Below are 57,671 nucleotides of genomic sequence, written 5' to 3' on the forward strand. Positions count from 1 at the left end.
GGTGGAGTAACTACATCGATGCCAACCGATCGGGGCATGTCACTCCGCATGAGTTCGCCCATCCAGCTGGCGATAACATCACCTCCTTGCCAAGTGGGCGTGGCGCATTCAGTCGTAGGTGAAACCTCCAGATCACCGTTGGCCGCTCTTTAATTCGGGTCCATCCAAACAGGGCTGCAAAGCCGCCCTGTTTGGATGGACCTCGCTTTGCAAAGCTAACAGCCGACACGAATCCTTTGGATACCACTGATTTCCACCGGTGGATAATTCCATGCACAAGCCCAGAAGCCACGAAACTCAGGGCGTTGACCAAAATTATCCACAGGCGTAGAACTGAGGTTGCAAACGCTGTCGTGGACAGCACCCAGGTGACCCGAGCCTTCAAGGTCACGCCGCTCCTGCGGTGGTTCTCCCCCAAATGGCGATTCGCATTCGGCAGCTCGCCCGGTCACCTCCCCGGTGATGGATGCCTATTTCAGATCATGGCCCTAGTGCGCCAGACAACACTTCCTACTTCGCTGCCCAGCAGCAACCTATCCGCTTGGCCGAATCTTGCGCCAACCTGCGCCCGTCTCTTTCTCCTGGAAAGAGACGGGCGCTTCTAGCACTGCTGCAGCCCTCATCGCACTTGGCTTTGCGGCTACTCCACTCGTGACAATCGGCGTGACAAACGCCGATGTCATCAGCAACAGCGCTGTAGATGATGGTGCCGCAGACCACGGAATGGACTGCACCTGACTGACAGTCAGGCATGCCCCGGTCATCGCATTGCTGCGTTCACCCGACTCAGGATCTCGCGGCACTGGTCTCGTCAGCCAATGCAGCCTCCACCCGCCCACCGGTAACGGTGCTCAGGAGGCCAGATCATGAGATGCCCTTGCTCCCGGACGTAAGGAGCCGCCAGTCCCGCGTTAGAGGACATCCCCACAGGTCGCAGGGGCCTTGATCCCTGATAACACTCAACATTCTTGGCGGGATGACGTGGGGCGAGGATCGGAGAACGGCAGATGAGATGACCGACATGGCACTGGTGGGTAGGCGCGATGGTCGTAATTTCGGCTACGGCAGGCAATTGAGCTATGCAGGGCCGCAGGCACTGAAAGACATGTTCGGCGGTGGCCATTATCCAGGCAGCTGTAGCTGAGCGGTGGCAGCGGGAATCACCTTGGAGTTGGAAGCATAAGCATCTTGATTGGTTTTTAAAACATCGTTTAGAACATCTTAGTGATGATACGCGATATTATTACCTGCTTACCGTCAGATTGATCGTTCGACGCTTGGGGTTGCCATGGATGTTCGGCCTCTGAGTAGAGAGGCCGCTCCTACCGAAACCAATTGCAATCAACTAGTAGTTGACCATGTTGGAGTTAAGAGCGTGCCGTGGATATTTTTTAGGCTGTGGCAGCGCCCGCAGCACCTTACTATCTAAGCGCTGGAGTTATAATTTTATAACCAAACCAAAGCTATATGAGCTTAGCCATGAATATTAGCTTTGCTAAGCCATGCGCAGATCAATCTTGACGATCAACGCATGACTTTAATGGAAAAGGGAATTAGTCACTCCATACTTCAATAGATATGAAAGTACAAGAGCCCTAAAACTCAAGCATTAACGAATGCCATACCCTTGCTTCGACTGAGAAAATCGGTAAGGCAGTCGGGAGGTCGCACGTACTGTGCCAGTGAAGAAAGCACATGATCAGCCATTGATGGATTCTCCAGCTTTAGCTTATAGCCGAATTGGGTGAACACATCTTTTGACAGCGCCCCATCCTCCTTTAATAGCTTAACAAACTCCCTCAAAAACAGAATCTCTTGCTTACCTCTAAATAGCATTTTAGGGCTACTTAAAGTTTCTCTGAGTTGAGGACTTTTGGCCAGAAAATCTTTAAATCTTTCCTTTTCCGCAAGCCTTGAGGAAATATATTCACTTTTACGAGACAGCTTAACCACAAGGTTACCACTTGCAAATTTTACGTCAACCTTAAAAACCTTATCAAGACTTATCTTCCTTGCACACATCTCTTTTCGGACGTAAAGGAAAACTGTATTCGCGGTAACTATTCTTTTGTTCTGATGGAACGCCTTTTGCAACCTCTCATACTCTTGAGTGATATAGTTAATTATATCAATTCGTCGAGAAACCTTGTAATTGCTTAGGCCGCACTCCCCAATAACTAGGTTTCTTATAGTAGCCGAGTCGCAATAGAGATTTTCAATAGAATACGTAGGCGTAGTGTAAACATCTGCCTCTAAAATTTTCGCATCAAAATCTCTATCAATTAAGAAAAAAACCTTGTCTCCTTTGTAAGAAGGATGCGTTCTAATTAATGACCTCAACTCAAGAACCTTTGACTTCCCTCCTACAGAAACTGCATCCCAAAGATCACCAAATATGGTTGAGATTTTTGAAGTATAGAACTTAGGATCATCTTTTCCTTCGATGATGAAAATTGCTTTATTATTGGAGCGAATGCGAGAGTACTCTAAGAAGAAAACTTCTGCATCTCCCAAGCTTTCCAGTAAATCCTCTACACGAGACCCCATCAAATCAGCTCCTTGCTGAAGTAAGATTGAAGGTCTGATGTATATTCTGTTAGCCCTGAGAATATGAATGGGCTATGGGTCATGGCAAGCAGCATAGAGCAGCTTTCACAACCTATTACATCCTTGATAAGCAATTTCTGCCACTCCACTGACAGTGACAGTTCTGGCTCATCAAACAAAATAAAATACTGATTCCCACGTTCTAATACGAGCTTTGAAAAAAGGGAAACAATTTGCTTTTCGCCAGACGAAAGCTCACCAAACTTGATCGGAAACTCACTATCTGGACTTGTGATAACCACACTAATTGAGGTGGGGTCATAAGTCATGGTTTTATTCTTGAAATATTTAGTGCAAATTTCAGAAAACCTAGTTAATGCTTTGTCCTTCTCCCGCTGCTCAAAGAAAGCGCTGTACATCTTGGAGAGGAAATACACGAGAGTGTCGTTCTTCTTTTTTGCTACTTCGCTTTTGTTTTTTACCAATGAAATTATTTTTGACTTATCAGACGGAGACAAAGATCGCCCAAATCGATTCAATACTAGTTCAATGTAGTCTGCATTACTAGTAATTATAGATCTATCTTGATCATTAACGGTCAAACCATTGACAAGACGGGTCAAGATTTCACTATTGATTCGAGACATTGAATCGTTAGATGATGTCAAAATCTCTTTCTTTATAGACTCTAACTTTTCTTCAACGTCTGTCAAGCCAAATTGGATATAGTCCTGCTCCTGCTTGTCTTTATCAATATTCAGAGATGATAGTAGATCTTCGACCCTTCGATATGTTGGCAAGTAAAGAGTTTTAAGCTTGAAGTGCTCCTCAATTTTCTGAAAAAACTCCATTTTTTTCAGATCCAGCAGAAGCGACTCTTTCTCGTCAAAGAGGTCTCTAATTGCTATAGAGCTAAAAGGATATCTTGAATCTATATGACTTGGCCTGGTTGATGAACCTGGCAAAAATATTTGGCTAATTTTTTTTCGAACGGTTTCAAACTTACTCTCTGCCATCACCACATCTATTATCTTTGAAAGCTCGTCACTGGAAACCCTCCCTGAAATATGCTTATAAGCCTTTGACTCCCAATCATACTCCATCTCGGCCTTCATTATTGATATTGGAGCAGCAGCACTGGAGAATTTAATTTCAATACTGCCAAAGTTTATTTCTCTAAGCTTTGTGATTTTCCCATTTAGAGTAGCATCGATTATTTTTAGAATGGTAGTTTTCCCTTGACCATTCTCTGACAGCAAGATTTTGTATAGCTCGTCAAACTCAAGTCTCACGTTTTTGTAACCGTGAAGTTTTGTTATTGTGAAATATTCTATAATGGGAGCCATGGATACTTCCTTAGTGATGGCGTGTTTATCAACAGTTGAATTAGCTATTTTTGCCGTCTGTATATTTTTAAACGTATCAGGCCTGCATAGTTTCCGAGTCAACAGGGTTTGCTCAGCTGATCCAGAAGTCGCCGTATGATGGCCTAACGATATTGCTCAAGGAAGAGATCGTCAGTTTTTTTTACGCGAGCAACCCTGTGTACACCGCATTTTGCTCAGAAATCGAACAGTGGACGCTTTCCCACATAGAAGATCGCTATGAGTTCGACAGAAAGAGGCTTGGTTAGGGAGAGGGAATGGGTCATTTCAGCGACATATTCAGAATCCCCACGTCAAGCGCTTACTCCTAATTTCATAGCGTGTGGCCGGGCTCTGCCGTTCTCGAATGGTTTCACCGAAGGGGGGCATAGCAGCATCTACCTCTGCGAATCCTACGACCTGCCACTGATCAGACGTAGCACAGGGTGATCTCCCTCCGTAACTTTTATCTGAGTTGGCAACCAGCAACACCCCGATTCGATTCCACCAAAGGCCATAACTAGCTGATTTTTTTATAGATACCCTATGAGGTACGCCAAAAAATCCACCAAATTCCAGCCCCGCGAATCCACTACCCTCACAGCAAGAAACCGTTCGTCTGGTGCCGCCTCTACCTCAGCTGCGTCCCAAGAAATAACCTCAAGGCCACCACGACCAGCCCCTGGGCGGCTTGCTCGTTATGACGTTTTACCTACCACTCGCTCTGCCGCCTTGCGATAAGCCTGCTCCCGCTCGCGCTCATCCACAGCTACCACAAAAACTACAACCTCCTGATCGATCACCTGGTAGACCAATCGGTAGCCGCTACTGCGCAACTTGATCTTGTAGCAGTCCGGCAAGCTATGCAGCCGGTTCGCTTCGACCCTCGGATTCTGCACAACCGAGACGAGCTTTTTCTTAAGTTGCTGCCGGACCGTATCCCCCAGCTTTTGCCATTCCTTTAGCGCTCGTGCATCGAACTCAAGGCTATAGATCATCCAGCGAAACCTTCACTCGCTGAGGGTCGGCAAGGCGCTCGCGAACAGTCGCTAGCAGCGCCTCATCTTCATCGGTCATGAGGACAGGTTTGAAAGGCAGCTGCCCGCGCTCGGCGACATACTGCAATGCTTGGCGCATAAGCTCGGAAGGCGTTACACCCAACCGCTCAAGCTCACGATAGGCTCGGATTTTCAGATCGTCGTCGATACGAACATTGATGGATGCCATGATGGCTTGCTCACTGTAATGACAATTGTCTTTACAGTGAGCTGATTCTGAGCACTAGGCAAGTGGCTCAGGGGCACAAACCGACGAGGGACAAAACCTCTGCATGCCGATTCGATTCCACAAATAGCCATAAAGAGCTGATTTATTTATAGCGACGCAATGAGGTGCACCCCAAAACCCACCCCGTTCCAGCCCCACGAATTCTCTGCTTTGCGGCAAAAAATCGTCCTTCTGGTCCCCCCTCACCCAACACCGCCCCCAGCCCCTAACGGCAAAACAATCACAAACGATGTCCCATTCACCAAATCAGACGCCATGCTGATCCGTCCACAATGCGACTCGACAATCTGTTTGACGATAAACAACCCCAGTCCCACCGAGCGCAACCCCTCCTGCCGGTCGCTGCCCCGGGTCATCGGTTCGAACAAGGTCGGTAGCAGCTCTTCGGCAATGGCTGGGCCGTGGTTGTGAACGCTCAGGATCACGCCCTCATCAGCAAACTCGGTTGTCAGCGTTATCGGGTAGCGCAGGTCGCCATAGGCCGCACTGTTGGCGACCAGGTTGCCGAGCATCTGCTGCAACCTGTCCGGGTCCACGTCGAACATGCCCTGGCCGCGTGACAGGTGGCGGATGCTGGCATTGCCGAAGGCGATCCTGAGTTCGCTCACGCATTGGTCCACCGCCTTGAGCAGGTCAACCTGCTGGCGGCGGATGCTGATGCCCTGCCCCAGCTTGACCGAGGCGAAGTCCAATAGGTCGACGACCATGCGTTGCGCCCGCTCGGCCGAGGTGCTGATGCTGCCCAGCAAACGCCGCGCGCGGCCGCTTTGCACGTCGCGTCCAAGCAACTCGGTGGCCATCTTGATGGCGGTCATCGGGGTTTTCAGGTCGTGGCTGGCAACCGCGACCATCTGCTCTGCCAGCACCGCTCGTCGCTCGGCCTCTGCATAGGCCATGGCGAGCTTGTCCTGGGCCTGCTGCAAGGCTTTCTCGGCGCTGATTTTCTGCGCCAGCAGCTCTTCGGCGCGCTGCATGGACTGCAACACCAACTGCTCGTTGCGGTCGCGCTCCATGGTGCTGAACAGCGCCAGATGATAGCTCACCCCTTCGGCGGTTTCGCGCCGTATGGCGTTGAGCAGCATGCCCACCACATGCCCGGCGCGATGGCGCAGGCCGACTTTCACCTCCGAAACCGAGCCCTGCAGGTTCAGCAATGGCCCCCAGTGAGTCAGGTGGAACGTGCGACCACTCACGGTCAACAGTTGGTCGAAACTGCGCCCCTGCCAATACCCAGGGTCATAGCCCAGCCAGTGGCTGAGCGTCGAGTTGCACCGCAACAACGTGCCATCCGCCGCCATGACCACCAGCCCGCAGGGCGCGTGCTCGAAGTACGACTCGCTGAACAGCAGCGTCGGGTCATTCATGGCCTAGCCCCAGGCTTGCGAAAAATCCGTCCATGGCGGCGGAACAAGCACTGGGCGCGCTCAATTGTGGGTAATGGCCGATGTTGTCAATCAGCACCAGCCGGCTGTCGGGGATCACCTGTTGCAGGTACTCACCCACGGCCACCGGCACCACCGGGTCGGCCGTGCTTTGCAGGATCAGCGTCGGCAGGTGCAGGCCGATGACCTCTTGGCGATGATCGGACAGGAAGATGACCCGCGCAAAATGCCGGGCGATCTGCGCATCGGTGCGGCAGAAACTGTTGAGCAGTTCCTCTTGAAGTGCCGGCTGCCCGCTCGACCCCATTAGCACCGGCGCCATCGTACTGGACCAGCCAAGGTAGTTTTCGTCGATGCTGCTGAGTAGCGTCTGCACCTCTTCGCGCGAAAAGCCCCCGCTGTAGGTGCTGGAGTCGATGTAGCAAGGCGACCCTCCGATCATCACCAGCCCGGCAATTCGCCCAGGCTGCTGACGTTCAGCCAGCACGCCGATCATGGCGCTGACCGAGTGGCCGACGATGATGACAGGACCTTGGGCAAACGCGCTGATGATCTCGTTGAGATCTGTCGCGTAGCCCCAGAGCGAAGCGTACTTTTCCCGATCATAGCCATCGAGATCTGACTGCCCGGCGCCGACCAGGTCATAGGTGATGACGCGCATGCGCGTAGCCCAATGCGCCAGCATGAGCCTCCACATCGACTGATCGCAGCCAAACCCATGGGACAAGATCAAGGTGGCGCTGCCATCACCGATGATATGTAAGTTATTACGCTTGTGCAGGCTCATGCATACCCTGGTTAGATTCGGCAATGTGCTGGGAGGTAATGGCCCGTCCATCTTGCCCAGAGAGGATAGTTGGATGTTGGACGCGTGAACGGCAGGCATGACTTGCGCATGCCGCTGGCACCACGCCCACCGGCATTCGACGTACACTTGGCCACCATACGCGATACGCTCGGACAAAGCCCGCGTTCTGGCACGACACGCCAGTCCAATCGCGGCCTACGTCGGCAAAGGCTCTGCAACGGGCGAGCAGCAGGTCGCGTGGATGGGCGTGCAGGGATGGGAAATGCGGCCTGAGCAGGCACGCCCAGCCTTCATGTGGGCGGCCCTGCCATCCGTCGGCCAGATGTGAGAAGCCCGCTTGCGCGGGCTTTGTGCGTCAGAACGAGGTGCTCACCGTCAGCGACAGGTTACGCGGATCGCCATAAATGGCCCCGGCATAGAACCCGTAACGGGTGTAGTAGTGCTTGTCGAACAGGTTGTTGGCATTGAGGGTGACGGCGGTCTGGTCGGTTAACTGGTACTTGGCCATGGCGTTCCAGATCGCATACCCCGACCAGTTCACGTCGGTCGCACTGCGGCTGACGCCATTGGTCGGCTGGCCGGCCGGGCTGGACAGCGCGCGGATATTGGTTTGCGCACTCACGCCAGTGCCCAGGGTCAGGCGCTCCAACGGGCCGGACAGACGATAGGTGGTCGAGGCCTTGAACAGGTGCGACGGGTCGCTCAGGCCATCGCTGTCGACGCGGCGGAAGTGCAGGTAGGTATAGCCGGCGTACACGTTCCAGTTCGGGGTCAGCGCGCCGGCCACTTCCAGGTCGATACCGTCGGTTTCCTGGCCGGAGCCTGCGGTGTAGGCCTGCGCACCGGTCGGGGTGGTCAAGGCGCCATCGAGGACAGCTTTGTTTTCCTGCTTGGTGCGGAAATACGCCGCCGAGGCGTTCAACCGGCCATCGAACCAAGCGCCTTTGATACCGGTTTCGTAGCTCTGCCCACGGATCGGCTCGACCGCGCTGCCGTTGACCGTCAGTTGGGTCTGCGGGTTGAAGATATCGGTGTAGCTGGCGTACACCGAGTAGGTATCGTTCAGGTCATACACCACGCCCAGGTACGGCGTGACGATGCCGTTGTTCTGTCGGTTGGTGCGCGCACCGGTGAGCGCCAGGGTGGTCGAGGAATAGTCGGTGACGCGCGCGCCGAGGATGACCGACAGCGGGTCGGTGATGCTCAAGCGGGTAGCGGCATACATACCCTGCAGGCGCGTGGTGGTCTTGGTGTGACGGCCCGTGCGCGAGGCCAGCAGTTGGTAGTCGTCGTCGACACCGTTGCCCCAGTCGCTGATGGGCAGGCCGTTGTTGGCGCGGAACTGGCAGCCCGCCAGGTCGTTGCGGGTGATGCCATCGCCCACCATGGTGCAGTCGTACTCCGGCGACCAAGCCACGGTACGGCTGTCGTTGTAACCGACCATCGCCTGATGGGTGCGGCCAAACAGCTGGAACGGACCGGATAGATCGATCTGCGCCGATTGCTGGGTGGTGTCGGTGGAGCTGTGCAGGCCGTTGAGCACCGCGCCGCTGCCGTCCTGGTCCCAGTAGCCGCCGTAGTTGCCGCCACCGGCCGAGTTGACCTTGGCCAGGCCGCGGTGGTTGAGCACCTCGCTGGTGCTCTGGGCAACTTTCAGGTCCAGGCTCCAGTCGTTGTCGAAACGGTGCGCCAGCGAGCCGAAGGCGGTACGGGTGATGTACTCCCCGAAGCTCCAGCTAGGCACCAGGTTGCTGCTGCGCGGCAGGTCGGTCTTGCTGCCGTCGGCGTACCAGATCGGGATGTTGGCGCCCCAGCCACCACCGACGATCTTGTTGTACTCGTACTGGTAGCCGGCGCCGAGGGTGGTGGCGTCGTCCAGGTCGAATTCGAAGTTGGCCAGCGCGGCGCGCGAGCGGTTGGACTGGTTGTCGCGGAAGGAGTTGGCGTCTTCCTGGGTCATCACGAAACGCGAGCGCAGGCGGCCGTCTTCGGACAGCGGCAGGTTCAGGTCGGCGCCCAGACGGCGTTTGTCCCAGCTGCCGTAAGTGGCGTAGGCACTGCCGCCAAAGGTCTTGGTCGGGGCCTTGCGGATCAGGTTGACGGTGGCCGACGGGTCACCGGTGCCGCCGAGCAGGCCGTTGGCACCGCGCACGATGTCGATACGCTCGTACAGGTCCATGTTCAACGCGTTGCCGCCACCCGCAAAGTCCGAGCCGCCCTGGAACTGCAAGCCGTCGATCTTCCAGTTGCTGATGGAGTAGCCTCGGGCGCGAAAATCGGTACGGCCACCCACTTCGCTCTTGCTCGCGGTGACGCCCGGCGTGGTCTCTAGCGCCTGCTCGATGTTTTGCACGCCGCGATCGTCCATCTGCTCACGGGTGATGGTGGTGACCGATTGCGGGGTTTGTCGCGGCGTCAGCTTCAGGCCCGTGGAACTGCGCGTGCTCTCGACGGTGTAGCCAATCTGGCCGGTCTCGTCGGCCACCGGCAGTGCGCTGCTGTCGATGTTGGTGGCGTCCAGCTCCAGCACCTGGCCCTCGGCCGCAGCGGTGCCAGACAGCCCGAGGGCAACGAAGAAGGCAAGCGGGGTGAGGCGGCTGCCGCCTCGAGTGAACAGGGATGTGTCGTTCATGATGCTCTTGCGTACCATTTGGGAAGGCTTCGTATTCGCAGATGATTTTTTGTTACGATTCTAGGCATCCGCCTTTTACGCTCCATGCCCGGCATGTACGGGTATGTAATGGGATGTAATGAGCGCCGAGGTTTCTTCTCTACAGGTACAGCCACAGATGAGCATGACCCTGCTGGTCGTCGATGATGACGACGAGATCCGCGAACTTCTCTGCGATTACCTCACCGACGCCGGCTACCAGGCCCTGGCAGCCGCCGACGGTGAGCAGATGCACGCGCAACTGGCGCGCCACAAGGTCGACCTGGTGGTACTCGACCTGATGCTGCCGGGCGAGGACGGCCTCAGCCTGTGCCGGCAGTTGCAGGCCCAGCCGGGGCTGGCGGTGATCATGCTGTCGGCCAAGGGCAGCGCCCTGGACCGCATCATCGGCCTGGAGGTAGGCGCCGACGATTACCTGGCCAAGCCCTTCGAGCCACGTGAGCTGGTGGCGCGGATCAAGGCGGTGTTGCGCCGCCCGCAGCGTCTTGAGCCCAGCCCCGAGCAAAACGACGGTGAGCCACAGTGCTTCGCCGGTTTTCGTCTGGACCCGGTCACGCGCCTGCTGACCCACCCCGACGGCCAGGCGCTGACCCTGCCGCGCTCTGATTACCGGGTGTTGCGTGAACTGCTCGAAGCCAACAACCGCGTGGTCTCGCGTGATCACCTCACGCGTTGCGCGTTTGGCCGTGACCACCTGCCCGACGACCGTTCCGTGGACATGTGCATCAGCCGCCTGCGCCAGCAACTGCGCCGTGCGCCCGGAGCAACCGCGCAGATCCTCACCATTCGCAACGAAGGCTACCTGCTGAGCCTGAGCCGCGACGCGTCGGACGCCTGAGGTGCGCTTGCTCCGCCGGCTGTGGCCGCGCACCTTGTTCGGCCAACTGCTGCTGATCATGATCAGCGGCACGTTGCTGATCCAACTGCTGTCCAGCAGCATCTGGTTCGATGTGCGCTTTGCCCAAGTGCTGGAGGCGCCGGTGCGCCTGATCGCCGTGCGCAGCGCCCCGCTGATCGCCCAAGCCCAGTGCCATGCCGGAACGCTGCCGGTGCCTCGGTATTACCACCTGCGCTGCGCGCAAAGCCTGCCGGCAGCGCAAGCCGACGACCGTCGCGCTCGCCGCCGTGTCGAGCTGTTGCTACAGCAGGCCCTGGCCTATGAGCTGGGTCGCGATTCCCAGGTGCGGTTGCTGAAGGTGCAACTGACCAACGAGTTGGGCCAGCCGATCGTCTGGCGCAGCCTGTTCGGCCTGCGTACCGCCCAGGCGCATATCGAGTTCGCCGTGCCGTTGGCCGACGGCCACTGGCTGACCATCGACGGCCAGGAGTTGCAAGGCTGGAGTGGCGAGTCGGCCTGGGTGCTGATCAGCGACTACCTGCTGCGGGTCTATGCGCTGCGTATCGTCGCCGTGCTGCTGGTGTGCCTGGTGGCCGTGCGCCTGTGCCTGCGCCCGGTACGTCGCCTGGCCGAAGCGGCGCGGGGCCTGGGCCGCAACCTGGAGCAGGCGCCGTTGCCACTGGATGGCCCGGAGGAGGTGCGCCAGGCCGCGCAGGCGTTCAACGCCATGCAGCAGCGACTGATCGCCATGGTCAGCGACAAGGCCTATTTCCTTGCGGCCGTGTCTCACGATTTGCGTACCCCGCTGACGCGCATGCGCCTGCGCCTGGAGCGGCTGGAAGATGGCGAGCACAAGGAGCGCCTGCGTCAGAACATCGCGCAAATGGACGGCATGATCGGCCAGGTGCTCGACTACCTGCGCGCTGGCGAACAGCGCAACCTGCAAACAGTGGACCTCGACCGCCTGGTAACGCGCCTGTGCGCGGATCTGGCCAGCGCCGAGGAACCGCTGCCGGTGCACGGCCAAGGCGGTAAGGTGCAGGTCGACGCCTTGCTGCTGCAACGTTGCCTGCAAAACCTGCTGACCAACGCACTGCGCTATGCCCGCGATGTTTCAGTCACGCTGGACGTCGCGGTTTCTGAGGTGTACATCCAAGTAGACGATCGCGGTCCCGGCATCGCGCCGACCTTGATGGCCACCGTTACCGACCCGTTCGTACGCGGCGAGGGCTCGCGCAACCAGGCATCCGGGGGTTACGGCCTGGGCTTGAGCATCGCCCAGCGCATTGCGGCCAGCCATGGTGGGGAGTTGGTGCTGAACAATCGTGAAGGTGGCGGATTACGGGCCAGTGTACGGCTGCCCAAAGGCGGCCCAGCCGCTTGATACCCGCAGGACTGCGCCAAATCCCGAGTTCACCGACGCCTCCGTGTAGGCGCGGCCTTGTGCCGCGAACACCGGCAAAGCCGGTGCCATCTATCACATCGCCTGACTAACGGTGACCCGGCACTCCGCTAACCCCTCTCTCATAGAACTACACATAACTTGTTGATTTAGCAGGGACCTGTGGGAGCGGGCTTGCCCGCGAACACCGGCGAAGCCGGTGCCATACACCGGGTCACCTTCTTCGCGGGCAAGTCGGGGCGCCGAACCGCCGCTCCCACAGAGTACGCTGCGCGCTTGCGAAATCAGTTCTCTGCGCGACAGCGCAGCCCTAAAGGGCTGGGTGATCTCCTACAGGAGCCTGCGATCGAGTGGTGGTTCTGTACGACATTTCCGAATCTGCAACCAAATACTTCAGCGTGGAGCAGCTTCGGACCTATCCTACGCCGGTCCCAGAAGCTTCAGCGTTGCCGGCCAATCTCACCGGGAATACTGTCCTCAGGTCGCCTAAAACGCGGCCGGGTGTGAGAACCCGAGGACAAAGTTTGTTGCTTTCATGGCAGCCACGATGCGGGCAGACCTCGGTCTGGCCGGGTTCCTTTGTCCCTCGGTTTCTCACCCCGCTCGTGGCCGCCACCCAATCCGGTGAGAAAGATCAGGTGGTGGTCTGTTCAAACGGACAGAGGACCATCACGATGAAAAAACAAGTACCTGATCCACCCCGCAACAAGCCGCCCATCTCCCCCTTCTTCACCGTCCGCACCGACATGTACCCTCCCGACGCCCTGATACACATCACCGAGCTATTACGCGGCGTCTCGCAAGTCATCGACGAACACTGCCGCAACCACACCGACCAACCCGGCATGAGCATGCTGGCCAACGCCGCCCACGCCACCGACATCGCCCGCGCGCTGAGCGAGCATGTACTGGGCACCCTGGACATGGCCAAACTCAGAGGCGAGGCATGACATGGAAAACACCACGCCAAGCGCCGTGACTGCCGGGGTCGAAACCCTGCTCGACGCCGGCAGCCCATCGATGCCGCTACTGCGGGTCATGCCGGGTATTCCCATCGAAGATGCCTACGAGCAGGTGTCGATACTGCTGGGCTACATCAAGCACCTGATCCGCGAAGGCGATGCGCAGGATGACCACAAGCTGCTGGGCGCCGCCGACTACCTGAGCACCCTGGCCAAGGCGCTGATGAACGATATCGAAATAGCCCGCAACCGGCGGTATTGAGCGCTCCCTCATCGCGGGGCCGGCTAGCCCCGCGATCAGGCCCTCAGCCCCTGCGCCGACGAATCACCTTCGGACGTCGCGCCAGCGCTGCTCGATCGGCTTTGCGTTGTTGCCGATACTCGAAAAGCTTCACGCGCATCTCTCGGTATCGGGCGCTGTTGAGCACAAGAAGCCCGAGTAATCCCGTGAACAGGATGCTTGTGTAGACGAACCAATGCGGCCGGTAGGTATATGTGGGCAACACGATGAAAATGCTCGCGACATAAAACACCGCGACCAGCCAGGCCCCCCAATGACGACCTCTCACCACAGCGGCATGCGCGGTCACCAAAATGATCACCAGCGTAAAGAGGCTGAACGGATACACCGCATCCCGCGAGCACGCCTTGCAATAGGTGCCCCATACCAGAGAAAAGGTCGCAGCTGAGGCGTAGACAGATAGGAAGTAAGCAGCCATGAATCGTGAGAAGTAGCGCTGCATGAAATGTTGAAACTCGGGGCTTCGATTCACCCGGTACTTCCTCTTGCAAGCCTGTGGACAAACACCCGCAAGCCACTAAGGTTTACGACGCGCAGCCTGGCGCCTTTGACGATGCTCCGCCAGCACCTCACGCATTTCCCGATAACGCCTGCCGTTCATCAACAGCAGCGCCCCCAATGCAAACGCAATACTCGCGCAGAACAGAAACAGATGCGCACGCTCCCCATAGGTACCAATCACCAGCACCACACAGGCCACACACATCGCTGCCACGATCCAAGTCCCCCACGCACGCCCCCGCACTACCGCGCCGTGGCCGAGCATGAACACCACCAGCAGCGCGACCAAGGTGGTGCGCATCTCGTCCTTGGTCCCCGCCCTGAACCAGGTGCCCCACACCAATACGAAGCTCCATGCCACTGCCACCAGCGAGGTAAACCAAGCGCCAATGAAGACCCCAAAGTAACGCCTCACGAACTCCGTAAATTCCGGGCTTCGTCTCACTCCGTGATCTCCTCGTAAATACCCAATACCAGCCACAAACGACTCAACGCTGCCGACGCAACTCCACCAGGCGCCGACGCATCTCACGATGTCGGCTACTGTTGAACACCAGCAGCGCCAGCAACGGCAGCGCGAGCATGGCCGCCAACAGCAAGGCGGGCAAACTGTTGCCGAACAGGCTTAGCGCCATCAGCAAGGTAGCAACCGGTACAGGTAAAACGGCCCACATCGCCCATCTCCAGCCGCGGATCATCGCGAAGTGCCCAATGGACAACAGCAGCCCCAGGCTTGTGGTACCCAGCATGCTGTAAATCGGGTTATCAGGATGATTGCGCCAATGGCTGTCGATCCACATAGCCAGTGACAGCGCCACCGACATCACGCAGATGAAGAAACCCAGCAAGAACGTCGGAAAGTAACGACGCATGAAGGCATGAAACTCTCCAAACTTCATCAATGCTCAAACTCCTCATACAGCCCCACAACCATACTTTGTACCGATGAGCTACCTCCCAACCCCAAAGTGGCGCCTAAGGAGTCACGCAGGAGATTCTGAGTCCCGTGATTGATCTGTGTCGGGGTATAGCGCTTGGTCAAAGTGCCGGAGGCTTGCTGCAACCTCAACTGCTTCGGAGTAAGCGAGGGATGCTTGATGGAAAGCAGCTCATCTGTCAGTGCCTTACGCTGCTGGCGGCTTAGTGATTTTGTCAGCTCTAGCCAACTATGCCCCGTTGCGGCCTTGTGTACTTGCAGATACTTGAGCGTTGTCAAGCCTGAGGCGCCAACACCCAAGAGCGAGACGCCATCCAGCACCGTAGCTGCGGCCTGATACCACGGGGTTGCATCCAGTACATCATTACCAGCAGGGTTCGACACCTCACGTACCGTACGAAGTCCGCCATTTACGCACTGAAGAGTACTGGCAACGGCAGCGGCTCCCGCGACGTAAGTCAGGACCAGACTCGTACCGGCAGAGAACGGGGCGGCAATAGAACCGCTGAGCACAACAATCCAACCGATAAATGCGCTCGCACAGGACAACGTAGTATTCACCGCCTCCTTTACCACCCTCGACTCACGCGGATTGTTCTGCAACTGCTCGGTGTACTGGGCCGGGGTCTGGTATTTCTTGATCTCGCGCAGGATCACCCGCTTGGGTTGAATGCTGCAAACCGGCTGAAACTCGCGCAACGTGATGACGTTGAATTCGCTGTCGATCCACACCACGCCGGCGCCGACGATGCCAGGGTCGGCATCGACTGCTTTGAACAGTTTCTGCGGGTCGATCAACGCAAGCAGGCGCTGACGCGCCAAGTATTGCGCTGTATTGCCCAGTGGATTGGGCATGAATGCTGTCATGGGTAGGTTTCCTTACTGATTTCAGCTTGCCTTCCAAGGCTTCAGCGTTGCAGTGCCCGGAACCGGTAGCACTGCCAACATCGGCCATTTCCAGCCTTGGATCATCCCGAAGTGTGATTTCTCATGAAAGCGATCAGGCAATGTTGCCGTTCATCGACGCGCTCGCCGCACTTGGGGACGCTTGGCCACTGCGCAGCTACCAGCTTTGCGTTGTTGCCGATACTCGAAAAGCTTCACGCGCATCTCTCGGTATTTCGTGCTGTTGAGCACCAGAAGCGCAAGCAAGCCAGTCAGCAGAGCGCTTGAATAGATGAACATATGCGGCCGGTATGCGTAGGTCGGCAGCGCAATGATGATGCTACCGACACAAAAAACCGCGACCAACCAGGCCCCCCAATTACGCCCTCTCACGACCGCCGCATGCGCAGTGACAAAAATCACCACCAGCGTGAACAAGCTGAAGGGGAACACCGTCTCGCGGATACAAGCCTTGCAGTAGGTATGCCACACCAACCAGAAGGTAGCGGCGAGAGCGTAGATGGACAAAAAATACGCAGCCATGAACCTCGAAAAGTAACGCTGCATGAACGGTCTTAGGTCGGGGTGGATCATCACTCGGTCATTTCCTCACGAAAGACGGATGGCGGCTCATGGCTCACCCTATCGCTTGGATAACCTTTGCTGTCGATACCCGGCCAGACGCTTACGCATTTCACGGTAGCGCTTTGAGTTCAGCACCAACAATCCGAACAAACCCGCGAACAACGTGGAACCGTATGAAAAAGGGTGCGGGTGGTAACGGTAGCTAGGGAGAGCCACACACACACTGGCCACCAGTACCCCGACAACGACCCATACACCCCACGCGCGCCCACGCACAACAGCAATATGCCCAGCCGCGCAGACCAGGCCCGCCACCAGTGCGGTGATCAACATCGGATTCCCGTCTGCGGAGTAGCGATGCAGGTAACTCGCGAACGACAGCGATATCGCGCCCGCGAAGGTAAAACAGCACAAGAAAAAGCCTGCGATGAATGCCGGAAAGTATCGCGACATGAAGCTTTGAAATTCGAGGTCACGATTCATTCGGTGATCTCCTCATACAAACCAACCGCAATGCTCTGCACACGACTGCTGCCAACTATGCCGATGGCTGCTCCCAAGGAGTCCTTTATCAACGTCCGGGCTGCATGGGAAATCTGCGTCGGGGTGTAGCGCTTGACCAACTCTCCCGCACTCTGGCGCAGCGTGAGTTGCTTCGCGGTCAGCGCAGGGTGCTTGATCCTCAGAAGCTCGTCGGTCAAGGACTTGCGCTGCTGCCTGCTCAACGAACGGGTCAACTCTGTCCAACTGCTTCCAGTGGCCGCCTTACGCACTTGCAGATAGCGTACGGTGGTCAGGCCTGACGCACCGACACCCAGCAGTGATAGTGCGTCCAATACTGGCGAAGCCGCTTGATACCAGGCCTGATCGTCCATACGGTCATTGGCTGCCGGGTCGTTCATTTCGTTGTGGGTTCGGACCAGGCCGATACCACATTGCGCACTGCTCGCCAGCGTTGCCGCAGCGCTTGCATAGGTCAACGCTAGGCTGGCCCCGCCACTGAACGGCACGGCTACCGTGCCGCTGAACATAACGACCCAACCAAGAAAAGCTCCCGCGCAGGATAACGTGGTCCCCACCGCCTCCTTCACCACCCTCGACTCGCGCGGGTTGGTCTGCAACTGGCTCATGAACTGCTCGGGGGAGGTATAGCGAGGCGCCTCGCGCAGGATGATGCGCTTGGGCTTGATACTGCAGATCGGCTGGAACTCGCGCAGCACGATGATGTTGTAGTCAGCGTCGATGTAGACCACGCCAGCCCCGACGATACCGGGGTCGGCATCGATGGCCTTGAACAGCTTCTGCTGATCGATCAGGCCCTGTACGCGCTGGCGTGCGAGAAATTGCGAAGCATTGCCCAGCGAACCAGGCAGCATAGTTGTCACGGTTTGGTTTCCTTACTCAAGATGCGCCTGCATGAAGGCCCACCTAGCTATTCGCGCTGCACCAACGCCAGAACACGGGGTTCACAAGCGCTGCGCTAGCCCTGTAGGAGATCACCCAGCCCTTTGGGCTGCGCTGTCGCACAGAGAACTGATTTCGCAAACGCGCCGCGCCCCCTGTGGAAGCGGGTTTACCGGAGTGCCGGAGCACCGCGAAGCAAACGACGCGGTGCATGGCACCGGCTTCGCCGGTGTTCGCGGCTAAAGCCGCTCCCACAGGTCCCTGCTAACTCAAAAAGTTATGTGCAGTCCTATGAAAGCGGCCTTCGCGGCACAAGGCCGCTCAGAGAACGTGTCAGATCAGCGAAGCGTGATCATCAAACGTTCGGGCACGGCACCGGCGCCCAGTCGCCCATGTCCGGGTTGCGGCACATGCCGTTCAACTGGTCGGTACCGGCCTTGGCCACCTGCTGCGCCTCGGCCTGCTTGCTGTTGGCGTTCTGCAGGGTCTTTTCGGTGGCCACGGCTTCCTGCGGCACGTTCTTGTTGACCTTGGCCGGCTGCACTTTCTTGGTGGCTTTCTTCTTGCCGGTGGTGACCACTTTGGGCGGCTCGGCCACGGCGACCACCTCGGTACGCTCGACGCCCACTTGCTTGAGGTCTTGCTCGTAAGCCTGGGTGTAGTTGTTCAGGTTCTCACCCAGACGACCATTGACCGCCGTCAGCAGCTTGTTCGATTCCTGCAACCCCGAGACGATCTCGGCCAGGCGTTTGCGCCCCTCGGTGTCGTTGATACGGCCCGACTTGCGGCCATCGATCAGGCTGGTGAACTCGCGCTGGTAGCATGCCTGGGACGACTTGGCGTAAGCCGTGGTGCGGTCGACATCGGCGGCGTTCTTGCTGATGTCGGCGGCGTACGAGGCGATGCGCTGCTTGTCGTCGCTGATCTGCTTCTGACGCTCGGTGTAGTAGCCGGCAGCACCACCCACCAAGGCACCGCCAGCGGCGCCGATGGCGGCGTTGCGGCCACGCTTCTCGTCATCCACCAGGGCCCCTGCAAGGGCGCCGCCCAGGGCGCCCATGACCGCGCCGGTGGCCACCGAACGGGTCATGTCGCCGTCGGTGCTACGCAGGTGCTGCACCGGCTCGTAGCAGTTGGGGTAGTACTCGACCTTGGTGGTCGCACCCACCTTGGAAACCGGGGAACTGGCGCAGCCGCTCAGCAACACGGTGCTGAAACCGGCGGCCAGCAGCAGGGCGGTACGAGCCTGGGAAGCGGTGATCAGGGGTTTGCGGGTGAACATGGTCAGGTTCTCTCTTGGGTTATTTCATCTCCGAGGGCCTCATGCCACCCGGAAGTCCGTTGTGCTGAAGCTGTCCTTAGGGTCGCGGGGCGGCCGATGCCAGCAGCTCCTTGAGGATCGTCGCCGGGTCGGCCCGCCGGTTCTGGCGGTACTCCCCGACATGGCGAACGAACAGGGTGGCGCGGGTCACCAGGCTGTTGCCCAGGACCGGCTTGCGATTGAGTTCTTGCGTGACCCGCTGGAACTGCGCCTGGATCACCGCATCGGTGTAGCGCGTGCCACTGGCCAGGTTGTCGATGTAGATCGCCACCGCGCCGTCGAGCGCGGCGCGGCCATTGGCGATGGCGGCGCCGTACATGCGCGCGCTGGTCTGGTCGCCGGACGCTTCGGCCTTGGCCTGGGTGTTCTGCAAGTTGGTCAGGCGAATGTTGTAGTTGTTGATGGTCTCGGCCACCAGGGCGGCGGACTGGATCAGGTTGCCGGCCGCTTCCTCGCGCTGGCGGGCGATCAGCGAGACGTTGCGCTTGAGTTCTTCGTTGACCAGCCCAAGCTCGGCCTGCTGGCGCGGATCGGGGGTGGCGGCGATGATGCTGTCCAGGCGTTTGGTCGGGTCCTGCGCGGCGTCGATGTCATCGGTCAGGCCCGCCAGGCGGCCCTCTTTCTGCCACTGCTCGAACAGCTCCGGGTAGCGTGAGCGCGGCGCCGACAACGCGCCGATGGCGATACGGAAACCGGTGGTCTCGTTGCGCTGCTCGGTGCCGTCCGCGGCGAACAGCGGGTACTCGCGGCGCATGCCGGTGAACAGCGTGCCCTCGCCCTCCAGGTAGTTGCCGCCCTTGACCACGAAGCCGCCGTAGGCGCCTTGCAACCGCCCGGCGTTAACCAGCTGGAACGACTCCTGAACCATTTCGGCGGCGTTGCCGATCACATCGAACAGCCCCAGCGGGTTGGGTTGTTTGGTGCCGATGGGCATCAAGCGCGCCGCTTGCCCGGTGCCACCGGCCACCTGGTTGAACACCGCCCAGTCGGCCAACGGGCCATCACTGTCGCCAGCGGCGAGCTTGCGCGGGAACAGCCGGCCTTCCAGCTCCTGGCGGCTGACCTGCGAGCCGCCACGCGCGGCGAACTCCCACTCCACCTCGGTAGGCAGGCGCACGAAGCCCACGCCGCCGTCCTCGGCCTTGCCATCACGCCCACTGACCGGCAGCAGGTCGCGGTGATGCTTCATCAACCAGGCGCTGTACACCGCGCCAAAGCGGTCGGCCTCGAAGCGCGAGAGCTTGACCTTGGGCAAGCGCCCGGCCGGGGTGGTATCGACCTGGCAAGCAGGCTCGGGGCCGCCATTGGCCAGCGCACTCGCCTGAGCCATGACCTGGGCGTACTGGCGTGCGGTCACCTCGTACTTGCCGATGAAGTACATCATCGGCTTGAGCGGGCTGTGCTTGTCCACCTTGGGCAGGCTCGGCGCCACTGCCTCACGCCACTGCGGCGCGAGGTCCTGTAGGCTGAACTGACCGTTGATGAAGTCGCGTCGATAGCCCGAGATGAACGACTGCTTGTAGCCCGCCTCGCCTTCGCTGAACGGGTAGCCGAGGTTCACTTCACGGTCATCCAGGCTGCCTTGGGCCAGTACGTAGACACTGCGCAACACCATTTCACCACCACACGGCAGCGGCAGGCTGACATCGCCTGGCAGCGGCTTGGGGTTATCCAGCTTGCTGGCATCCAGTGCCGGCTCGGCGGCCTGGGCAGTCGCTGGCTTGGCCTTGTCGTCGCCATCGGCCGGCGAACAGGCCGCGAGGGTCAAGGCGGTGAGGATCAGGGCAGCAGCCCCAAAGCGGTGGTCAGACATCACGGATTCCTTGGGCAGCATCGATGCGCGATACCCGCCAGCCGCCCAGGGCGGCGGCGGTGGTGCTGGCCAGTAGCACGGCACCCAGCGCAACGAAGTAATGCAGCGGCAGCAGGCGGCTGGCGAACTCGCCCGGCACCTGCATGAAAAGTCGGTTCAGGCCGTGCTCGGCCAACAGGTACAGCAGCCCGGCGAGCAGGGCGGCGAGCAGGCCGCTGTACAGCGCCTGGAGCATCACGAACAACAGCAACGCGGCGCTGCCAAAACCCAGCAGGCGCAGCACCGCCAGCTCACGCTGCTTGCGCTCGACGCCGGCCACGGCACCGGCAGTAATGGCTGCCACCGCGCCCGCCACGGCCAACGCGGCGATGATCCAGAACACCAGGTCCAGGTTGCGGCTCAGCGATTGCACCTGAGCGATCTGCGCGGCTTGGGTCGAGACCAGCAACTGGCGCTCGGCAAAGAACCGGCGCAGCGGCTCGACATCGTCCAGTTCGCTGGCGTACAGACGAAACGCCGGGTACACCCGCACGCCCTCGCTGGCCGCCACTTCGCCGGGCCAGCCCAGCGCCGGTACTGCGCGGCCGTCGCGGTAGTCTTCCACCGCCTCCAGCAGCGCCAGTTGCGCGAACAGCCCATCGCGTTCGAACGCCGCCAGTGGCAGCACTGCCGCCACCTGCAAGCGGGTCTGGCGCCACTGCATCTGGCTGGCTTGCTGGCGGCTGAAACTTGCCACCAGTTCGTCACCGGCCTTGGCGCCGAGCTTTTCGGCGGCGGTAAAACTGAGCACCACCTGGCGCAGCTCGCTGGGCGGCGCGAGCGTGCCGAGCAAGGGATCGCCTGCGGCGGTCGGCAGCATCTCCACGGTTACCCCGCGCCCCTGGGCAGGCATCAACAGTTCGGCGGTGGCGGCGATCTGCCGGGTACGCGGGATGGCGAAGGCCACACCTTGGCGCTGGGCCAGTTCCTGGATGAAACCGGCGCTGAAACGCCCGCCGCCCAGCGCGATGACCTCGCGAACACCCGGGTCGCGTTGCAGGCGCTCGGTCAGGCTGCCCACCAGCCCGAACTTAAGCCCAAACAGCACCAGCAATGGCGCGATCACCGCCACCAGCGCGAGCACGCCGCACGCCGACAGCCGCGCTTCGTTGCGATAGTCCTGCCAGGCTAGGCCGGCGATCAGCAGCGGGCGCATCAGGCGGCCTGCCCAAGGGTGGCGGTGACGCCGCCGTCGGCATCGCGCCGGCAGGCCATGCGCAGCACCTTCAAACCCGCGCTGCGGGCAAGTTGTTCATCGTGCGTGGCCACCACGCAGGTCACCTGACGCTGCTCGGCTTCGCGCAGCAGCAGCTGCATGACCCGCTCGGCATTCACCGGGTCCAGCGCGGCGGTAGGCTCGTCAGCCAGCAGCAACGCCGGGGCATGCGCCAGGGCGCGCGCGCAGCTGACCCGCTGGCGCTGGCCGAGCGACAGCGCGGCAGGCTTCTTGCCCAGTTGATCGTGAACATCCAGCGCCTGGGCCAGGCGCTCGACGCTGCCATCGTCACCCAGCCCAAGCAATTGCCGAGGCAGGCGAATATTGCTGCGCACATCCAGATAGCCCAGCAGCCCACCGGCTTGCAGCACATAGCCAAGCCGACGGCTGCGCAGTGCCGCCAGGCGGTCGAGGGCGCGCTGGCGCCACAGCCCGGCGATGTCCTGGTCGCCCAGGGCGAAGCCTTCGGCGGCGTCCGGCGCCAGCACCAGCGCCAGCAGGTCGAGCAAGGTGCTCTTGCCACACCCGCTGGGGCCTACCAACGCCACCCGTTCGCCCACCGCCAGCTCCAGCCGGTCGATCATCAGGCTGTAACGCTGGGCGCCCTGCCCGCGCGTCTTGCGCACCGCGTTCAGACGAATCATCACGGCAGCGTCGACAGCGGCACACGGTACAAGGCGTCGCCCGGCTCGGCCTTGCCGAAACGCACCCAGTTGGCCATGTCGTTGTGGAAGGTTTCGTACAGGCGGATCTTCGAGTCGAGTTCGTCGATGAAGTCTTCCTGTTCGGCCACCGACAACGACAGCCACAGGTCCTGGGTCATGCCCAGGGATTTGCTGCGGTACGGCAGGCCTTCGAGGTACTCACCCAGCACGCCGCCCTGGGCGAGGTTGGCGCCCTTTTTCAGGGCGGCTGGGTCGCGGCTCATGTAGGCGCTGGCGCTGGCGATTTCGTTGAAGAAGTCGCCCGGCGAAGTGCGGGTCTTGCGTGCGGCATCGACGATCAGCTTGAGCGATTGCTGCAGGTCGTTGAGCTGCAACTTGGTGAGCATCACGCACACTTGCAGGGTCGGCAGCGCCGGGTTGGTCAGGTCGCGGTCGGCGGTCCAGGCACTGACCAGTTGCGGCGCCTGACTGGCGCCCTGGCGGCCAAGGAAGTCCATGTGCATGGCATAGCCGAGCGCCTGGGACTTGGCCGCCAGGCTCGCGCCCGCAGCCAGCACCGGCACGGGTTGCGGCTGCTGGTTACGGACTTGATGCACCAGTTCGGCGAAGGTCGAGCCGATCTCGCGCACACGCTCGCCAAACGCGCCCACCTCGCCGCCCGGCACGCCCACGTACAGGTCGCCGATCTTCGGGTTGCTGTCGGCGGTGAGCACGCGGTACTGGCTTTCGGCAGCGCCGTGGTTGTTGGCCCCTGCCGGGGTACGCAGGTGCAGGGCGTAGATCTTGATCTGCTTGCTCAACGCTGCCTGACGCACCTCGGCTTCGTTCATCTGGGTGCTGCTGTAGGGGTCGTTCTTGCGCAAGGCGCCGGCATCGCTGACCAGCAGGATGATGCGCCCGCCGTAGCCAGACCAGTCCATGCCCTCCACCGCCTGCATCACCCCGGCGAAAGCATCTTCGTTGAACGAATGGCTGGAGACGCTGGTGGCCTTGACCTGCGCGGCGGCCTTGAGGAAACGCGCAGGGTCACGGCCTTGCTCCAGGCTGACCAGGGTCTTGCTCAGGTATTCCAGGCCCGGCGTGCGCTTGACGCTGTTGCGAAAGCCCACCAGACCGAAGCTCACGCTGTCCAGCTCGCCACGCGCGGCCAGTTGCTGCTGCAACTCGCTGACCACTTGGCGGACCCGGTCAATGTAGGGCTGCATGGACACCGACGTGTCCACCACCAGCACGATGCCGGTGCGAAAGCGATTGTCAGCCGCCATGGCCACGCCCGCCGCCTTCGGCGCAGGGCTGCGTCCGCCGGGATCGATGGAGGCAATGTTGAGCAGTTGCACCGGCTGGCCGTCGGCATCGAAGCTCTCGCGGTAGTCGAAGATCGGCATCAGGTAGAACTGGTTCTGCGGCACAGCGCTGGCGGCCGGTTCCAGGGCCAGCACCTGGGGCACCTGGTCGGGCTGATTCTGCGCCTTGAGCAGGCTGTCACGGGCCTTGGCGGTGTCATCGAGCAGGCGCTGCACATCGTCGGCCTGACGCAGGAACATCACCGGCGAACGCCCGGAGCGCTCGGTGAGCTTGAGCACCAGGCTCTGTTTCCAGTCGCTGGTCTGCGCAGCTTGCAGCCAGCCGTCGCGCTGGCCATCGCTGGCGGCGCCGACCTCGACCCACTGCTGGCCCCCGACATCCTTGCGCTGGTACACGTACAGCACTGAGAACGCTGGCAACACCTGGCCTGAAGCATCGCCAGGGTTGGCCACCAGGCGCGCGTCGGGCTTGCTCAGCACACGCTGGAACAGGGTCTTCTTGCCGGGCAGCAGCAGCGGTCGGCCGTCTTCGCTGACAGCCAGCGGCGGCGTCACCGGCTGCACCGGGGCGCTCGTCTGGACTGGGGCCTGAGCCACGGGTGCCTGCGGCGCAGGGGTATCGCTGCCGGTCAGTAGCCAGAAGAACGTACCACCCAGGCCCAGCGCAGCAGCAATGGCCACTGCAAGCACGGCCTTGGCGGGTTTGCTGGAGCCTGACTTGGCCTGCGGCGCGGGCTTGGGCTGCGGCTTCTCAGCCTTGGCCGGGGGCACGACCACCGGCTCAGGCTGTGCCTGTGGGATTTCGATGGACACGGGCGTCAGGCCGCCCAGGTCGGGCTTGGACGCGGCGACATCGGGCAGTGGGCGAATCACGGTGCTTTCGCTCTCGCTGGCCTGGGCCTCGACAGGCAGGCGGTCGAGCGCTGCCAGCAACGCGGCGGCATCGGGGAAGCGCTCGTTTGGGTCCTTGGCCAGCAGCCCACGCAGGATGTCCTGGTAACGGCCGTGTTCGATAGGCAGCTCAGGCAAGGGCTCAGTGAGGTGCGCCAGCGCCGTGGAAAGTGCGTCGGTGCCGCTGTAAGGCAATTCGCCGACAAGGATTTCGTACAGCACCACGCCCAGTGCATACAGGTCGGCGCGACCGTCGATCTCCTGGCCGCGGGCCTGCTCAGGGCTCATGTAGCTGGGCGTGCCCACGGCAAAACCGGCCTGGGTGAACTGGGTCCGATCATCCAGCGACTTGGCGATGCCGAAGTCCGACAGCACGGCGGTGCCATCGGCGCGGAACAGGATGTTGGCCGGTTTCACATCCCGGTGCACCAGCCCTTGCGCATGGGCATAGCCCAACGCCTGGGCGATCTGGCGCACGTAGGCCAGGCCCTGCTCCGGGCTAAGCCCGGCGGCGATGCGCTCCTTGAGCGTGCCGCTGGGCAGGTACTCCATGGCCATGTAGTACAGCGCATCGACATTGCCGATGTCATGGATGGTGGCGATGTTCGGGTGGGCCAGCCGCGCCAGGGTGCGGCCTTCACGCAGGAAGCGCTCGCAGAAGGTCGGGTCAGCCGCCAGGCTCGCGGCCATGACCTTCAGCGCCACCTTGCGCTCCAGCGAGCGCTGGGTCGCCAGGTAAACGCTGGCCATGGCGCCCTGGCCAATCTCGCTGTCGATGTCGAATCCGGGGATGTGCATGTTCATTGTCTTCCGTTCGCCTTCACGACCACGGCGGTGATGTTGTCGGGCGCGCCGCGAGTCAGGCCCAGGTGCACCAGGCTGCGCACCACCTGGTAGGGGTCGTCATGGCCGAGCACGTCGGCGATCTCGTGGTCTTCGGCGGTCTTGTTCAGACCGTCGCTGCACAGCAGGTAGGTGTCGCCGGGCTGCACCTGCAAGGCCACGCTTTGCAGCTCGAAATGATCCTCGACGCCAATGGCGCGGGTGACGATGTTGCCGCGCGGGTGCACACGGGCTTCGGCCTCGTTGAGCAAGCCGCTGTCTTGCAGTTCCTGGACGTAGCTGTGGTCGTGGGAAAGGCGTTCGATGCGCCCTTCGCGCAGGCGATACAGGCGGCTGTCACCGGCCCACAGGCCAATCGCCTGGCTACCGTGGGCGACCAGCACCACCACCGTGCTGCCCATCATCGCCACGCCGCGCCGGACGGTTTCCTCGCGTACCTTGCGGTTGACCCGCACCAGGTTCTCGCGCACGGCCTGGGCGAAGCTGTCGAGGGTTTCGAACAGCGGCAGATTGCACAGGCTGTCCATCACCAGGCTGCTGACATAGTCGCCCGCCGCGTGCCCGCCCATGCCGTCGGCCACCGCCCATAAGCCTTCCCAGGTGTGATCCAGGCAGGCATCTTCGTTGATCTTGCGCACCATGCCGACATGACTGTGGCTGGCCGCCTGGTAGTGCAGGGCGCTCATACGGTGTGTGCCTCGCAGCCCAATAGGAACCCGGCGAAATCCGCACTGCGCGGCAGCCCCGCACAGCGCATGAGCCCCGGCGCGATGCGTTCCGAGCCACGCCCCCACCACAGGCTCATGCCTGCGCACGCACACTCGGCCAACGCCAGCGCACGTGCTTCAGGGCTGGTCGCCGCCAACCGTTGCAAGCCACCCAACGTCTCACGTGGCCCCTGTAGGAGCGGCCTTGCGCCGCGAAAAGGCTGCAAGGCCGCCTCGAAGCGCTCAAACCCTGCCTCTGGCTCAAGGGTGGCCAACAACACCGCCTCGACCTCCTCGAACCACGTATCCTCGCCAGCCAGCACACTGGCCAACGACTCCTCCGGCGCCAGCACCTGCGCCACGGTCAGCGGAAAATACCGCCCGACCCGGTCGATGCTCGGCATCAGCACGCCAACCACCGCATCCGGTCCGCACAGCCCCGGCGCCAACGCGAAACGCCACAACGGGCTGACCAGGTAGGCGTCGAGCCAGCGTTCGCCGAGCGCCTGCTGGCTGGCCTGAATGCCCGCCGCAAGCCACTGGTCCCAGGGCTGAATGAACGTCTGCGGCAAGCCACGGCTGACGAAGTCGCCGCGGCAGGCCAGTTTTCCGTAGAACCCCAAATCGTTCACAAGCGCTCCGGCAGGCTGAAACCGCTGACCACTCGGCTGCGGAACGGGTTGAACGCGCTGCTGGCACGCAGCTCGTAGGACACGCTGACGCCATCGACGCGCAGACGCAGGTTGAAACGCTCCGGCGAGCCAGCGGCGACCAGATCCGACTGATCCAGCAAGCGGAACCAGGCCCACGGCCCTTCCACGGTCATGCCGGAACGCCCGCTGGCCAGCGCCGGCGACACCGACAGACGCACCACCCCAATGCTGTTGGGATTAGGCCACTGCAAGGCCACTGGCCGGCTCGGGCCATGGTCGTAGCTGACCTGCTGGCCGTCGAGGTCGAGCAGGAACTGGGTGATGCTGGCGTCCATCGCCACCGGCTTGAGTTCGAAGCGCACGCCCGGTTGCAGGCCGCTGCTGTTGCGGAAGAACGCATCGCGAATGCTCGCTGCGCGCTGGAAGGTCGCCAGCACGTTGCTGCTGATGCCCAGTTTTTGCGCAGCGCCCGGCTGCCAGCTCCAAGGCGTGCTGGAGGTATTCACGTAGGGTTGCAGGTATTTGCGGAAGTAGTTGTCCATCACCCCGCCCACCCCGAAGAACTGGCCGAAGTCCTCCAGCGTGGCGTCGCGGCTGCTGCCCGCCACCAACGGGTAGCGCCCGCTGAGCGACTGGCGATAGACATTGACCACTTCGCTGGTCCAGGCGGCGTTGAGCTGGTTGCGCACCCCGCCCATGACGATGCCGTGGGTCGACCCCAGCACCGAACTGACCAGGTTCTGTACCACCTTGGGCTGGCGCGCCGCGCCCAGTGCCACGCGCTGCGCAGCCGCCTGGGCCTGGTTCTTGGCCTCGCCCAACAGTGCGTCGCCACTGGCGCCGACCATCGCGCTGACTTGCACGTACAGCGCATTCATGTCGGTGAGCAGGCCATCGATAGCCGCTGGCTGCCCGTCGCCGGTAGCCACCAGCGCGGCCACGTCAGCGAAGTGCGCGGTCACCGGGTCGACCTCGCGGGCGGCGGGGTTGTCGTTGGGCAACGCCGTATCGCCAAGCAGCCCGCCAAGACGCTGGCGCAGCTGATCCACGCCGGCCTGTTCGGCCTTGGCCTGCACCTTGTCGAGGGGGGTGGGCTGGGACAGGTCTGTCTCGTGGGCGACCGCTTGCAGGAGTTTTTTCAACGGTGACGTCGGCCCGGACAGTACGCGCAGCACGTCGGCGGCCTGGCCGACGCTGGTGATCGGCACAAAGTCCAGGTCGGCCAGCAGGGCATCCCAGGTGCGGATGTAATCCTGGTAGTAGAGCTGCAGCACATCGTCAGCCAGGCGTTTGGCATCGCCCGCTTCGCCCGGCTCGCGGCCCAGTACCCAGCGTTCCTCGGCCAGGGTCGCGCTCTGCGCCAGGCTCGCGGCAAGAAACGCCTTGCGATAACCCTCGACGCTGAACAGGCCAGGCAGTGGCTCGCTCAGGGGCTTGCCACTCTTGAAGCGGAACACCAGCGCGGCATCGCGGCCGGCTGCATCACTGACACGAAAATCGCTGACGCCCGAGGGCAGCTTCTGACGTTTGACCCGGTCGTACACCCGCTGGGCCACTGGCAGCTGCTGCAACTGGCGGCGGGTGTCGTCGATCAGGCGTTGGTCCAGGCGCGCGTTGGGCGGGCGCTTGTCGAACAGCGCCGCCAGATGCTGCTCCAGGGCCTGGCGCATATCCGGGGCGAGGTCGCGCGGCAGGTGGCGCTCCCAGTCGAGGGTGATCCAGGCCTTGATGAACGCAGGGTCGTAGTGCTCACCATCGGCCAGCATCAAGTACGCCTTGAGTCCCTCGTAGAGGTAGTCGGACGGCCCCCCGGCATACAACTGCTCTTCGATACGGGTGACCAGACGTGGCGCGAAGATGGCGATCAGCAGCTTGCGGTAAACGCTGTCGGACTCACTTTCGAGCATATCGCCCTGGTACAGGCCCAGCCCTTCGGCCCACGCTGGCGGGTCATCCGCCAGGCGGCGCACGGCGTTGAGCAGCGGCAGCACATCAACCACGTTGCGCTGGGCCGGGCTCAGCGTCTGCACACTCATGCCCACCGGCTTGAGACGACTGTCGACGTCGGCAATGTACTGCTGATTGGCGCGGTAGCTAAAAGCCCACAGGACGCCGACCACCAGCACCAAGGCCACGCTCAACGCCAGCGCGCCCCGGGTGATCCACTTTCGCCGCTGCTCGATTTTCGGGTTGCTGCCCACCAGGCCGCGCTCGGCGAAGGCCACGGCGCTGAACAACTTCTCGATGAAGTAGCTACGCCCGGTGCCGTTCTGCCGGGCCAGGTGCGCGCGGTCCAGGCCCATGCTCTGGGCCATGCTGCCGATCAACCGGTCGATCGGGCTGCCTTCCTGGGTGCCGCTGGTGAAGTACACCCCTCGCAGCAAGGCGCGCTCCTCGAAGGCGTTGGGCTTGAACACGCCCTCGAGCAAGCCCTTGAGGTGGCCGCGCAAGGCCGCGAACTGCTGGGCGAAGCCGTATACCAAATCGCGCCGGGCCGGGTCGCGCTCCTGTTGCAGGCGCTCCACCAGACGTTGGTTCAGGCGCTGTTCGAGCAGCCCGAACTCCTCGCTGAACTGCGCCAACGGGCCGTCGCCCTGCTGGCCGTCGTCCAGGGCGAAGGTCATGCCCCAGACCTGGGCGCGCTCGTCCTTGCTGAGGTTATCGAAGAACTCCATGAAGCCCGGTACAAGGTCGAGCTTGGTCAGCATCAGGTAGATCGGGAAACGTACACCCAGTTGGGTGTACAGCTCCTGGATCCGCGTACGAATGGCACCAGCATGTGCAGCGCGCTCGGCATCGCTGCACAGCAGCAAGTCGGACAAGCTGATGGCGATGAACGCCCCGTCGATCGGACGACGCGAGCGCTGGCGCTTGAGCAGGTCGAGAAAGCCTAGCCAGGCCGCCTTGTCCACTTGGGCGTGGCTATCCTGGGTGGTGTAGCGCCCGGCGGTATCGAGCAGCACGGCCTGGTCGGTGAACCACCAGTCGCAGTTGCGCGTACCGCCCACGCCGCGAATGGCGCCCTCGCCCAACTGTGCGGCCAGCGGGAAGTGCAAGCCGGAGTTGACCAGCGCGGTGGTCTTGCCCGAGCCGGGTGGGCCGATGATCACGTACCACGGCAGTTCGTAGAGGTTGCGTCGCTCGTCACCGCCCAGGCGGGCTTTCTTCAGCAGCGCCAGGGCTTCGTCCATACGCTGGCGCAGGGTCGCCAGCTCTTCGGCAGTGGCCACGCTGGCAGGGTCCGGCGTGGTGTCGGCGGCCAGGCTCGCCATGACGCTTTGCGCCTGACGACGAGCCTGCACGATGCGCCATACGCGGTAGGCGATCCACACGGCGAACAGCAGCACGATCAGCACCACACGCGGGGTGGCCGGCACCAGCGCATCGAGCAACGGGCCGACGAACCAGATGATCAAGCTCAACGCCAACAGGCCCAACAGCGGGATCACCCAGCGGACCACGAAACTGAAAAACGCCTTCACTCGACGCCCTCCGCCAGAACGGTGATTTCAACCCGACGATTCTTCGCCCGGCCCTGTGCGCTGTCGTTCGACGCCAGCGGCTCGGTGTCGCTCAGCCCCTGGGCGGTGAAGCGATCAGGCTGTCCGGTGCGCGCAGCAAGCAGCGCACGCACTTCTTCGGCGCGGGCCTGCGACAACGCCCAATTGGAGGGGAAGCGCAGCGTGGCAATACGCTGGTTGTCGCTGTGGCCGGTGACTTTGACGTTGCCCTTGACCTTGCCCACGGCCTCGGCGATGCGCAGCATCAATGGCTCGAAGTCGCCTTTGATGCTGGCGCTGCCACTGGCGAACAGTTCGTCGCCACGGATGGTCACTACCGAGCGATCCACTGCATCTTCCACGGCAACCTTGCCGGCCTTGATCTCGTCGGCCAAAAAGCCCGCCAGGCGCGGGCGCTCCACGGCCTTTGGCTGCACCACCGGGCGGTCCATGGCCTGCACCGGAATCTCGCCCAGGGCGTGGATGCCACGAAACACGGGCTCTGCATCGGCGGCCAGTTTCAGGCGCAGGCCGAACAGCACGAGTAACAGCAACGCCAGGGCTACCGCCAGGCCGACCCACGGCGGGACGAACTGCGCCAGGCGATCACGCGCCACACTCACGCCACGCCAATGCGGCGACAGCTCGCGCTCGATCTCGCCACGGGCACTGCGGATGGTCGCGGCGGTGCGCTCGCGCAGGGCTTCAAGCTGGGCACGTCCGCCATTCATCACCCGGTAGCGACCTTCGAAACCCAGGCTGGTGCACAGGTACAACAGCTCCAGCAGGTTCAGGCGCTCGCGCGGGCTTTGCAGGCAATGCTCCATCAACTGGAACACCTTCTCGCCGCCCCAGGCCTCGTTGTGCACGGTGATCAGCAGGCTCTGCTTGCCCCAGTCGCTGGCACTGCCCCAAGGCGTGCTGAGCACCGCTTCATCGAGGGCGGTACACAGCGCGTAGCGCGCCAGCAGGACCTCGTTGCGCGGCACCCCGCCGGCCTCGGCACGCTCTTCGAACTGGCGCAGGTAGGCCAGCAACTGCGCGCGCAAGCTGGCCGGCGCGGGGTGGGCGATGGTGTTGCGCAGGCGCGTGAGCAACGCCAGCAACGGGCCGGCGGCCTGCTCCAGCGGGTTGAGGCCCATGGCCTGGCCCGGGGCCAGGGGTTCGGTGGGCACGTTCAGCGGTGCGGCCGGGGCTGGCTGTGGTTGCGCAGCAGCAGGCTGCGGGCCTCGGCCACCGGGGCGCGGCATGAATTGGGTGCGGTCGTTGGCCAGCGGATCGTCCGATTGCATCGCGGCTTAGTCTCCGGTCCTTGGAAAGTGGGTGGCACAGGCCTGCCTAAGGCTTGTTGACCTGGCAGGGGCCTGTGGGAGCGGCTTTAGCCGCGAACACCGGCAAAGCCGGTGCCATCCACCGCGTTGTCTGCTTCGCGGGTAAACCCGCTCCCACAGGGATGCGGGGCTATGGAATGCCATCGACTTACCCCCGAATGGCCCAGAACGCCAGGTTCAGCCCAGGGAACTCCCCGGCCATGTAGAAGGCAAAACCACCAGACTGCTGCAATTGCTTCCAGTGCTCGCTTCCGCGGTCGAGTTCGAAGTAAGTCGAGCCTGCATGGAACGGGATCTGCCGCGGTGCCACCGGCAGCGGTAGCAGGCCGATGCCCGGCAGTTGCAGGTTGACCAAGTCGCGGATGTGCTCCACCGAGCCGATCTTGCTCTGCTGGCCGAAACGCGCGCGCAAGGTCTCGCTCGGCACGTCGGCACGCACCACCAGAATGAAGCTGGCGCTGTCCAGCAGGCTGCGGTCGGCGAGCATGCCGACGTGGATACCGTAGGCCTTCTCCACCAGCGGAATCGCCACGGCCTTGCTGTCGATCAGCATCGACAGGGCCTCACGCAGGGCGGCCATCACCGGGGTGAAGGTCGCCGCCAGGTCATCGTGCTGGTACGCCGGGTAGCTTTCAGGGCGCCGGCCATCGCGGGTGAACGTGGCGAACTCGCCGGCCAGGGCCACCAGTTCGCTGTACAGGCGCTCCGGGTGCAGCGGGGTCAGCTGGTTGAGGTGCTCCACCAACGGCTGGGCGCGGTTGACCAGTTGCAGCAGCATGAAGTCGGCGATCTCCGAAGCCCCGCCATTGGCCGACGCCACCACGCGCCCGGCCAGCGCTTCGCCGCGCTGGTGCAACAGGCCCAGCAGTTCGCCACGAAAACCCGATAGCTGGGCATTGGCCGTGACATCCAGCAGTGGCGGGATATAACGCTCGTCCAACACCAAGGCGCGGTCGGCGCGCTTCTCGCGAACACGTACAACGCCGAGGGCTGCGTAGTCACTCAGGCCGTCCTCTGCGCGTAGCAGGCGCAAGGCGCGACTGCCCAGGGCCAGCGGCGCGCGGTTCTCGAACGGGGCGTTATCGTCACGCACTTCGCTGATACGGCTGACGTAGCGCGCACCCGCGACGCCTTCGCCCTCGTCTACAGTGTCACGGGCTCCGGCGCGCTTGAGCGGCAGACCCAGGTAGATCACCCCGTCGCGCAGGTCATCGGGGACCTCCAGCGGCGCAGGTGGCAGGTCATCACGGGGGATATCGAACGGCGTGCCATCAGGCAGCAAGCCACGGGCACTGAGGATCGCCAGCTTGCCCTGGGCCAGCAGGCCCTGGTCGATGAGCAACTCGGAAAAGCCCCAGGCTGCCGCGCTGAGCGGCCGACTGCGGGCGTCGATGAAGTTTTCCAGGTAGCGGTCGTGCTGCTGAAAGTGCTGGGTCGTGATGAACATGCCTTCCGACCAGACCACGCGATTGTTCCAGGACATGGGGACTCCGAATGCCTAGTGGGCAGGCTCAGGTTGTGGGGTGGCCACGGCGCTGCGCACGGCGCGCACATCGAGGCTGATCTGATAGTCACGTGGCGGCACCGGCAGCAAGCTGCGCCACTGGGCCTGGTCGACCTCGCGGTAACCGACCACCAGTCCGACCTGGCGCGTGGCCGGATCGAGCGCACGTTCCAGGCGCAGTTGCTCGCCGGGTTGCAGCAGCACCTCGTCCTGGTCGATCAGGTCGGCGCCGAGCGTCGCCTGGGCTCGCTCGGCCAGGGCGAAATAATCGGCACGGGCAAAAGCCGCGCCGTTCTTCAACTCGTAAAGGCGCACGCGAACCGGCGCGGGGTGGCCGGTCGCGCCTGGGTTGAGCCCGGCAGCGGCGCTGAAATACAAGGTAAGGTCCGGCGCCGACGCATCGCCAGGGGCGGGCTCGACCGGCATGTCCTTGCCACAGGCGCTGAGCAGCACCATGGCCAGGGCTGCGATCAGTCGTGTTGCGTTCATCCTCGTCCTCATGACGTCGTGTGTTCTTCCTGTGCCCCGGGCGGATGCCTCAGGGGCGTTGCAAACGGCTGCTGTGGGCTTCGTAGGCGCGGCTGAACTCGCGGCCGAACAGGTCCTGGAAATCGTCCTCGGCCTCACGCGAAATCTGCCCGTAGAGCGCGGTAAACTGCTGCCAGCAATGCGCCTGGCGCGAGCCGCCGAACAGCTTGGTCAAGCCTGCTGCAGGCGCCAGGCGCTGCTCCAGGCGGGCCGGTTCGAAGCGACTCAGCAAGTGCTTGAGCGCGGCCTCCACGCCCGCCATCACGGCCAGTTGGTGGGCCCGCAAATCATCGAAGCTGTCGCGTACGGCGCGGTCCGGCGCCATGAACGCCTGATTGCCATGGCGCAACAGCAGCAGCAACGCTTCGTCGGCGTTGGGCGCGAATTTCAGCGGATTGTTCTGTACCGGGGCGATGCTGGTCTGCTGCATGCGGAACTCGCCCTTCAAGCTGCTGCGGGCGCGCAGTACGTCGATCAAGCCCTCGACCATCAGGCGGTAGCTCTGGCCGATGGCCTGCATCTGCGCAGCGGCATCCACCGCGTCGATGCGCAGGTGTTCGATGCCGGCGCCACGCAGAAACGCCTGCAACAGTGCATCGCTGTTGGCGGCGGGAGCGGGCGGCGCAGCGCCTGGCGGTACCGGCGCAGCAGCCACAGGCGCGGGCACCGGTTCTACCACGGGAGGCGGCACGACCGGCGCTGGCGCAGGCGCAGGCGTTTCGTCGAACAGGTTCCAATCTGCTGGAATCACCCCTGGCGCGGTGGGCACCGCAGGCGGCGGCGCGACCGGGGCTGGAGGGCGAAAATCGTGTTGCTGGGCAGGGACATGGTCGGCCTGGCTGGCCGGCGGCAGGCTGGAAGGCCCGAGGAAATCGAACAGGTCGGGCAAGGTATCGTGGTTCGACGCGCCTTGCAGGAAAGCCGCAGGCGCACCGCTAATCGGTGTACTCGGCGTGATCGGCGCAGCCACCTGATTGGCCATCAGGGCTTCGAAGCTCTGCGCTTCAGGCTGCCCGCCAAGGGCAATGCTACGCCCCGCATCGATACGCGCCTGGATTTCATACTCGCCAATGCGGATAACTTCGCCATCCATCAACGGCTCGCTGTTGCCGCGGCGCAGGCGAATACCAGCGTTGACCAACTCCACACCGTTGGTGCTGTTATCGGTCAGGTAATAACGGCCATCTTTGAACTGGATCACACAATGCTTGGAAGATACCAAGCGTTCAGGATCCGGCAGTACCCAGTCATTATCCGCCGCACGGCCAACAGTGATGGCACCGGTTTCCAGCAACTTCTCCGGGCATTGCCCAGGGGTGATCTTGTGGTAACTGGTGATAGTTAGGCAAAGTGCCATCATGCCTCCGTGCATATATGTAATTCGCGATTCCATTCATTTGAATGGCTCGACGAGCCTGCGCTCCCGCCTGGCAAAAAGCCCAATTAATACTGGGCGATACGCTCAAAATCAGACATTGTGAGGCAGCGACCGATGAGACGATCAAGGCACTTTGACAGTACCCGCCCAATGGACAGCGCACCTGCCAACGGGTTCACATCGGTCACTCGCGGCGCGTAGCTTACCTTGACACTTGTTTACAAATAAACCATAAATGCGCAACTTCTGAATGCCCGAGTGATATCATCATGATGTCACTTTCGCGTTCTTTGACAAGTTTGTGCGTTAGTTCACAAAATTAACTTCGCGCAAACAAAGCCCCACCACGGGCCGATATGGAGATCGAATTCTGGTGAACTCGCCGCAGTTACTCGCCGCTGTTTCCGCAGACTTTCCCTGTGGTGACGACCTCGAATACGACGCCGATTTCCTGCAATTGGAGCGTGATGCCCAGGGCCGCCCCGAGCGTGTAATGGGCGACGCTGTGCTGCCGGCCGAGCCGCCCCAGTGGCGCGATATCGAGCAGTCCTGTAACGCCCTGCTGCAACGCAGCAAGGACCTGCGCATCACCCACTTCCTGGTGCAGTCGAACCTGGCCCTGCATGGCCTGCCGGGCCTGGCGGCGAGCCTCGAACTGATCCGCGACCTGCTGAACGAATACTGGCTCTACCTGCACCCGCAACTGGACGCCGCAGACGACAACGACCCCACCGTGCGTATCAACGCGCTGGCGGGCCTGACCTGCGACACCAACATCGGCCTGCTGCGCGACGCAGTGCTGGTGCGCTCGCGCGCGTTCGGCCCAGTGACCCTGCGCGCCGCCTTGCACGCCGCTGGCGTTCAGCATTTCGCCAGCGAACAGCTGAGCCCCGAAGAGCTGGCCGCCGCCCTGCGCGACGCCGAGCCCGAACAGCTGCAACAGAGCCTGCAAGCGCTGCAACGCGCCCGCGAGGCCCTGGACAGCATCGAGAGCCGGGTCAACGAGCAGGTCGGCTCGGCCAGTGGCGTCGACCTCTCGGCCCTGCGCCAGCCGCTGCGCCAGGTGCATCAAGTGCTGGCCGACTACGCCCCGGACGGCGCAGCAGCGCAGCCAGGCAGCGATGACAGCCAGGCCGAGCACGCCGACGAATACGTCCAAGCCGCGCCCCAGGCAGCCGCACCCCGCCCAGCCGCACGCCCTGGCGAGGTGAGCAGCCGCGAGGACGTAACGCAAAGCCTCGACCGCCTGTTGCAGTACTACGCCCGTCACGAGCCATCCAGCCCGCTGCCGGTGCTGCTGCGCCGGGCAAAGAATCTGGTCAACGCGGATTTCGCGACCATCGTGCGCGACCTGATCCCCGATGGCATGTCGCAATTCGAGAACCTGCGCGGCCCCGAAGGCGACTACTGACGCCTTCAACGCCGCATAAACACCGACGCCCGCAACGAACAGAGCCGCCGCACCGGCGCCCAGGAGGAACAACGTGGCGAAAGACAGCTCCCAGAAATTCATCGCGCGCAACCGCGCGCCGCGGGTACAGATCGAGTACGACGTCGAGCTGTACGGCGCCGAGAAAAAGGTCCAGCTGCCCTTCGTCATGGGCGTGCTTTCGGACCTCACCGGCAAACCCGCCGAGCCACTGCCAGCCGTGGCCGAGCGCAAGTTCCTGGAAATCGACGTCGACAACTTCGACTCGCGCCTGAAGGCCATGCAGCCACGGGTGGCGTTCAACGTGCCCAACGAGCTGACCGGTGAAGGCAACCTGAGCCTGGACATCACCTTCGAGAGCATGGACGACTTCAGCCCGGCCGCCGTGGCACGCAAGGTCGACGCCCTGAACCAGTTGCTGGAAGCTCGCACCCAGCTGGCCAACCTGCTGACCTACATGGACGGCAAGACCGGCGCCGAGGACATCATCCTCAAGGCCATCAAGGACCCTGCCCTGCTGCAAGCCCTGGCCAGCGCACCAAAACCCGCCGACACCGAGCCGAGCGCCTGAGGAGAGCCCCGATGAACGATCCATTGCGCGACACCCAGGCCCCCCAGGCGGCCACCCAGGACCCGAGCGAGTTCGCAAGCCTGCTGTTGCAGGAGTTCAAGCCCAAGACCGAGCGTGCCAAGGAAGCTGTCGAAAGCGCCGTGCGCACCCTCGCTGAGCAGGCGCTGGCGCAAACCAACCTGGTGTCCAACGATGCCATCGGCTCGATCGAACAGATCATCGCGGCCATCGACCAGAAGCTCACCGCACAGGTCAACCAGATCATCCACCACAACGATTTCCAGCAGTTGGAAAGCGCCTGGCGTGGCCTGCACTACCTGGTCAACAACACCGAGAGCGACGAGCAGCTGAAAATCCGCGTGCTCAACATCTCCAAGACCGACCTGCACAAGACCCTGAAGAAATTCAAGGGCACCGCCTGGGACCAGAGCCCGGTGTTCAAGAAGCTCTACGAAGAGGAATACGGCCAGTTCGGCGGCGAGCCTTACGGCTGCCTGGTGGGCGACTACTACTTCGACCAGTCGCCGCCTGATGTCGAGCTGCTCGGCGAAATGTCCAAGGTATGCGCCTCGATGCACGCGCCGTTCATCTCGGCCGCCTCGCCGACGGTAATGGGCATGGGCTCGTGGCAGGAGCTGTCCAACCCGCGTGACCTGACCAAGATCTTCACCACCCCGGAATACGCCGGCTGGCGCTCGCTGCGTGAGTCGGAAGACTCGCGCTACATCGGCCTGACCATGCCGCGCTTCCTGGCCCGTCTGCCCTACGGCGCCAAGACCGACCCGGTCGAAGCCTTCGCCTTCGAAGAAGACACCGACGGCGCCGACAGCAGCAAGTACACCTGGGCCAACGCCGCCTATGCGATGGCGGTGAACATCAACCGTTCGTTCAAGCACTACGGCTGGTGCTCGCGCATCCGTGGCGTGGAATCGGGCGGTGAAGTGCAGGGTCTGCCGGCGCACACCTTCCCCACCGACGACGGTGGCGTGGACATGAAGTGCCCGACCGAGATCGCCATCTCCGACCGCCGCGAGGCCGAGTTGGCCAAGAACGGCTTCATGCCGCTGCTGCACAAGAAAAACACCGACTTCGCCGCCTTCATCGGCGCGCAGTCGCTGCAAAAGCCCGCCGAATACGACGACCCGGACGCCACCGCCAACGCCAACCTGGCCGCGCGCCTGCCGTACCTTTTCGCCACCTGCCGCTTCGCGCATTACCTGAAGTGCATCGTTCGCGACAAGATCGGCTCGTTCAAGGAAAAGGACGAGATGCAGCGCTGGCTGCAGGACTGGATCCTCAACTACGTCGACGGCGACCCGGCGCACTCCACCGAAACCACCAAGGCCCAGCACCCACTGGCAGCCGCCGAAGTGGTGGTCGAGGAGGTCGAAGGTAACCCCGGTTACTACAACTCGCGCTTCTACCTGCGCCCGCACTACCAGCTCGAAGGGCTGACCGTGTCGCTGCGCCTGGTGTCGAAGCTGCCTTCGGCCAAAGGGGCCTGAGCCTGAACGGGGCCGCTGCGCGCCCCATCGCGGGAAAAGCCCGCTCCTACAGGATTTGTAGGAGCGGACTTGCCCGCGATGGGCTGCACAGCAGCCCCAATAGCACCGCCAACCGATTGAACACTCCGAGGACATCATGGCTGTAGATATTTTCATCAAGATCGGCGACATCAAGGGCGAGTCCCAGGACAAAGCCCACAAGGAAGAGATCGACGTGCTGAACTGGAGCTGGGGCATGTCCCAGTCCGGCAACATGCACATGGGCAGCGGCGGCGGCTCGGGCAAGGTCAACATCCAGGACCTGTCGATCACCAAGTACATCGACAAGTCCAGCCCCAACCTGATGGCCCATTGCTCCAGCGGCAAGCACATCGACAAGGTCAAGCTGACCGTGCGCAAGGCCGGTGGCGAGAGCCAGGTCGAGTACCTGATCATCAACCTCGAAGAGGTCATCATCAGCTCGCTGAGCACCGGCGGTTCGGGCAGCGACGATCGCCTGACCGAGAACGTGACCCTGAACTTCGCCAAGGTCACCGTTGACTACCAGCCGCAGAAAGCCGACGGCACCAAAGACGGCGGCGCGATCAAGTACGGCTGGAACATCCGCTCCAACGTCAAGATCTGACGAGGGCTGCCGTGCAGCCCTTCGCGGCGCAAGGCCGCTCCTACAAGGACCGAGCGCTTCTGTAGGAGCGGACTTGCGCCACGAAAGGGGCGCACAGCGCCCCAGCACTGCAACACCCCTAGGGAGAGATCACCGCCGTGGTAGCCGAAATCGCCAGCCGCGACCGCCTGCAGCCCTCGCTGCTCGATCGCCTTACCGACGACGATCCGGGCAACCCGCAGGAAGCCCCGGACAAGCGCGTGCTCAGCCTGCAGCAGCTCAAGACATCGGTGCTGCGCGACCTGGCCTGGCTACTCAACACCACCGCCCTGCTCGACCGCATCGACACCTTGAACACCCCGGCCGGTGCGTCGGTGCTCAACTACGGCCTGCCCGCGCTGGCCGGCAACAGCGCCTCGAACATCGACCTCACCGCGCTGGAGCGCATCATCCACCAAGCCATCGCCACCTACGAGCCGCGCATCCTCGCCCACACCCTGAAAGTGCGCGCCCAGGCCGCACCCGGCGAGATGAACGCCAATGCCCTGAGTTTCGAGATCGAGGGCGACCTGTGGGCCCAGCCTGCAGCACTGCCGTTGCTGCTGCACACCGAGGTGGACCTGGAGTCAGGCCATGTGCGCGTGGCCCCCGCTGAACGCCGGAGACGTGCATGAACCCGCGCCTGCTCGAACTGTACAACCAGGAGTTGCAGCACATTCGCGAGGGAGCCGCCGAGTTCGCCCGGGAATACCCCAAGATTGCCTCACGCCTGACCCTGTCGGGCGTCGAATGCGCCGACCCGTACGTGGAGCGGCTGCTCGAAGGCTTCGCTTACCTGACTGCGCGGGTGCAGCTCAAGCTCGATGCCGAGTACCCGACTTTCACTCACAACCTGCTGGAAATCGCCTACCCGCACTACCTGGCGCCGACTCCGTCGATGACCGTGGTACAACTGCAAACCGACCCCGACGAAGGTTCGCTGGCGGCAGGTTTCGCACTGCCGCGCGGCAGCGTGCTGCGGGCGAACCTGGGCCGCAACTCGCAGACCCCGTGCGAGTTTCGCAGCACCCAGGACGTGACCCTTTGGCCGCTGCACGTGGCGCGTGCCGAATACTTCGGCAACCCCGGCGCGGTGCTCGGGCGCCTGGCTGCCAGCGAGCCCAAGGCCCGCGCAGGCCTGCGCCTGACCCTACGCAGCGGCGCCGAGACCCCGTTCAACAGCCTGCCGCTCAGCCATCTGCCGCTGTATCTCAACGGCGCCGACGAAACCCCGTTCCGCCTCTACGAACAACTGCTGGGCAGTGCCTGCGCGGTGTTCGTGCGCCAGCCTGGGGCCGACTGGGTCGAGCGCATCCCGGTGCACGAAGCCCTGTTGCCGTGTGGTTTCGATGACCGTGAAGCCGCCCTGCCAGTAGTGCCCCAGGCCTTCCAGGGCTATCGCTTATTACAGGAATACTTCGCCCTGCCGCAGCGTTTTCTGTTCATCGACTTCGCCGGCCTGGAGCGTGCGGTCAAGCGCTGCGACGGGCAGGAGCTGGAACTGCTGGTGCTGTTCGAGCGCTTCGAGCAAAGCCTGGAAAGCAGTGTCGGCGCCAGCCAGTTCGTGCCGTTCTGTACCCCGGCGATCAACCTGTTCCCCCGGCGCGTGGACCGCATCCACCTGACCGACCGGGTCAATGAGCATCATGTAATCGCCGACCGCACCCGACCTACCGATTTCGAAATCCACTCACTGCAACAGGTGACGGGCCACGGCACCGGCCCCGACCAGTCGTTCCTGCCGTTCTACGCGGTGCGCGACCCGTCGCGCTATGGTCGCGACCAGGCCTACTACATCGTGCGCCGTGAGCCGCGCGTGTTGTCCAGCGAGCAACGGCGAAACGGCACGCGCTCCAGCTACATGGGCAGCGAGACGTTCGTCAGCCTGGTCGATGGCCAACAGGCGCCGTACCGCCACGACTTGCGCCAACTGGGCATCAGCGCCCTGTGCAGCAACCGCGACCTGCCACTGTTCATGAACGTGGGCGACGGACGCAGCGACTTCAGCCTGGCCGACAGCGCACCGGTGGCCGCCGTGCGCTGCCTGGCCGGCCCCAGCCGACCGAAGGCCAGCCACGCCCACGACAACCGCGCCTGGCGCCTGATCAGCCAGTTGTCGCTGAACTACTTGTCGTTGGCCGAGCAGGGCCAAGGTGCCGCCGCCTTGCGGGAATTGCTGCGCCTGTACGGCGACCCGCACGACAGCGCCTTGCAGTTGCAGATCGACGGCCTGTGCGAGGTCAGCAGCAAGCCCTGCACCCGGCGCCTGCCGATGCCGGGGCCGATCGTCTTCGGCCGAGGCCTGGAGATCACCCTGACCTTCGACGAAAACGCCTTCCGTGGCACCGGCGTGTTTCTGCTCGGGGCGGTGTTCGAGCGCTTCCTGACCCGCTACGTGTCGATCAACAGCTTCACCGAAACCGTGCTGCGTACCAGCGAACGTGGCGAGATCATGCGCTGGACCGCCAAGCCCGGACGCAGGCCGACCCTGTGAACACGCTAGAGGCCATGCAGACCGAGCCCTGGGAGTACGACTTCTTCCAGGCCCTGCGCCGCCTTGAGGCGGAAAACCCGGCGCTGCCGCGCTTCGGCCACTCGTTGCGCCTGGCCGATGAACCGGTGCGCCTGGGCCAGCGCCTGGATTGCAGCTTCGCCCCGGCCACGCTGGCCTCGGTCACCGCGCAAGCAGACGGCCCGGCGCGCCTGGAGCAGTTCTTCTTCGGCCTGGGCGGGCCCAACGGCCCGCTGCCGCTGCACCTGACCGAGTACATGCGCGAGCGCCAGCGCAACCACGCCGATCCGACCAGCAAGCGCTTTCTGGATATCTTCCATCACCGCCTGCTAAGCCTGTTCTATCGCGCCTGGGCCGAGGCGCGGCCGACCGTCAGCCACGACCGTCCGGGTGATGACTACTGGGCGGCGCGCCTGGCCGCCCTGAGCGGTCGTGGCCAGCCTGAACTGCAAGGCCAGGGGCCGCTGGCCGACACCGCCAAGCTACATTGGTCCGGCCACCTAGCCGCGCAAACCCGTTACCCGGATGGCCTGTGCAGCATCCTGGCGGCGTATTTCGGCGTACCCGTGAGGCTTGAAGAGTACGTCGGCCAGTGGCTGGAACTGCCCGAACGCAGCCAACTGGGGGTGCGCGCCAACCGCCTGGGCGTCGACCTGTGCCTGGGCCGCTACGTGTGGGACCGTCAACACAAGTTCCGCCTGTGCCTGGGCCCGCTGAGCCTCGACCAGTACCACGCCCTGCTGCCCGGCGGGCAGGCGTTCGTCGAGCTGGCCGCATGGGTCGCCGAGTACCTGGGCCAGGAGCTGGACTGGGACCTCAACCTCATCCTCGCGCAGGCTCAAGTGCCTGCGCTGCAACTCAATGCTGGCCAGCGCCTGGGGTTCGATACCTGGGTCGGCCGCCCCTCGCACGATGCACGCGACTTGAAGCTTGCCCGGCACTACGCCGAGCAGCCGGTCGCCGCCCCACACACAAGGAGCCAGGACCATGGGTGAAATCAGCCGCGCCGCGCTGTTCGGCAAGCTCAACAGCGTCGCCTACAAGGCCATCGAGGCCGCCACCGTCTTCTGCAAGCTGCGCGGTAACCCTTATGTCGAGCTGGCGCACTGGTTGCACCAGTTGCTGCAACTGCAAGACAGCGACCTGCACCGCATCATCCGCCAGTTCAATGTCGAGCCTGCTCGCCTGGCGCGCGACCTGACCGACGCCCTGGACCGCCTGCCGCGCGGCTCAACCTCGATCACCGACCTGTCGTCGCAGGTGGAAGAGGCGGTCGAACGTGGCTGGGTGTACGGCAGCCTGATGTTCGGCGAAAGCCAGGTGCGCACCGGCTACCTGCTGGTGGGCATCCTCAAGACCCCGAGCCTGCGCAACGCGTTGCTGGGGCTGTCCAGCGAGTTCGCCAAGCTGAAGATCGACGCCCTGAGCGAGCGCTTCGACGAATACGTGGGCGATTCGCCCGAGAACAACCTGACCGCCAGCGATGGCTTCAGTGCGGGTGTGCCGGGCGAGGCCAGCGGTGCCGTGGCTCCGGCGGCGATGGGCAAGCAGGAGGCGCTCAAGCGCTTCACCGTCGACCTCACCGAACAGGCCCGCAGTGGCAAGCTCGACCCGATCGTCGGCCGCGACGAGGAGATCCGCCAGTTGGTGGACATCCTCATGCGCCGCCGCCAGAACAACCCGATCCTCACTGGCGAGGCGGGCGTGGGCAAGACCGCGGTGGTCGAAGGCTTCGCCCTGCGCATCGTCGCCGGCGACGTGCCTCCAGCGCTCAAGGACGTCGAGCTGCGCAGCCTGGACGTTGGCCTGCTGCAAGCCGGCGCCAGCATGAAAGGCGAGTTCGAACAGCGCCTGCGCCAGGTGATCGAGGACGTGCAGGCCTCACCCAAGCCGATCATCCTGTTCATCGACGAGGCCCACACCTTGGTCGGTGCTGGCGGCGCTGCCGGCACGGGCGATGCCGCCAACCTGCTCAAGCCCGCCCTGGCGCGCGGCAGCCTGCGTACCGTGGCCGCCACCACCTGGGCCGAGTACAAGAAACACATCGAGCAAGACCCGGCCCTGACACGACGTTTCCAGGTGGTGCAGGTGGACGAGCCGAGCGAGGCAAAGGCGCTGCTGATGATGCGTGGCGTGGCCTCGACCATGGAAAAGCACCATCAGGTGCAGATCCTCGACGAAGCCCTGGAAGCCGCCGTGAAGCTCTCGCACCGCTATATTCCGGCGCGCCAGTTGCCAGATAAATCGGTCAGCCTGCTCGATACCGCCTGCGCCCGCGTGGCCATCAGCCTGCACGCCGTACCGGCCGAGGTAGACGACAGCCGCCGGCGCATCGAAGCGCTGCAAGTCGAATTGCAGATCATCGCCCGCGAAACGGCCATCGGCGTAGCCACCGGTCAGCGCCAGGCCCAGGCCGAAACCCTGTTGGCCGAAGAGCGCGAGCGCCTGACCGCACTGGAAAGCCGTTGGGCCGAAGAAAAGGCCCTGGTGGACGAACTGCTGGCCACCCGTGCGCAGCTACGCGAGCAGGTGGGTGTGGTGGACCAAGAGGTGGACGCCCAAGGCAGCCATGCGCTGCGCGAAACACTCATCGACCTGCAACAGCGCCTGGGCGAACTGCAAGGTGAGCGCCCGCTGATCCTGCCGACCGTGGATTACCAGGCGGTGGCGTCGGTGGTCGCCGACTGGACCGGCATCCCGGTGGGCCGCATGGCGCGCAACGAGATCGAGACGGTGCTCAACCTGGATACGCACCTAGCCAAGCGCATCATCGGCCAGGACCACGCGCTGAAGATGATCGCCAAGCGCATCCAGACTTCCCGCGCGGGCCTGGACAACCCGAACAAGCCGGTCGGCGTGTTCATGCTCGCCGGCACCTCCGGGGTGGGCAAGACCGAGACCGCGCTGGCCCTGGCCGAGGCCATGTATGGCGGTGAGCAGAACCTGATCACCATCAACATGAGCGAGTTCCAGGAAGCCCATACCGTGTCCACCCTCAAGGGCGCCCCGCCTGGCTACGTGGGCTACGGCGAGGGTGGCGTGCTGACCGAAGCGGTGCGCCGTCGCCCCTATAGCGTGGTGCTGCTCGATGAGGTGGAAAAAGCCCACCCCGACGTGCACGAAATCTTCTTCCAGGTATTCGACAAGGGCGTGATGGAAGACGGCGAAGGCCGCCAGATCGACTTTCGTAACACCCTGATCCTGCTCACCACCAACGCCGGCACCGAGCTGATCGCACGCACCTGCAGCAACCCGCAGGCGCTGCCCGACCCGGAGACGGTGGCTACATCCTTGCGCCAGCCGCTGCTGGAGATCTTCCCGCCCGCGCTGCTCGGCCGCCTGGTGACCATCCCCTACTACCCGCTCAGCGACGCCATGCTGCAAGCCATCACCCGCCTGCAACTGGAGCGCATCCGCAAGCGCGTGCAAGCCACCCACAAGGTTGGCCTGACCTACGATGATGGCGTGGTGGAGCTGATCGTGTCGCGTTGCACCGAAACCGAAAGCGGTGGCCGAATGATCGACGCCATCCTTACCAACGGCCTGCTGCCAGACATGAGCCGCGAGTTCCTGACGCGCATGCTCGAAGGCAAACCGTTGGCCAGCGTGAGCATCAGCCGCCGCGACAACGACCTGCACTATGACTTCGGCGCCGCCGACTGACAGGAACGATCATGCTGTTCAAGCAGTTCACGCGCCTTGCGCAGATCAACAGCCCACTGGGGCCGGACAAGCTGATCCTTGCCGAAATGGGCGGCAGCGAGGAACTTGGCCGGCTGTTCGACTACGAATTGCAGGTGACCAGCGACGACCCGGCCATCGACCTCAACCAACTGCTGGGCAAGCCCATGAGCCTGAGCGTGCAGGTCAGCGTGGGCAACTCGCGGCACTTTCACGGCATCGTCGCGCGGTGCAGCCAGTCGGTGGACCGCGGCCAGTTCGCCAGCTACCGGGTGACCCTACGACCGTGGCTGTGGCTGCTGACGCGCACCAGCGACTGCCGGATCTTCCAGCACCTGAGCGTGCCGCAGATCGTCAAGCAGGTGTTCCGCGACCTGGGCTTCTCGGACTTCGAAGACGCCCTGAGCCGCACCTACCGCGAGCGTGAATACTGCGTGCAGTACCGCGAGAGCAGCTTCGATTTCGTCAGCCGGCTGCTGGAAGAAGAAGGCATCTACTATTTCTTCCGTCACGAGCAGGAGCGCCACGTGCTGGTACTGGCCGACGCCTATGGCGCGCACCAGACCGCACCGGGCTATGCCAGCGTGCCGTACTACCCGCCCGACGGCCAGCACCGAGAGCGCGATCATATCAACGACTGGCACTTGGCCCAGGAAGTCCAGCCGGGGTCGTTCGAACTCAACGACTACGACTTCCAGCGCCCCAGCGCACGCATCGACGTACGCTCGGCCATGCCGCGCCCGCACCAGGCCGGCGACTACCCGCTGTACGACTATCCCGGCGCCTACGCGCAGACCCAGGATGGCGAGCACTATGCGCGCACGCGCCTGGAGGCCCTGCAAAGCCTGCACGAACGTATCGAGCTGCGCGGCAATGCCCGCGGCCTGGGCAGCGGCCACCTGTTCAGCCTGGAGGGCTTCAGCCGCCAGGACCAGAACCGCGAGTACCTGATCGTCGCGGCGCGCTACTACGTGCATCAGGAACGCCTGGAAAGCGGCGGTGGCAGCGGCGGACCGCAGTTCGAAAGCAACCTCAGCTGCATCGACGCGCAGCAAAGCTACCGACCGGTCGCCAGCACCCTGCGGCCTATCGTCAAGGGCCCGCAGACCGCCGTGGTGGTAGGCCCGGCTGGCGAGGAGATCTGGACCGACCAGTACGGGCGGGTGAAGGTGCACTTCCACTGGGACCGCCACGACCAGTCCAACGAAAACAGCTCGTGCTGGATCCGCGTCTCCCAGGCCACGGCAGGCAAGAGCTGGGGGGCGATCCAGGTGCCGCGGATTGGCCAGGAGGTCATCGTCAGCTTCCTCGAAGGCGATCCGGACCGCCCGATCATCACCGGAAGGGTCTACAACGCCGAACAGACGGTGCCCTACGACCTGCCCGGCAACGCGACGCAAAGCGGCATGAAGAGCCGTTCGAGCAAGGGCGGTACGCCGGCCAACTTCAATGAAATCCGCATGGAGGACAAGAAGGGCGCCGAACAGCTGTACGTGCACGCCGAGCGCAACATGGACAGCGTGGTGGAGCAGAACCAGACGCTGTCGGTGGGGATCAGCCGAGTCAAGACCGTGGGCCTGGTGGAGGTCGCGACCATCGGCCAGGACCGTATCCGCACGGTGCGCCAGCATGACACCTTGCAGGTCGGCGGCAACAAGCGCGACAGCGTTGGCGCCAACTACGTGATGGACGCTGGCGACAAGATTCGTCTGGTGTGCGGCAAGAGCGTGATCGAGCTAAAGGCCGACGGCACAATCAACATCAGTTGCGAGAACTTCAATGTGCATGCCGGGGAGAACGGCATCATCAACACCGGTGGCCAGCTCGACCTGAACCTAGGCGGCGGCCCGGTGGCCAAGACGTCCGGGCAGGGCGACAAGGGCGAGATCAGCGGGCGGGTGGAGCAGGTGTTCAAGAAGTAGCCACCCGCTTGCCTGGGCTGCCCCCCAGGTTGTCAGCGCAAAAGCTGAAATAGCCCGGGGCTGCTGCGCAGCCCTTTCGCGGCACAAGACCGCTCCTACAAGGGATTGCGCCAGCTTGAAAAGGCCGCAATTCAGCGCTGGCAGCGCGGGCAGAACACGCTGGCGCGCTGGCCCAGGGTTACCGAGCGCAGCTCGCTGCCACACACCTTGCACGGCTGCCCGGCGCGCCCATAGACGAACAGCTCCTGCTGGAAATACCCCGGCTGCCCATCCCCACCCATGAAGTCGCGCAAGGTGGTGCCGCCCTGCTCGATAGCCGCCGCCAGCACGCGCTTGATCTCGATCGCAAGCTTCAGGTAGCGCGCCCGGGAAATCCCGCCCGCCGCCCGGCGTGGGTCGATACCCGCGGCGAACAGCGCCTCGGTGGCGTAGATGTTGCCCACGCCCACCACCACCGCGTTGTCCATGATGAACGGTTTGACCGCCATCGCCCGGCCCCGCGACAGCTGGAACAGGCGTTCACCATCGAACAGCTCGGTCAACGGCTCCGGCCCCAGGCGCAGCAGCAGTTCATGCTTGAGCGGGTCGAGGCTCCAGAGCATCGCGCCGAAGCGCCGTGGGTCGGTGTAGCGCAGCATCAAGCCCGACTCCAGCTCGATATCCACATGCTCGTGCTTGGCCGCAGGTAGCCCCTGTTGCACCAGGCGCAGGCTGCCGGACATACCCAGGTGACTGATCAAAGTGCCCACCTCGGCATTGATCAACAGGTACTTGGCGCGCCGCTCGACGGTGACGATGCGCTGCCCCGACAGGCGCACATCAAGGTCTTCAGGAATCGGCCAGCGCAAACGCCGGTCACGCACCACCACGCGGCTGACGCGCTGGCCTTCCAGATGCGGGGCGATACCCCGGCGGGTGGTCTCGACCTCGGGCAATTCCGGCATCGGTCAGTGCCCGCCCAGTTCGCGGATGTTCTGCTTGAGCTGCTCGAATTCGTATTCGGTCAGGCCGATGTAGTCCAGCACCAACGAGCCGACCACGTTCCACTCATGATCCACGCTCTGATTACCCAGCACACGGTAGGAGGCGCAGATGTGCTCGGACATCTTCAGCACCGCCAGCAGGTTCTTCAGCTGGGTCTGGGTATTGCGCGAGGACTCGTCGCGGAACACCGCCAAGGCATTGTGATGGTTGGCGATGGCCGAGCTGATGTGCTCGGGCAGACGCCAGGACTTGGCGGTGAAGTAGCCAACCACCGAATGATTGGTATTGAACGCACGGTTCTCGGTGTCGACCACGCGGGTATCTTCGCCCGTATTGGCGTAGGACTCCTCCAACACTTCCATGTAGTTGGGGAAGCGCTTGTGCATCAGGGGCACACCGCAGTCATGGAACAGGCCCAGGGTGTAGGCCTCGTCAGGGGCCTGGATACCCGTGCGTTTGGCCAGGGTGAGGCAGGTCATGGCCACATCCTGTGCGGTGTCCCAGAAGCGGTTGAGGGTGACGATGGTCTCGTCGCTCATCTCGCCCTTGATCGACTGGGCGTTGATCAGGTTGATGATCGAACGGCTGCCGAGCAGGTTCACCGCGCGCTGGATCGAACCGATCTTGTTGGCCAGGCCGAACTGCGGTGAGTTGACCAGCTTGAGCAGGGCGCCGGCAAGGCCGGGGTCCTGGGAAATCAGCTTGGCGATGGTCTCCAGGTCCGGGTCAGGCATGTACTGCTCGAACTGCAGATCGACCATGATCTGCGGCTGTGGCGGAATGGTGATGCCTTGCAAGGCATGCTGGATCTGTTCGGCGGTAAGTTCCTGGGACATGGCTGCGTACTCCTTGGGGACGGGGGATTCTAAACCCTGGACGTCGCCAGGGCATCCATTGAGTGGATCGTTCGTTCCAGTTTTCATCGAACTGCCAGCCGCACACTTGGTCGCACCCCGCGCCGAACGCGGGGGCAACACGTTATACTCCCGCTCTTTTTTCCCGGAGCGACGTCATGTCCCTGCCCAGTCTTCGTCTCAAAGCCAATGCCGACCGCCGCCTGCGCGCCGGCCACCTGTGGGTCTACAGCAATGAAGTCGATGTTGCCGCGACCCCGCTGCAGGGCCTGAAGGCCGGCCAGCAGGCCATTCTCGAAGCGGCTAACGGCAAGCCGCTGGGCGTGGTAGCCATGAGCCCGAACAACCTGATCTGCGCTCGCCTGCTGTCGCGCGATGCCAAGCTGCCGCTGGACAAGTCGCTGCTGGTGCACCGCCTCAACGTGGCCCTGTCGCTGCGCGAGCGCTTGTTCGACAAGCCCTGCTACCGCCTGGTGTACGGCGATTCCGACCTGCTACCGGGGCTGGTAGTCGACCGCTTCTTCGACATCCTGGTGGTCCAGCTGGCCTCGGCCACCATGGAAGCGCACAAAGAGGACGTGATCGCCGCCCTGGTGCAGGTGCTCAAGCCCAGCGGCATCCTGTTCAAGAACGACTCTGCCGCGCGCGACGCCGAAGGTTTGCCGCGCTATGTCGACGCCGTCTACGGCGAAGTGCCGGACTGGGTCGCCCTGGAAGAGAACGGCGTGAAGTTCGAAGCCCCGGTGCGTGACGGCCAGAAGACCGGCTGGTTCTACGACCACCGCATGAACCGCGCGCGCCTGGCGCCCTACGTCAAGGGCAAGCGCGTGCTCGACTTGTTCAGCTACATCGGTGGCTGGGGCGTGCAGGCCGGCGCATTCGGTGCCAGCGAGGTATTCTGCGTAGATGCCTCGGGCTTCGCCCTGGATGGCGTCGAGCGTAATGCCGCGCTCAACGGCATCAGCGAGAAGCTGACCTGCATCGAGGGCGATGTGTTCGAGGCCCTGCGCGAACTCAAGGCCGCCGAAGAGCGCTTCGACGTGATCATTGCCGACCCGCCCGCCTTCATCAAACGCAAGAAAGACCTGAAGAACGGCGAGGCCGCCTACCGCCGCCTCAACGAACAGGCCATGCGCATGCTGAGCAAGGACGGCATCCTGGTCAGCGCGTCGTGCTCGATGCACCTGCCCGAGGACGACCTGCACAACATCCTGCTGACCAGCGCCCGCCACCTGGACCGCAACCTGCAACTGCTCGAACGCGGCGGCCAGGGCCCGGACCACCCGGTTCACCCGGCCATCGGCGAAACCCGCTACATCAAGAGCATCACCTGCCGGTTGCTGCCCAATAGCTGATCGGCAAGCTGCAAGCTGCAAGCTGCAAGCTGCAAGCTGCAAGCTGCAAGCTGCAAGCTGCAAGCTGCAAGCTGCAAGCAACGATTGTGCGCCCGCACGCTCCTGTCTTGCAGCTTGTAGCTTGCCACTTGTAGCTCAAGCATTCCCTCGCCGCGCCAGCGGTGTAGAATCGGCGCTATTCATCGCCAGACATCCCCGGCGGGTTTATGAGCTCCGGTCGAGCCTGCGGCGATCCCGCGCGGACTTCGGCCCCCCTCCTTGCCAGCGGCAACCGGCCTTCGGCGTTTCAGGACAAGAGAAGCTCACTCCCCAATTTTGTGACGTGATTTAGCCGCCAGGAGCGCTCCATGCCTGATTATCGTTCCAAGACCTCCACCCAAGGCCGCAACATGGCCGGCGCCCGTGCCCTGTGGCGCGCCACCGGGATGAAGGACGAAGACTTCAAGAAACCGATCATCGCCATCGCCAACTCGTTCACCCAGTTCGTCCCAGGCCATGTGCACCTGAAGGACCTGGGCCAGCTGGTCGCCCGCGAGATCGAACGCGCCGGTGGCGTGGCCAAGGAATTCAACACCATCGCCGTGGATGACGGCATCGCCATGGGCCACGACGGCATGCTGTATTCGCTGCCGAGCCGCGAGATCATCGCCGACGCCGTCGAGTACATGGTCAACGCCCACTGCGCCGACGCCATCGTGTGCATCTCCAACTGCGACAAGATCACCCCCGGCATGCTGATGGCCGCCCTGCGCCTGAACATCCCGGTGATCTTCGTCTCCGGCGGCCCGATGGAAGCCGGCAAGACCAAGCTGGCCAGCCACGGCCTGGACCTGGTCGACGCCATGGTCATCGCTGCCGACTCCTCGGCCAGTGACGAAAAAGTCGCCGAATACGAGCGCAGCGCCTGCCCGACCTGTGGTTCGTGCTCCGGCATGTTCACCGCCAACTCGATGAACTGCCTGACCGAAGCGCTGGGCCTGGCCCTGCCGGGCAACGGCTCGACGCTGGCTACCCACTCGGACCGCGAGCAGCTGTTCCTCACCGCAGGTCGCACCATCGTTGAGCTGTGCAAACGCTACTACGGCGAAAACGACGACTCCGTGCTGCCACGCAGCATCGCCAACTTCAAGGCGTTCGAGAACGCCATGATGCTCGACATCGCCATGGGCGGCTCGACCAACACCATCCTGCACCTGCTGGCCGCCGCCCAGGAAGGTGAGGTGGCGTTCGACCTGCGCGACATCGATCGCCTGTCGCGCAAGGTACCGCAGCTGTGCAAAGTGGCGCCGAACATCCAGAAGTACCACATGGAAGACGTGCACCGCGCAGGTGGCATCTTCAGCATCCTCGGTTCGCTGGCCCGTGGCGGCCTGCTGCACACCGACCTGCCGACCGTACACAGCCGCAGCATGGAAGAAGCCATCGCCAAGTGGGACATCACCCAGACCGATGACGAAGCCGTGCACACCTTCTTCAAGGCAGGCCCGGCCGGCATCCCGACGCAGACCGCGTTCAGCCAGTCGACCCGTTGGGAAACCCTCGACGACGACCGCGAGAACGGCTGCATCCGAAGCTTCGAGCACGCTTACTCGCAAGAAGGCGGCCTGGCCGTGCTGTACGGCAACATCGCCCTGGACGGCTGCGTGGTGAAAACTGCCGGCGTGGACGAGTCGATCCATGTGTTCGAAGGCACTGCGAAGATCTTCGAGAGCCAGGACAGTGCCGTGCGCGGCATCCTCGCCGACGAAGTGAAGGCCGGCGACATCGTGATCATCCGCTACGAAGGCCCGAAAGGCGGCCCGGGCATGCAGGAGATGCTGTACCCGACCTCGTACCTGAAGTCCAAGGGCCTGGGCAAGGCATGTGCCCTGCTCACCGACGGTCGCTTCTCGGGCGGCACCTCGGGCCTGTCCATCGGCCACGCCTCGCCGGAAGCGGCCGCAGGCGGCGCCATCGGCCTGGTCCGGGACGGCGACAAGGTACTGATCGACATTCCGAACCGTTCGATCAACCTGCTGGTCAGCGATGAAGAGCTGGCCCAACGCCGCGTCGAGCAGGACAAGAAAGGCTGGAAACCGGCCGAAGTCCGCCCACGCAAGGTGACCACTGCACTGAAAGCCTACGCCCTGCTGGCCACCAGCGCCGACAAAGGTGCGGTGCGCAACAAGGCGATGCTGGACGGGCTGTGAGTCGCTGACTGGCTGAAACAAGAACCGGCGCCCTGAGCGCCGGTTTTTTTATGCCTGGAGTCGGACATTTGAGATGGATGGCACCGGCTGCGCCGGTGTTCGCGGCCCAAGGCCGCTCCTACAGGCGGTGGCGCAGGAGCAACGTAACGCTTACTGAATCTGCTCCGGCGTCACGATCACCCAGTTCTTGTCCGCCGTTACCGGCAACCCTTCCTTGGCCTGCGCCGCCGCATGCTTGCTGATCATCCCGTTCAATTGGTCCATGTACTTGGCCTTGCGGTTTATCCACAGGTGGATGCCGCCCTTGCCCACATCGACGCTATGAAACTGCATGTAGCCATCGCTGGTCGGGGTATCGCCGCCAACCAGCACCGGCTTTTTCCACTCATCGATATAGGTGAGGATCGCCGCTTGCTTGCCTGCCATCCAGGTGGCAGGGGTCCACAGGTACGGGGTCAGCTCCAGGCCTTCGTTGGCCTTGGGGTCATAATGGCCAGCGCTGATCTGCTTGCGCGCCGTGGTCAACTGGCCGCTGGCGCGGTCCTTGAGCAGCAGGCTCACGCCGATCACGTTCTCGGGTTTGACGTTGTAGCCGTACTTGGGATCGGATGCGACCATGCGCACCAGCTCTTCGGACGCGGCAGAGATCACGTAGACCTCGATGCCGTTCTCCATCAGTTTGTTGTAAAGCTCGGCCTGGCCGCTGAAGACCTTCGGCGGCTGCACCTCGATGGACTTGACCTGGTCGCCTTCAAAATAAGTGCTGGGGATCGGCTTGCCCGAGGCCATCAGCTCGTCCACCTGGACCTTCAACTCCTTGAGGGTGAAGCCTGAGAACACTTGAGCCACCCAGGGGTAGCAGACCATGTCGTCGATCTCGCACAGCCGGTAGTAATAGCTAAACAGGCTTTCCTTGTGCTCGGCGGTGTCCTTGAACGGGATCAGCTTGAGCGAAGGATCGAGCTTGTCGCGAGTCAGCAGACCCTTGTTCTCCATGAACGGCAGCAGCGACTCCTCAAGGTCGTAGCGGTAGCTGGTGTTGTCCATGTCGAACACCGCGTAGTTACCCTTGTTGGCGTTCGCCTTGATCATCGCGTCGAGCTGACTGGCGGCCTCGGCAGGCCAGTGCTTGAGTTCGGTGGCGGCCCAACTGCTGGCGCTCAGCAACAGGGCCAGGCTACCGGCGAGGATTTTCGAAGCAGACTTCATACAGGCATCTCCCTAAGACGTGGCCGTTCACCCTAGACCGGTTTGGTGACAAACGGACACTCCGTACCGACCCCAGAACAGCCCTCAGCGTCACGCGCACCGCCAAAAGCGACACCTGGTTATTCAAAAAACGACTATCACCATTACTTTTGGATATAAACCCGTTTGCTTTCAGGCTGTTAGCATTTTTGCTTTTTCCCGAACCAGCCCCTGTCTTTGAGCCTGCTGACGCGGCATTGATCACCGTACGCAAGGCCCTGCAGAAGCAGCCTTGCGCCGCGACAATCTCAACGCTTGTCCCACACCTCGAAGTGATACCCAGGCTTGCCTTCCTCAGCCTGCGCCTCGCTCGACGTCAGCGCCCACTGTTGCTGATCGAATTCAGGGAACCAGGCATCGCCCTGCGGCGACAGCTCCACACGGGTCAGGTACATGCGGCTCACCAGCCCCTTCTCCAGCGCCTGCGCATACAACTGCGCGCCGCCGATCAGCATCAGCTCATCGACGCCCTGCTCGCGTGCCCACTGCTCGGCACGCAGCAGCGCCTGCTCCAGCGAGGCGAAGACCTCGGCGCCGGCCAGCGCCAGGCCTGCCTGGCGGCTGACCACGATATTCAGCCGCCCCGGTAGCGGACGGCCCAGCGAGTCCCAGGTCTTGCGCCCCATGATGATCGGCTTGCCGAGGGTGGTGGCCTTGAAATACTTGAAATCCCCCGGCAGGTGCCAGGGCATGGAATTGTCGATGCCGATCACACGGTTCTCGGCGAGCGCCGCGATCAGGCTTAGGGGAAGTGAGGTAGTCATGCCGGCGAGGATAGCACCGGGCGCGTGGGTTATGCTTGCCCCCTGACCTGTGCAATGGAAGAGCTTGTGACCGCACCGACCCCACTCGACAAGCGCTGGCTCACCGAAGCGGTGCGCCTGCGCGAGGAACACGCAGGCCCCCTGGAGGATCAGGAGGCCAACCGTCACGCCCGCCAGCAGGGCGGCGATCTGGCGGCGCGCATCGAGACCCGCGCCCTGTGGCTGGCCGAGCGCGACGGCATGACCGACGCGCTGCGCCACTGGAAACAAGGCGCGCGCCTGGCGTTGCTGGCCTTGATGGTATTGGCCGTACTCAGCGGCGCAGGTCTTGGCCTGGCTGCGCTGGGCGATGGCCAGCGACCGGTGAACGTGTTCTGGGCCTTGGGCAGCCTGCTGGGGCTGGACCTGCTGTTGTTGATCGGCTGGGCGCTGGGCTTTTGCCTGGCCGGCGAGCACGGCGCAGCGTTGGGCCGCGTGTGGCTGTGGCTCAGCGAACGCTTCGCCCGTGACGCCAAGGCCGCGCAGCTGGCGCCAGCACTGCTGGTATTGCTACAACGCCAACGCCTGAACCGCTGGTTACTGGGCCTGCTGGTACATGGCCTGTGGATGCTGGCGATGCTCGCGGCGCTGGGCATGCTGCTGGCGCTGCTGGCAACCCGACGCTATGGCTTCGTCTGGGAAACCACCCTGCTGGCAGCCGAACCGTTCATCAGCCTGACTCGCGCCTTGGGCGCACTGCCCTCCCTGCTGGGCTTCGGGTTGCCTGACGAGGCGATGATCCGCGCCAGCGGCGCCACCCTGCCAGCCCTGGATGGGGCGCGCCAGGCCTGGGCCAGCTGGCTGCTTGGAGTAGTGCTGGTGTATGGCCTGCTGCCGCGCCTGGCGCTGGCGGCGTTGTGCCTGTGGCGCTGGCGCCAGGGCCGCGCACGTCTGACGCTGGACCTCAACCTGCCCGGCTACGCGCAGTTGCGCGAAGCCCTGATGCCGCGCAGCGAGCGCCTAGGTGTGCAGGACGTCGCCCCCGACGCGCTGCCACACCTGGAGGCCGGACAACTGGACAGCGGGAGCAGCGGCGCGTTGTTGGTCGGGCTGGAGCTGGACGACCAGCACCCCTGGCCACCCGCCCTGCCCACTGGCATCACCCACGCAGGCGTGTTGGACAGCCGCGAATCGCGCCACAAGTTGCTGGAGCAGCTCAGCCGGTTTCCTCCGGCACGCCTGGCCATTGCCTGTGATCCGCGCCGTTCAGCGGATCGCGGTAGCCTGGCGCTGCTCGCCGAGCTGGCGCGCAATGCAGGCGCCACGCGCATCTGGCTGCTCCAGCCGCTGCCCGGCCAAGCCCTGGACGCTGCACGCCTGGGTGACTGGCACGAGGCCCTCGACCGCCTGGGCCTGCCCCACGCCGACACCTCGCCCCTGACCTGGCTGGAGCATGGCCATGACTGAGCCGCTGAAACTCGCCGTGGTTGGGCACACCAACGTCGGCAAAACCTCATTGCTGCGCACCCTGACCCGTGATGTCGGCTTTGGCGAGGTGTCGCACCGCCCCAGCACCACCCGTCACGTCGAGGGCGCGCGTCTGTCGGTGGACGGCCAGCCACTGCTGGAGCTATACGACACCCCCGGCCTGGAAGACGCCATCGCTCTGCTCGACTACCTCGAACGCCTGGAGCGCCCCGGCGAGCGTCTGGACGGCCCTGCGCGTCTTGAGCGGTTCCTGCAGGGCAGCGAAGCGCGCCAGCGCTTCGAGCAAGAAGCCAAGGTGTTGCGCCAGTTGCTGGCCAGCGATGCCGGGCTCTACGTGATCGATGCACGCGAACCCGTCCTCGCCAAGTACCGCGATGAACTCCAAGTGCTGGCCGGTTGCGGCAAGCCGCTGCTGCCGGTGCTCAACTTCGTCGCCAGCCCGTCGCACCGCGAAGTGCAATGGCGCGAAACCCTGGCGCGCCTTGGCCTGCATGCACTGGTGCGCTTCGACAGCGTGGCCCCGCCCGAGGATGGTGAGCGCCGCCTGTACGAGAGCCTGGCCCTGCTGCTCGAACAAGCCCGTCCGGCGCTGCAACGGCTGATCGACGACCAGCAGGCCCAGCGCTTGGACCGGCAGCGCAGCGGCAAACGCCTGATCGCCGAGCTGTTGCTCGACTGCGCCGCCTGCCGACGCAGCGTCGAGACCGAGCCTGGCGCCGAAGCCCGCGCCATCGAAGCCCTGCGCCAGGACGTACGCCAACGCGAGCAACGCTGCGTGGAAGCGCTGCTCAAGCTGTACGCTTTCCGTCGCGAGGACGCCAACGCCGCTGATCTGCCGCTGCTCGACGGCCGCTGGGGCGATGACCTGTTCAACCCCGAGACACTCAAACTGCTGGGCGTGCGCTTGGGCAGCGGGGTGGCCGCAGGCGCTGCGGCCGGCGCGGGCGTGGACCTGCTGGTCGGTGGCCTTACCTTGGGGG

General features: G+C 63.1%; 49 protein-coding genes (2 of these 49 only partly in view). 19 read left to right on the forward strand and 30 right to left on the reverse strand.

Going from position 1 to position 57,671, the window contains the following annotated elements:
• Positions 1-122 carry the end of a tyrosine-type recombinase/integrase gene (locus FEM01_RS10430; protein ID WP_138219355.1) on the forward strand. 1,207 nt of this gene lie to the left of the window's left edge, so the window shows 122 of its 1,329 coding nt (coding positions 1,208-1,329); the start codon falls outside the window, past its left edge; the stop codon is at positions 120-122.
• Positions 123-1,012: 890 nt separating this feature from the next.
• Complete coding sequence (locus FEM01_RS10440; protein WP_431188583.1) at positions 1,013-1,144, forward strand: integrase; 132 nt, start codon at positions 1,013-1,015, stop codon at positions 1,142-1,144.
• 458 nt (positions 1,145-1,602) lie between these two features.
• Here FEM01_RS10440 and FEM01_RS10445 read toward each other — a convergent pair whose 3' ends face one another.
• From FEM01_RS10445 to FEM01_RS10475, 7 genes are all read right to left on the reverse strand, one after another.
• Positions 1,603-2,547 (reverse strand): DUF4435 domain-containing protein, encoded by a 945-nt coding sequence (locus FEM01_RS10445; RefSeq protein WP_138219356.1) that lies wholly within the window; start codon positions 2,545-2,547, stop codon positions 1,603-1,605.
• The gene (locus FEM01_RS10450; RefSeq protein WP_138219357.1) at positions 2,547-3,893 is read right to left on the reverse strand and encodes an AAA family ATPase; all 1,347 of its coding nucleotides are present in this window, start codon (positions 3,891-3,893) and stop codon (positions 2,547-2,549) included. The genes FEM01_RS10445 and FEM01_RS10450 overlap by 1 nt, the downstream gene beginning before the upstream one ends.
• Positions 3,894-4,609: 716 nt before the next feature.
• Positions 4,610-4,909 (reverse strand): type II toxin-antitoxin system RelE family toxin, encoded by a 300-nt coding sequence (locus tag FEM01_RS10455; RefSeq protein ID WP_138219358.1) that lies wholly within the window; start codon positions 4,907-4,909, stop codon positions 4,610-4,612.
• A complete protein-coding gene (locus FEM01_RS10460) occupies positions 4,899-5,138 on the reverse strand; it encodes a type II toxin-antitoxin system RelB/DinJ family antitoxin (RefSeq protein ID WP_060478286.1) in 240 nt (79 codons plus the stop codon). The genes FEM01_RS10455 and FEM01_RS10460 overlap by 11 nt, the downstream gene beginning before the upstream one ends.
• 242 nt (positions 5,139-5,380) lie before the next feature.
• Positions 5,381-6,562 (reverse strand): PAS domain-containing sensor histidine kinase, encoded by a 1,182-nt coding sequence (locus FEM01_RS10465; RefSeq protein ID WP_171030929.1) that lies wholly within the window; start codon positions 6,560-6,562, stop codon positions 5,381-5,383.
• Entirely contained in the window at positions 6,555-7,367 is an 813-nt protein-coding gene (locus FEM01_RS10470) for an alpha/beta fold hydrolase (RefSeq protein ID WP_138219420.1), read from the reverse strand. The genes FEM01_RS10465 and FEM01_RS10470 overlap by 8 nt, the downstream gene beginning before the upstream one ends.
• A gap of 376 nt (positions 7,368-7,743) precedes the next feature.
• Positions 7,744-10,020 carry a TonB-dependent siderophore receptor gene (locus tag FEM01_RS10475; RefSeq protein ID WP_431188580.1) on the reverse strand — a complete coding sequence of 759 codons (2,277 nt, stop codon included), beginning with the start codon at positions 10,018-10,020 and terminating at the stop codon, positions 7,744-7,746.
• 157 nt (positions 10,021-10,177) lie between these two features.
• Between FEM01_RS10475 and FEM01_RS10480 the strand changes: the two genes are divergently transcribed.
• The 4 genes from FEM01_RS10480 to FEM01_RS10500 all read left to right on the forward strand — a co-directional run bounded on the left by FEM01_RS10480 (position 10,178) and on the right by FEM01_RS10500 (position 13,523).
• Entirely contained in the window at positions 10,178-10,897 is a 720-nt protein-coding gene (locus FEM01_RS10480) for a response regulator (RefSeq protein WP_138219360.1), read from the forward strand.
• A gap of 1 nt (position 10,898) precedes the next feature.
• Positions 10,899-12,281, forward strand: coding sequence for an ATP-binding protein (locus FEM01_RS10485; protein ID WP_138219361.1), 1,383 nt, complete (start codon positions 10,899-10,901; stop codon positions 12,279-12,281).
• A gap of 692 nt (positions 12,282-12,973) precedes the next feature.
• Positions 12,974-13,249 (forward strand): hypothetical protein, encoded by a 276-nt coding sequence (locus FEM01_RS10495; protein WP_138219362.1) that lies wholly within the window; start codon positions 12,974-12,976, stop codon positions 13,247-13,249.
• A gap of 1 nt (position 13,250) precedes the next feature.
• Positions 13,251-13,523 (forward strand): DUF3077 domain-containing protein, encoded by a 273-nt coding sequence (locus tag FEM01_RS10500; RefSeq protein WP_138219363.1) that lies wholly within the window; start codon positions 13,251-13,253, stop codon positions 13,521-13,523.
• A gap of 43 nt (positions 13,524-13,566) precedes the next feature.
• On the opposite strand, the gene FEM01_RS10505 is transcribed toward FEM01_RS10500, so the two are convergent.
• The 19 genes from FEM01_RS10505 to tagH all read right to left on the reverse strand — a co-directional run bounded on the left by FEM01_RS10505 (position 13,567) and on the right by tagH (position 35,546).
• Positions 13,567-14,034 (reverse strand): hypothetical protein, encoded by a 468-nt coding sequence (locus tag FEM01_RS10505; RefSeq protein WP_138219364.1) that lies wholly within the window; start codon positions 14,032-14,034, stop codon positions 13,567-13,569.
• Between the two features lie 45 nt (positions 14,035-14,079).
• Positions 14,080-14,508, reverse strand: coding sequence for a hypothetical protein (locus FEM01_RS10510; RefSeq protein WP_138219365.1), 429 nt, complete (start codon positions 14,506-14,508; stop codon positions 14,080-14,082).
• Between the two features lie 43 nt (positions 14,509-14,551).
• Positions 14,552-14,935 carry a hypothetical protein gene (locus tag FEM01_RS10515; RefSeq protein WP_138219366.1) on the reverse strand — a complete coding sequence of 128 codons (384 nt, stop codon included), beginning with the start codon at positions 14,933-14,935 and terminating at the stop codon, positions 14,552-14,554.
• Between the two features lie 26 nt (positions 14,936-14,961).
• Positions 14,962-15,855 carry an NAD synthetase gene (locus FEM01_RS10520; protein ID WP_431188582.1) on the reverse strand — a complete coding sequence of 298 codons (894 nt, stop codon included), beginning with the start codon at positions 15,853-15,855 and terminating at the stop codon, positions 14,962-14,964.
• Between the two features lie 162 nt (positions 15,856-16,017).
• Entirely contained in the window at positions 16,018-16,479 is a 462-nt protein-coding gene (locus FEM01_RS10525; protein ID WP_138219368.1) for a hypothetical protein, read from the reverse strand.
• Positions 16,480-16,527: 48 nt separating this feature from the next.
• Positions 16,528-16,953, reverse strand: a complete 426-nt coding sequence (locus FEM01_RS10530) for a hypothetical protein (RefSeq protein WP_138219369.1) — start codon at positions 16,951-16,953, stop codon at positions 16,528-16,530.
• Positions 16,950-17,846, reverse strand: coding sequence for an NAD synthetase (locus tag FEM01_RS10535; RefSeq protein ID WP_171030935.1), 897 nt, complete (start codon positions 17,844-17,846; stop codon positions 16,950-16,952). The genes FEM01_RS10530 and FEM01_RS10535 overlap by 4 nt, the downstream gene beginning before the upstream one ends.
• 383 nt (positions 17,847-18,229) lie before the next feature.
• Positions 18,230-19,156: a type VI secretion system-associated lipoprotein TagQ gene (tagQ, locus tag FEM01_RS10545; RefSeq protein WP_138219372.1), complete on the reverse strand. Its 927-nt coding sequence runs from the start codon at positions 19,154-19,156 to the stop codon at positions 18,230-18,232.
• A 76-nt stretch (positions 19,157-19,232) separates the two neighbouring features.
• On the reverse strand, positions 19,233-21,008 hold the full coding sequence (locus FEM01_RS10550) for a formylglycine-generating enzyme family protein (RefSeq protein WP_138219373.1): 1,776 nt from the start codon (positions 21,006-21,008) through the stop codon (positions 19,233-19,235).
• On the reverse strand, positions 21,001-22,203 hold the full coding sequence (locus FEM01_RS10555) for an FtsX-like permease family protein (RefSeq protein WP_138219374.1): 1,203 nt from the start codon (positions 22,201-22,203) through the stop codon (positions 21,001-21,003). Before FEM01_RS10555 ends, FEM01_RS10550 begins: the two co-directional genes overlap by 8 nt.
• The gene (locus tag FEM01_RS10560) at positions 22,203-22,907 is read right to left on the reverse strand and encodes an ATP-binding cassette domain-containing protein (RefSeq protein WP_138219375.1); all 705 of its coding nucleotides are present in this window, start codon (positions 22,905-22,907) and stop codon (positions 22,203-22,205) included. The genes FEM01_RS10555 and FEM01_RS10560 overlap by 1 nt, the downstream gene beginning before the upstream one ends.
• A complete protein-coding gene (locus FEM01_RS10565; protein WP_138219376.1) occupies positions 22,907-25,927 on the reverse strand; it encodes a serine/threonine-protein kinase in 3,021 nt (1,006 codons plus the stop codon). The genes FEM01_RS10560 and FEM01_RS10565 overlap by 1 nt, the downstream gene beginning before the upstream one ends.
• Positions 25,924-26,652: a PP2C family protein-serine/threonine phosphatase gene (locus FEM01_RS10570; protein ID WP_138219377.1), complete on the reverse strand. Its 729-nt coding sequence runs from the start codon at positions 26,650-26,652 to the stop codon at positions 25,924-25,926. Before FEM01_RS10570 ends, FEM01_RS10565 begins: the two co-directional genes overlap by 4 nt.
• The gene (gene tagF, locus FEM01_RS10575; RefSeq protein WP_138219378.1) at positions 26,649-27,305 is read right to left on the reverse strand and encodes a type VI secretion system-associated protein TagF; all 657 of its coding nucleotides are present in this window, start codon (positions 27,303-27,305) and stop codon (positions 26,649-26,651) included. Before tagF ends, FEM01_RS10570 begins: the two co-directional genes overlap by 4 nt.
• Complete coding sequence (gene tssM, locus FEM01_RS10580) at positions 27,302-30,808, reverse strand: type VI secretion system membrane subunit TssM (RefSeq protein ID WP_138219379.1); 3,507 nt, start codon at positions 30,806-30,808, stop codon at positions 27,302-27,304. Before tssM ends, tagF begins: the two co-directional genes overlap by 4 nt.
• The gene (locus FEM01_RS10585) at positions 30,805-32,118 is read right to left on the reverse strand and encodes a DotU family type VI secretion system protein (protein ID WP_138219380.1); all 1,314 of its coding nucleotides are present in this window, start codon (positions 32,116-32,118) and stop codon (positions 30,805-30,807) included. Before FEM01_RS10585 ends, tssM begins: the two co-directional genes overlap by 4 nt.
• Before the next feature lie 187 nt (positions 32,119-32,305).
• On the reverse strand, positions 32,306-33,640 hold the full coding sequence (gene tssK, locus FEM01_RS10590) for a type VI secretion system baseplate subunit TssK (protein WP_138219381.1): 1,335 nt from the start codon (positions 33,638-33,640) through the stop codon (positions 32,306-32,308).
• Between the two features lie 15 nt (positions 33,641-33,655).
• Positions 33,656-34,150 (reverse strand): type VI secretion system lipoprotein TssJ, encoded by a 495-nt coding sequence (tssJ, locus tag FEM01_RS10595; protein ID WP_138219382.1) that lies wholly within the window; start codon positions 34,148-34,150, stop codon positions 33,656-33,658.
• A 49-nt stretch (positions 34,151-34,199) separates the two neighbouring features.
• Complete coding sequence (tagH, locus tag FEM01_RS10600) at positions 34,200-35,546, reverse strand: type VI secretion system-associated FHA domain protein TagH (protein ID WP_138219383.1); 1,347 nt, start codon at positions 35,544-35,546, stop codon at positions 34,200-34,202.
• 394 nt (positions 35,547-35,940) lie between these two features.
• Between tagH and tssA the strand changes: the two genes are divergently transcribed.
• The 9 genes from tssA to FEM01_RS10645 all read left to right on the forward strand — a co-directional run bounded on the left by tssA (position 35,941) and on the right by FEM01_RS10645 (position 47,830).
• Positions 35,941-36,978, forward strand: a complete 1,038-nt coding sequence (tssA, locus tag FEM01_RS10605) for a type VI secretion system protein TssA (RefSeq protein ID WP_138219384.1) — start codon at positions 35,941-35,943, stop codon at positions 36,976-36,978.
• Positions 36,979-37,051: 73 nt separating this feature from the next.
• A complete protein-coding gene (gene tssB, locus FEM01_RS10610; RefSeq protein ID WP_138219385.1) occupies positions 37,052-37,567 on the forward strand; it encodes a type VI secretion system contractile sheath small subunit in 516 nt (171 codons plus the stop codon).
• An 11-nt stretch (positions 37,568-37,578) separates the two neighbouring features.
• The gene (gene tssC / locus FEM01_RS10615; RefSeq protein ID WP_138219386.1) at positions 37,579-39,072 is read left to right on the forward strand and encodes a type VI secretion system contractile sheath large subunit; all 1,494 of its coding nucleotides are present in this window, start codon (positions 37,579-37,581) and stop codon (positions 39,070-39,072) included.
• A gap of 136 nt (positions 39,073-39,208) precedes the next feature.
• Positions 39,209-39,697 carry an Hcp family type VI secretion system effector gene (locus tag FEM01_RS10620; protein ID WP_138219387.1) on the forward strand — a complete coding sequence of 163 codons (489 nt, stop codon included), beginning with the start codon at positions 39,209-39,211 and terminating at the stop codon, positions 39,695-39,697.
• Positions 39,698-39,834: 137 nt separating this feature from the next.
• Positions 39,835-40,350 (forward strand): type VI secretion system baseplate subunit TssE, encoded by a 516-nt coding sequence (gene tssE / locus FEM01_RS10625; protein WP_138219388.1) that lies wholly within the window; start codon positions 39,835-39,837, stop codon positions 40,348-40,350.
• Positions 40,347-42,209 (forward strand): type VI secretion system baseplate subunit TssF, encoded by a 1,863-nt coding sequence (gene tssF, locus FEM01_RS10630; protein WP_138219389.1) that lies wholly within the window; start codon positions 40,347-40,349, stop codon positions 42,207-42,209. Before tssE ends, tssF begins: the two co-directional genes overlap by 4 nt.
• Entirely contained in the window at positions 42,173-43,222 is a 1,050-nt protein-coding gene (tssG, locus tag FEM01_RS10635; RefSeq protein WP_138219421.1) for a type VI secretion system baseplate subunit TssG, read from the forward strand. Before tssF ends, tssG begins: the two co-directional genes overlap by 37 nt.
• The gene (gene tssH, locus FEM01_RS10640) at positions 43,215-45,890 is read left to right on the forward strand and encodes a type VI secretion system ATPase TssH (protein WP_138219390.1); all 2,676 of its coding nucleotides are present in this window, start codon (positions 43,215-43,217) and stop codon (positions 45,888-45,890) included. Before tssG ends, tssH begins: the two co-directional genes overlap by 8 nt.
• Before the next feature lie 11 nt (positions 45,891-45,901).
• Positions 45,902-47,830 (forward strand): type VI secretion system Vgr family protein, encoded by a 1,929-nt coding sequence (locus FEM01_RS10645; protein WP_138219391.1) that lies wholly within the window; start codon positions 45,902-45,904, stop codon positions 47,828-47,830.
• 131 nt (positions 47,831-47,961) lie between these two features.
• Here FEM01_RS10645 and mutM read toward each other — a convergent pair whose 3' ends face one another.
• Together mutM and FEM01_RS10655 are read right to left on the reverse strand one after the other, a co-directional pair.
• A complete protein-coding gene (gene mutM, locus FEM01_RS10650; RefSeq protein ID WP_138219392.1) occupies positions 47,962-48,774 on the reverse strand; it encodes a bifunctional DNA-formamidopyrimidine glycosylase/DNA-(apurinic or apyrimidinic site) lyase in 813 nt (270 codons plus the stop codon).
• A gap of 3 nt (positions 48,775-48,777) precedes the next feature.
• Positions 48,778-49,596: an HDOD domain-containing protein gene (locus FEM01_RS10655; RefSeq protein ID WP_171030936.1), complete on the reverse strand. Its 819-nt coding sequence runs from the start codon at positions 49,594-49,596 to the stop codon at positions 48,778-48,780.
• Between the two features lie 230 nt (positions 49,597-49,826).
• Here FEM01_RS10655 and FEM01_RS10660 point away from each other — a divergent pair, with 230 nt between their 5' ends.
• Positions 49,827-51,023: a class I SAM-dependent rRNA methyltransferase gene (locus FEM01_RS10660; RefSeq protein ID WP_138219394.1), complete on the forward strand. Its 1,197-nt coding sequence runs from the start codon at positions 49,827-49,829 to the stop codon at positions 51,021-51,023.
• Positions 51,024-51,370: 347 nt separating this feature from the next.
• Complete coding sequence (gene ilvD, locus FEM01_RS10665; protein WP_138219395.1) at positions 51,371-53,212, forward strand: dihydroxy-acid dehydratase; 1,842 nt, start codon at positions 51,371-51,373, stop codon at positions 53,210-53,212.
• A 150-nt stretch (positions 53,213-53,362) separates the two neighbouring features.
• Here ilvD and FEM01_RS10670 read toward each other — a convergent pair whose 3' ends face one another.
• Together FEM01_RS10670 and FEM01_RS10675 are read right to left on the reverse strand one after the other, a co-directional pair.
• The gene (locus tag FEM01_RS10670) at positions 53,363-54,421 is read right to left on the reverse strand and encodes a haloacid dehalogenase-like hydrolase (protein ID WP_138219396.1); all 1,059 of its coding nucleotides are present in this window, start codon (positions 54,419-54,421) and stop codon (positions 53,363-53,365) included.
• A 287-nt stretch (positions 54,422-54,708) separates the two neighbouring features.
• Positions 54,709-55,224, reverse strand: coding sequence for a dihydrofolate reductase (locus tag FEM01_RS10675; protein ID WP_138219397.1), 516 nt, complete (start codon positions 55,222-55,224; stop codon positions 54,709-54,711).
• A 54-nt stretch (positions 55,225-55,278) separates the two neighbouring features.
• Here FEM01_RS10675 and FEM01_RS10680 point away from each other — a divergent pair, with 54 nt between their 5' ends.
• Together FEM01_RS10680 and FEM01_RS10685 are read left to right on the forward strand one after the other, a co-directional pair.
• Positions 55,279-56,670 carry a DUF2868 domain-containing protein gene (locus FEM01_RS10680; protein ID WP_138219398.1) on the forward strand — a complete coding sequence of 464 codons (1,392 nt, stop codon included), beginning with the start codon at positions 55,279-55,281 and terminating at the stop codon, positions 56,668-56,670.
• Positions 56,663-57,671: the 5' portion of a GTPase/DUF3482 domain-containing protein gene (locus FEM01_RS10685; RefSeq protein ID WP_138219399.1), read on the forward strand. It continues 356 nt past the right edge of the window; only the first 1,009 of its 1,365 coding nucleotides appear in the window; it begins with the start codon at positions 56,663-56,665; its stop codon lies beyond the right edge, outside the window. Before FEM01_RS10680 ends, FEM01_RS10685 begins: the two co-directional genes overlap by 8 nt.

Origin of the sequence: Pseudomonas mosselii (genome assembly GCF_005796105.1) — a bacterium.
Classification (GTDB): domain Bacteria; phylum Pseudomonadota; class Gammaproteobacteria; order Pseudomonadales; family Pseudomonadaceae; genus Aquipseudomonas; species Aquipseudomonas mosselii_C.

Bases quoted from the DNA above. Each gene is read 5' to 3' on its own strand.
- FEM01_RS10440 (WP_431188583.1), top strand. From the start codon at position 1,013: ATGACCGACATGGCACTGGTGGGTAGGCGCGATGGTCGTAATTTCGGC.
- FEM01_RS10445 (WP_138219356.1), bottom strand. From the start codon at position 2,547: ATGGGGTCTCGTGTAGAGGATTTACTGGAAAGCTTGGGAGATGCAGAA.
- FEM01_RS10450 (WP_138219357.1), bottom strand. From the start codon at position 3,893: ATGGCTCCCATTATAGAATATTTCACAATAACAAAACTTCACGGTTAC.
- FEM01_RS10455 (WP_138219358.1), bottom strand. From the start codon at position 4,909: ATGATCTATAGCCTTGAGTTCGATGCACGAGCGCTAAAGGAATGGCAA.
- FEM01_RS10460 (WP_060478286.1), bottom strand. From the start codon at position 5,138: ATGGCATCCATCAATGTTCGTATCGACGACGATCTGAAAATCCGAGCC.
- FEM01_RS10465 (WP_171030929.1), bottom strand. From the start codon at position 6,562: ATGAATGACCCGACGCTGCTGTTCAGCGAGTCGTACTTCGAGCACGCG.
- FEM01_RS10470 (WP_138219420.1), bottom strand. From the start codon at position 7,367: ATGAGCCTGCACAAGCGTAATAACTTACATATCATCGGTGATGGCAGC.
- FEM01_RS10475 (WP_431188580.1), bottom strand. From the start codon at position 10,020: ATGAACGACACATCCCTGTTCACTCGAGGCGGCAGCCGCCTCACCCCG.
- FEM01_RS10480 (WP_138219360.1), top strand. From the start codon at position 10,178: ATGAGCATGACCCTGCTGGTCGTCGATGATGACGACGAGATCCGCGAA.
- FEM01_RS10495 (WP_138219362.1), top strand. From the start codon at position 12,974: ATGAAAAAACAAGTACCTGATCCACCCCGCAACAAGCCGCCCATCTCC.
- FEM01_RS10500 (WP_138219363.1), top strand. From the start codon at position 13,251: ATGGAAAACACCACGCCAAGCGCCGTGACTGCCGGGGTCGAAACCCTG.
- FEM01_RS10515 (WP_138219366.1), bottom strand. From the start codon at position 14,935: ATGCGTCGTTACTTTCCGACGTTCTTGCTGGGTTTCTTCATCTGCGTG.
- FEM01_RS10520 (WP_431188582.1), bottom strand. From the start codon at position 15,855: ATGCCCAATCCACTGGGCAATACAGCGCAATACTTGGCGCGTCAGCGC.
- FEM01_RS10525 (WP_138219368.1), bottom strand. From the start codon at position 16,479: ATGATCCACCCCGACCTAAGACCGTTCATGCAGCGTTACTTTTCGAGG.
- FEM01_RS10530 (WP_138219369.1), bottom strand. From the start codon at position 16,953: ATGAATCGTGACCTCGAATTTCAAAGCTTCATGTCGCGATACTTTCCG.
- FEM01_RS10535 (WP_171030935.1), bottom strand. From the start codon at position 17,846: ATGCTGCCTGGTTCGCTGGGCAATGCTTCGCAATTTCTCGCACGCCAG.
- tagQ (WP_138219372.1), bottom strand. From the start codon at position 19,156: ATGTTCACCCGCAAACCCCTGATCACCGCTTCCCAGGCTCGTACCGCC.
- FEM01_RS10550 (WP_138219373.1), bottom strand. From the start codon at position 21,008: ATGTCTGACCACCGCTTTGGGGCTGCTGCCCTGATCCTCACCGCCTTG.
- FEM01_RS10555 (WP_138219374.1), bottom strand. From the start codon at position 22,203: ATGCGCCCGCTGCTGATCGCCGGCCTAGCCTGGCAGGACTATCGCAAC.
- FEM01_RS10560 (WP_138219375.1), bottom strand. From the start codon at position 22,907: ATGATTCGTCTGAACGCGGTGCGCAAGACGCGCGGGCAGGGCGCCCAG.
- FEM01_RS10565 (WP_138219376.1), bottom strand. From the start codon at position 25,927: ATGAACATGCACATCCCCGGATTCGACATCGACAGCGAGATTGGCCAG.
- FEM01_RS10570 (WP_138219377.1), bottom strand. From the start codon at position 26,652: ATGAGCGCCCTGCACTACCAGGCGGCCAGCCACAGTCATGTCGGCATG.
- FEM01_RS10585 (WP_138219380.1), bottom strand. From the start codon at position 32,118: ATGCAATCGGACGATCCGCTGGCCAACGACCGCACCCAATTCATGCCG.
- tssK (WP_138219381.1), bottom strand. From the start codon at position 33,640: ATGTCCTGGAACAATCGCGTGGTCTGGTCGGAAGGCATGTTCATCACG.
- tssJ (WP_138219382.1), bottom strand. From the start codon at position 34,150: ATGAACGCAACACGACTGATCGCAGCCCTGGCCATGGTGCTGCTCAGC.
- tagH (WP_138219383.1), bottom strand. From the start codon at position 35,546: ATGGCACTTTGCCTAACTATCACCAGTTACCACAAGATCACCCCTGGG.
- tssC (WP_138219386.1), top strand. From the start codon at position 37,579: ATGAACGATCCATTGCGCGACACCCAGGCCCCCCAGGCGGCCACCCAG.
- FEM01_RS10620 (WP_138219387.1), top strand. From the start codon at position 39,209: ATGGCTGTAGATATTTTCATCAAGATCGGCGACATCAAGGGCGAGTCC.
- tssF (WP_138219389.1), top strand. From the start codon at position 40,347: ATGAACCCGCGCCTGCTCGAACTGTACAACCAGGAGTTGCAGCACATT.
- tssH (WP_138219390.1), top strand. From the start codon at position 43,215: ATGGGTGAAATCAGCCGCGCCGCGCTGTTCGGCAAGCTCAACAGCGTC.
- FEM01_RS10645 (WP_138219391.1), top strand. From the start codon at position 45,902: ATGCTGTTCAAGCAGTTCACGCGCCTTGCGCAGATCAACAGCCCACTG.
- mutM (WP_138219392.1), bottom strand. From the start codon at position 48,774: ATGCCGGAATTGCCCGAGGTCGAGACCACCCGCCGGGGTATCGCCCCG.
- FEM01_RS10660 (WP_138219394.1), top strand. From the start codon at position 49,827: ATGTCCCTGCCCAGTCTTCGTCTCAAAGCCAATGCCGACCGCCGCCTG.
- ilvD (WP_138219395.1), top strand. From the start codon at position 51,371: ATGCCTGATTATCGTTCCAAGACCTCCACCCAAGGCCGCAACATGGCC.
- FEM01_RS10670 (WP_138219396.1), bottom strand. From the start codon at position 54,421: ATGAAGTCTGCTTCGAAAATCCTCGCCGGTAGCCTGGCCCTGTTGCTG.
- FEM01_RS10675 (WP_138219397.1), bottom strand. From the start codon at position 55,224: ATGACTACCTCACTTCCCCTAAGCCTGATCGCGGCGCTCGCCGAGAAC.
- FEM01_RS10680 (WP_138219398.1), top strand. From the start codon at position 55,279: ATGGAAGAGCTTGTGACCGCACCGACCCCACTCGACAAGCGCTGGCTC.